The following is a 55953-nucleotide window of genomic DNA, read 5'->3' as shown; positions in this document are numbered from 1 at the left end:
AGATGATGAGTCCACGCTCGAAGGCCAGATCGATGAGCCGCAAATTGGCGTTGAGATTCTGTGGCAACGGCGTCCTGGCCAAGGGATCGGCGTAGAGCTCCGCACCCATGAACAGGCCCTTGCCCCGCACGTCGGCGACGAAAGGAAAGCGACCCGACAGCGCTTCGAGTTCGCCCCTCAGCACTTCGCCCATGACAGCCGAATTCTCGACCAGGCCAAGGCGGTCGACTTCGCCCAGAACGGCAACACCGGCCGCGCAGGCGACGGGGTTGCCGCCATAGGTATGGCCATGCAGGAAGCCGCCCGCCGCAACGACCGGTCCGACGATCCTCTCCGTCGCGGCAAGCGCCCCCAAGGGCGCGTAGCCGGAGCTCAGCCCTTTCGACAGCGCAACGATATCCGGCCGGCAGCTCCAATGGTCGCCGCCCAGGAACTTGCCTGTGCGCCCGATGCCGGTCATCACCTCGTCATGGATCAACAGGATGCCGTAGCGATCGCAGATTTCGCGGATGCGGGCAAAATAGCTGTCGGGCGGCACCAGTGCCGCGGTCGCCGCGCCGCCAATCGGCTCCATGATGAAGGCAAGCACGCTTTCGGGGCCTTGCTCCAGGATCTTTTCCTCAAGCATGTCAGCGTAGCGGACGCCGCGCTCCTCCAGCGACAGATTATCTTGGTCGCGATGGACAAATGGGGCCGGCACCAACGGCATCGGCCGTCCGACCGGGTCGAATGTCTTGGTCAGCACATCGTCGCCGGTGACGGCAAGCGTGCCGAGCGTGATGCCGTGATAGGAGGGAATGCGACCGATGATTTTCCAGCGCTTGTCCTGGCCTGTCGCGACCGCCCATTGGCGCGCCAGCTTGAGGCAGGCCTCGACCGCCTCGGAACCGCCGGAAACGAGATAAATGCGGTCGAGCCCGTTCGGTAGCCGCTCGGCCAAATCCCGCGCCAGCGCGACGGCCTGTTCGTTCTCGAATTGAAAGATGTAGGCGAAGCTGACGCGGTCAAGCTGCCGCTTCATCGCATCGATGACGTTGCGATTGCCGTGACCGACATTGACGTTGACCGCGCCGCTCGACCCATCGATGTAGCGGCGGCCGCTCTTGTCCCACAGATAGATTCCATCGGCGCGATCCACCATCGGCTGGGGCCGGCGTGTGAAGTGGAAAAGGTTCGGCCGGCTGGCGGTTTCGATCGAGTGCGCAGTGTTCATTTGCCCCTCTCGTCGCGGCCAAGATAGCGGTCGAGAACATTCTTGGTCACGCGTTCGACCATCGCGTCCTGCCTTAGCAGGCCGGCGACCCATTCGCAGCTTCCGGCATGAAACACCTCGCCCTTGCCGCGCGGGAAATTGACGATCATGCCGTTGCCGCGCTTGACCTTGTCGAGATTGGCGTCGCTCGCCTCGCCGAACAAGGTCTCGGCGGTGAAGCGGCCATCCTCGTCGGTGAGGAACTGATCCTCGATCGGGATATCGGCGCTTTCCTCGACCTGGCTCGCCATGCCGACGGCCAGCACCTGCAAGCCGTCCGGCGCGCCACTGGTGTCAGTCGGGTAGGGCAGGCCGCCGCGGATCTCGAAGTCCAAGCCGTCGACCTCATAGCCATAGACATGGCTGTCGGCGCCGAGCAGGTCGCCGTAATAGATGCCGGTGCCGGCGAAAGCCCAGTGCTCGGGACGGTAGACCGGAAAGCCACGCACGCCGCGCGGCGCGCAGCCGCCCCAGCCGGCATAGACGCCCCGCGTCGCGTTGAGACCGAAGGTGGCACTCCCCGGACGTCCGATCTCGGGCGCTTCCCAGGAATTGGTGGCGCGGGTGACGTCACCGCCGCGATAGGCCGGGTCTTCCGCGCGCGCCTTGTATTTGTAGCAGACCTGGCGGCGGCCTTGGTCTTCCAGCCTCGTCTGCCACATGAAATTGCCGGCGAAGCGCGCCGCATGCCCGCCGCGCTCGACATAGTTGTCGACCGCATCGCGCATTTCCCAGGTCCAGTACTCATCGTGCCCGACGAAGACGACGCAGTCGTAACCGTCGAGGATTTCGGGCGAGAAATGCAATTCGTGCTGGCTGGCGAGATCGACCTTGTAGCCGGCGCGTTCGGCGAAGCGGAAGAAATGGCTGTCATAGCTTGCCCAGCCGGAGGAGGCGTATTTCTTCGAATGCCCGGTGGCAAAAGCCCACTCCATGTGTGGATAGCGCGGCACGGTCTTCGGCGGTACGGCGACTTCGAGCGGCACGCGCGGCGCGTCCTTGGGCAGCACGACGAAGCCGCGGCACCAGGGGCGCTCAATCGACACCGTCGTCGCGTACTGGTCGCGGTTCCGGCCGGTGATGCCCTGATAGTGGTTCGAGCCGCCCCAGGTGTTGTAGGCGGTCCATGTGCCGGTCGCGGCGACCTGCAGCAGGCGGCCCGGCTTGCGGCCGGGCCGGGGCGCGACAATGAAGAGATGGTGGCTGTGGATTGGATTGCCGTCGCGGCCTTCGGCAAGAAGCGTGACGCGATAGGCGCCCGACGGCCAGTCGTCGCCGACGCGGAATTCGAACGACGCCTCCCAGCCGCAACCTTCGACCGAGCATTGGTCGGGCGTATCTTGCCAGCGCGCCGACAGGCCTGCTCCCTCGAAGACCTTGGTCTCGGCGGCGCCGTCGCGGATGACGGCGATGCTGAAGTGCGGCGCCGTCGAGCTGACATAGAGCGCCACCCTCTCGCCGGGGCAGTAGGAAAACCGGTCGCTGTAGCACCAGATCTCGCCGCGCTCACCGTCCATCCCCGGCCATTCGTAATAATGGCCGCGCACCGCCTCGCGGCGCTGCTCAGGCGTCAGCCCGAAATCGGGAAATTCGGTGGGCAATTGCATCAAGCTGGACCTGAGATCACGAAGCCGTCATTGAGACCATCGGCCGGCCAAGCGTCAAATGGAAAGCATCGGGCCAGCGCCCCTTGCGGTTGGCGATATCCGACAAAACGGACTATTTCAGCTTCAGGCGACGATTCAGTGCCAGGGAGCCGACATGCTGCGCGTGCAAAAGGTCAAGGTCGACGACATCTACGTGCCGACGGCGCGGCGCAAGACGCTGCATCCCGAGACCGTGCGCCATCTCGCCGAGGATATTCTCGAGAACGGCATGAAAACGCCGATCCAGGTGCGGCACGACGGCAAGCGCCACATCCTGGTCGAGGGACTGCACAGGCTCGAAGCCGCGAAATGGCTGGGCGAAACCATCATCGACGCCTATCTCGTCCAGGCCAAGCGGCACTGATTCCTCTGATTCAAGAAGCTTTGGCCCGCCGCGGCTGGCGCAGATGCCTGACTCCGCTCATTTCGACGAATTTCGTCGCCGTGTCCCAGAGATAGTCGCCATAGGGGAACGGCTCGAAGGGCTCGGCGCCCTCGAGCGGCAGCGGCGCGATCTCGGCGTCGACCCGTGGCTCATAGAAGAACGGAATCGAGAAGCGCGCCTGTTTGGGCGCGATCACTCGATGCCGGGTCGCCCGCACCCGGCCGGCGGTCCAGCGCTCCAGCAGCTGTCCGAAATTGACGGCGAGCGTGTTGTCGGCGGGCGGCACGTCGATCCATTCGTCGGCAAGGTTTTTTGCCTGCAGGCCTTTGACGCCGTCCTGCGCCAGCAAGGTGACGAAACCGGAATCGGCGTGCTCGCGGCCGATGATGGTGCGCGTCTCGCCTTTGTGCAGCACGGAGAAGTCGGGCCCGCTGAGGTCGACGCCGCTGTTCGGGTCACGCAGCGGGTAGCGGATCAGGCGCAATGTGGAGATGCCGCCCTCGAAATCCTTATCGAAAATTGTCTCGGTCAGCCCAAGGCCGCGCGCGACCGAGCGCAGCAGCGCGTTGCCGACCATCTCCATTGTCTTGTAGTAGCTGGCGGCAGCCTCGCGCCAACCGGGCAGGGCGCTCTCGGGTGGGAGCGGCGTGGCCTCGCAGAGCGGATCGCCGGTATCGAGGCCGGAGGGTTCGGTCCGCGCGTCGGCGATGTCCGGTCCCATATCGATGCCTTCCTTATAGGAGACGGCGCCCGGCTGCAGCGGAAACCAGCCGCGATAGACATTTTCCTTCGTGCGGTCGAAATTCCAGCGCAGCAGCTTCTGTTTTTCAGCCTCGGGCAGCGAAAAGATCGCCAGCAGCCGCGCCCGGTTCGGCGGCGTCAGCCAGTCGTCGCCGGGAAAGTCGCGGATTGCCATGAAGCCGATGCCCGATGCCGCGGCCATGATCCTCGCGTCGGTCTGGTCGCGGGCGGGCGAGGGCGGACCGAACAAGGGTGCGATCGCTATGGTGTCGATGTCGGCCATCAATCTCCCTCCCGTCGGACGCCATAAGCAGGGCGCGGCGGCCGGCGATTGTCAATCGCAGGCGACGGCGCGTCATTGGGCCACCCGCATCAGCGCAACCGATCGCATCTCATCAACGCTTTTTGATTGACCCTCTCATGCCGGCCACTACCTTGCCGGCATTTCCTCGAAAACGGGTGTCAGCGATGGCGAAATATGAGGGCGGGTGCCTGTGCGGCGCGGTGCGGTATCGGGCCGAGGCGGAGCCGATCAATGAGCGTGTCTGCCATTGCCGGATCTGCCAGAAAGCGATCGGCGCGGCCTTCAATGCGCGACTCCTGTTTCGCATCGACGACGTGACCATCGAAGGGCCGGTGGCAACCATCAACTCCACGCCGGACCTCAAGCGCGGCTTCTGCCCGGCTTGCGGCACAACCCTGTTCTCGCGCCGCGATTCCAGAAACATTCTCGGCGTCACCTCCGGCTCGCTCGACGACCCGTCGCTGTTCAAGCCGGACATGCATTTCTGGACTGCCTCGAAGCAGCCCTGGCTGATGCTCGACGATGGCCTGCCGCAATATGAAGGCGCGCCGCCGGCCTGAGTCATTGCGACGCATCTCTGCACAAAAATTTCATCTCCGCTGCACGACATAGCCGGCAAAGCGTCATTGGCGGGCCATCTTTGGCTGCCTATCTAAGCGCCATGCGGGCAGGCATCGAGGAGGCGACGGATGAGCGAGAGCATCAACACCCTGGACGAGCTTTTGAATGACCCGATGATCCAGCTCGTGATGGCGCGCGACCGCGTGCGGCCGGCCGAGCTTCGCCTGCTCCTGGAAAGGGCGCGCGACAAGGCTGGCGATGATTCCCGTATCGACCAGGCTTCAGTACCACCGGCTCATGTGGTGGCAAGAAGCTGCCTGAAGCAGTGGCTGCACCGCTGAGGCAGCTTCAGGAAAATGGTCAGCTCGAATACGCCGGCAGGTAAGCGTAGTGATTGCGTAAATAGGCGAGCTTGAAGCCGAGCCGGTCATAGTTGCGATAGGCCGGCCCGTCGCGGTCGGGGAGCGGCGCCTCGATATCGGCGACAAACAGCTTCGCGCCGGCCGCAATGCCGTCGCGAACCAGCCTTTCCCCAAGCATGGCATCCAGATCGAAGCTCGGCGCCATGATGCCCGGCACCGGCGCGTCGATGCCGCTCCAGGCAGCGCCGTCAGGGCCGATGAAAAGCGAACGCACCGCGGCGACCGCGCCGCCGCGTTTCAGCATGTAATGACGCCAACCCTTGCGGCCGACAAGCGCGGTGAGCCACGGCGAGGTGGGGAGCCTGTATTTGGCATCGATGAAGGAAGCCCATTCCGAAGCCGTGCTGGAGGTCACCTCCTCGATAGCGGGATCATCTACCGGGATCAGCGGGTCGCCCGGGAAGAGCGGTTCGGCTGGCAGTGGCGTCGCGTCGCGATAGATGCGCTCCCAGCCGCCCTGGTGCTGCAGGCCACGCGCTTCCAGCCAGCATCTCAGCCGCGCCGGCTCGGTGTGCGGACTGGTGTAGAACCACGGCCGCATGATGCCGGCATTGCGATAATGCGCGAGCAGCGCGTCGAGCTGTTCCTCGGTCGCCGGAGCATCGACGCCGATATTCTTCACGCAGTTGAAATGGATGAACGGGATCGTCGTGCAGGTGGTCCAGACCAGATCGCCGTCAAGCGCAATCGACAGCCCTTGCCGCGCCGCGAAATCGGCGGGCGCCGCGTCGTAAAGGTCGCGCCATGCCGCGACTTCGGCGCGCTCGATGGTGCGGCTGAAGTCACGCGATACCTCCTCGATCGCGATTTCCGGGGCGTGCGTCTCCGGCGGTACGACGGGCTCGAGTTCCGAGAGGGCGGCGGTCGACATGGCAGGCTCCTCCGATATGCCTTACAGTGTAAGATTAGCGGATGATAATATGGCGCCGGCTGTTGTCAAGCAGGATTAGCGGCACCTTACAAATCCGTGAGTTGGAATCACGCTATCGTGAGGCTAAGCCTCTCCAGAGGGGCTTTTCGAAGACGATTCACTTTTGCCTCGGCAAGGATCGAGGCGCAGGGAAAAGGGTTGAGATGACCGACGTCTGCACTCAAGGACTGGATACCGGCTTTGTCGGCCTGGGTTATGCCAAGGTGGCATTTCTGGGCATCGTGCAGGGCATCACCGAATTGCTGCCGATCTCGTCCACGGCGCATATGCGCATCGTGCCGGCGGTGCTTGGCTGGCAGGATCCCGGATCGGCGTTCTCGGCTGCCATGCAGCTGGCGGCGCTCGCGGCGGTGATCAGCTATTTCTGGAGCGATGTCCGGGACGTGCTCTTCGGATCGATCGCGGCAATCTCGCGCCGCGATTTCGGCGACCGCTATTTCCGCCTGGCGATCAGCATCATCCTTGCCACCATCCCGATCATCATTGCCGGCCTTGCTCTTTCCGGTGTGCTCAACGCCTGCAATTCGCCGCTGCGCGGGCTCGCTGTCATCGGCTGGGCCTGCATCGCCATGGCGATCCTTCTGGCGCTCGCCGAGATGTTCGCCAGCCACAAGCTGATGCTGCGCCAGGCGTCGATCCTCGATGCACTCTTGGTGGGCATCGCTCAGGTCGGCGCACTCATTCCGGGCGTCTCGCGCTCGGGCTCGACGTTGACGGCGGCGATGGGGCTGGGCTTTGCAAGGCCGGAAGCGGCGCGCCTCTCCTTCCTGCTCGGCCTGCCGGCCATTGCGCTCGCCGGCCTCAAGGAGCTTTATGAACTGCACAAGGTGCATCTCGACGCGCATGGCTGGTCGATCCTGGCGGTCGGCCTCGTCGTCGCCTCGATCTCGGCCTTTTTCGCCATATGGGGGCTGATGCGGGTGCTCGAACGCTTCTCCGCCTGGCCGTTCGTCATCTATCGCGGCCTGCTTGGCGTCGTGCTGCTGGTCAGCGTCGCTGCCGGATGGCTCACCTAGGGTGTGTCGATATTCAGGTGAGGCCCGGCCTGCAAATGGCGGCTTCCTGCGCTTCCGGTGCTCACGTACTTAAGTACGCTCCGCTCCGGTTCTCGGAACCCACCCAGTTTGGTCGCTTCGCGCCCGTCTTCGACTCCGGCTCGGCCTGACCTGAATCTCGACATACCCTGGCCTGGCCTAGAGGCCGCCACGCAATCCACTATGTCCTCGGGGGCGCTGATGGATCTTGGGACGCTGCTGCAATCCGTGCCGTTGCTGGCCACGCTGTTGAAATCGGGGGTGCCTGCCGCCGTAGGTGCCGGCCTGGGGCTTGGCCAATGGCTGGCGGCGCTGCCGCCCTGCCGCAACCAGACTTTCGAGAACGTGTCCTACCTCGTCTGCGAGACCGATCCGAAGCGTTTTGCCATCGAGCTGTTCTGGAAGAACGAGGATGGCGAGTTTTACCGGTCGCTGCACAATCTGCGCAACGCGCAGCAAGCGGCGGGGCGGAGCATGCTCTTCGGCATCAATGCCGGCATGTATCACCCGAACCTTGCGCCGGTCGGGCTCTATGTCGAACGCGGCGAGCAGGTCACGCCGGCGAAGACCGGATCGGGAACCGGCAATTTCTCCATGCAGCCCAACGGCATCTTCTATCTCAGCGCCGGCAAGGCAGGGGTTCGCGCGACCAAGGACTACCTGAAGCATCCGCCGCGTGTGGATTACGCCACGCAGTCCGGGCCAATGCTGGTCATCGACGGCAAGCTGCATCCGAAATTCCATGCGGACGGCACCTCGCGAAAAATCCGCGATGGCGTCGGCGTGCGCGCGGACGGCGTCGCGGTCTTCGCGATCTCGGACGATGTCGTGACCTTCCACGAATTCGCGCGCCTGTTCCGCGACCAGCTCGGCTGCCCGAACGCGCTCTTTCTCGACGGCTCGATCTCGAGCCTCTACGCGCCCGGCATCGGCCGGAACGACGATTTCTGGAATCTCGGGCCGATGATCGGCGTGTTCAGGAAGTAGTCAGAGCGCTTGCTGCGTCGCGCTTTAAGCTTTGTATTGATGCATGTCGTTGCCCCAGAACCGCGTACACTTCTGGGCGACATGCATTAACCGGCCGCGTCCTGGATCGCGGACAGCAGCCATGGTCCTCCGGCCTGGCGGGTGAAGGTCCACAGCTCGGTGGCTTCGACAGGATTGTTGGGATCGCCCCTCTCGACGGCGCCGGTCTGGCGGTCGCGCATGATATCGATCGCCGACCAGCGCATCGCCACGGTGGCGTAGTCGCGCGAGCCTTCCCGCCACGCCTCCGCCACTTCGCCCTTCAGCAGCTTAAGGTTTGTCACCTCGTTCTTGAGGCCGTGGGTCGCGTTGTCGGCCAGTTCCTCGGAAAGGTAGGAAACCATTTCGGGGGTCGTCAGCCGGCGCAATCCCTGGTGATCCTCACGGGTGAAGGCAGCCTGCACTTCGCCAAGGATTCGTTCGAACGCGTTGCGATCAGCGTCGGTGATGCCGATTTCATCGGCTCCTGATGCGTCAGCGGAGCCGAAGCTTGCGGCGTTGGACGAATAGCTGGGCGGCCCGCCGCCCCAGCCTTGCCGTCCGAACGGAACGCCGGCGTTTCGCATATTGGCCGGCGCGGCATTGTCCCGATTGAAGAAGCGCATCGCCAGCATCACGAGGCCGCCGATCAAGAGCAGCTGGAAGATGACGCTCAGCCCGCCGCCAATGCCGCCGAAACCATGGCCCAGCATCATGCCGAAGAGGCCCTGGAAGAACAGTCCTCCCACAAGGCCGCCGACAAAACCGCCGCCGAAACCACGCCAGAAGCCGGGACGCGCGGAGCCGGGAAACGACTGCGATGATGGGATGGACTGGGTGGTTTGCGGCGTCATCGAGCGCGTGACAGGCGCCGTGTAAGGGGCCGTCCTGGTCGGCGCGGGCGCCTGGTAGGTGCGGCTGCCACGGCTGCCGAAGCTGCCGCCCATGCGCGCCTCGGCGGTGCCGATGGAGACGGTCCCGAGCGCCATCAGCAGGATCATGAGGATCGACGCGACTTTGATCGTTCGTGACTTCGACATTAAGCACAGTCCTTGGGTACATGAGCGTTTCGCTTGCGCGAGCCCCTTATATGGGATGCCAGGCGAGCCAGGTTTAGCCCCTGCTTCAATGCGCCCGCCGATCTGGCGACGATCGTCCTGATTCTAGCTCGCTCGGCGGCTGCGGCTTCGCGCAAGGCGAGGTGACGGGGGACACACCCCGAATCGGCGACGAGCGTCGCCAAAGGTAAATTTTGATTCAAACTTTGTTGGTAATTTCTCATTAGGAATGGGGCTTCCGGCGGCGCTGTTCCTGCCTTCGGTCTGTTTTGTCTCGCGTACAGGTCAAAGATGCGGATTTCTGGCGTCGTCAGTTTCGTGCTCGCAGCGCTCTGCCTTGCCGGCTGCTCGTCCACGTCGGGCGTCGATGCCTTGCAGATGCCGTCCAACGAGACGACGAGCTCGGTCGTGCGGCCGAGCGCGCCGGTTTCGAAGGGCATGAGGACGGTCCAGCGGGAGAAAACCGTAGAGACCGCATCGATGTCGGGCATGGCGCGCGTCACGCCGCCGGCGCCGCTGCTCGACGAGGGCAACGCGAGTCCCGGCGACGAGAACTCGCGCCTTGATGATGAGAACTCGCGCCCCTTCGGCCTTGCCGAGGAGGAGACGGTGAACTTCCCGGCGACCGACCTGCCGGACAACGTCGAGCCGCCGGTGCAGGAGGCCGCGCTCGTCTCGCCGCCGAAGCGGCTGTCACGCGCCGCGCCGGCCATGCTTGCCGGCCCGGTCACGCGCTATGCCTTCCGCGACGCGAAGCCGATCAATTTCGGCCGCTCCTCGCCGCGCCATCTGGCCGTGCATGGGGTCGACGTCTCGCGCTGGCAGGGCAACATCAATTGGAGCAAGCTGCGCGCCCAGGGCGCCAACTTCGCCTATATCAAGGCGACCGACGGCGGCGACCATCTCGACCCGATGTTCATGAAGAACTGGCGCAACGCCGATGCCGCCGGGTTGAAGCGCGGCGCCTACCATTTCTTCTATTGGTGCCGCACGGCGGGTGAGCAGGCCGACTGGTTCATCCGCAACGTGCCGAAGATGGACGGCGCGCTGCCACCGGTCATCGACGTCGAGTGGAACGGCGAATCCTCCTGCAGGCGCAAGCCTTCGCGCGAAAAGGTGCTGGAGAAGATGCAGGTGTTCATGGACAGACTGGAGCGCCATTACGGCCAGCGCCCGATCATCTACACCAGCCCCGATTTCTATCGCGACAATCTGCGCGGCGCCTTCCTGGATTACCCGTTCTGGCTGCGCGCGGTGGCGGCGCATCCGTCAAAAGTCTATCCGGGCCGCAAGTGGGTGTTCTGGCAGTATTCGGGCTCCGGCCTGTCGCATGGCGTGACAGGCCGCATCGACCTCAACGTCTTCCACGGCGATGAGCGGCAATGGCGCGCCTGGCTGGGCGGCGGCGGGCAGATGCTGGCCGACGCGGACTGAGGCGCATCCGATCGCCTCGGCTACCTCCGTGGCAGATGTCGCGACTCCGCCATCGTCACATAGCCGAGCACGACCATGAAGGTCGCGAAATAGGCCACGATGGCGGTGACGACGATTAGGCTCTCTGTGGGCATTTCCATCTCCTCGGAAAGAACAGCCGAGGAAACACCGGGAACGATGGGCTTTGCCTTGATCTGGATCATGCGATCGATCAATTGGATCGCCTGGCGCCATGCCGCGCTCAACAGGTGACCAGATCCGTGTGGCCAAAACCCTTCGAGTAGTCGAGCACGGAGATCACTGTCGGCATCACGCGGAAGATGCGGACCTGGTCCGGCGTCGGCATCGGACCGGGCATCGAGGTTTGCGGCGGATATTTCATCGGCAACATACGCAGGACCTTCTCGGCCTCAGCGCGGTCTTCCACCGGCTGCGCCCGTGCCGCCATGGAAAGCCCGGTGATCTCCATCACCTGCGGCGCGTCGTGGTCGATGGTCAGCGACAGACGATTGTCCCGCGCGATATTCGCCGCCTTCTGGCTGTCCAGGCCGCAGAGGAAGTAGAGGGTGAGGCCGTCATTGACATAGCCGACGGTCGTCGCCTGCGGCCAGCCGTCTGGCCTGAGCGTAGCAACCGTCATGATCCGGTGCTGATCCAGCAGCGTCTGGATCTTGTTTTTGATCTCCTTGTCCATCTTCGCCTCCGAAGCATTGCTGACGGCGATGATGGTAGAGATCGGGGAAGGGCGAGCATTGACGCACGTCAACCCGGTGGTGTGCAGATGCGCCTTTGACGTGATGCCGGCCAGACAATGCGGGATCACGCTCAAGGATTGAGCGCGGCGTTCCCCTTCTCCCCTTGTGGGAGAAGGGGGTCGCGAAGCGGCCGGATGAGGGGTGCTCCAGGGAACGCCGACCTTCGTCGGCGTTGGACACCACGACTGGATCCCGGACGTCTCACTCCGCTGGAACACCCCTCATCCGTCTCGGCGCTAACGCGCCGATCCACCTTCTCCCACAAGGGGAGAAGGCGAGGGCGCTTCACTCGTCCCCCTCTATATATTTCGCCACGGCAACGGGCTCGGGTACCTCTAACCCGTCGGCTTGCAAGCCTTCGATGTGGAAGCGTATTGCTTCACGGATTGCGATCGTCACATCGGCCGTCGTGCCGCCGGTTGCAATGCAGCCCGGCAGGTCCGGCACATAGGCAGAAAAGTTGTCTCCGGCTTTTTCGATGATCACAGCATAAAGCATTGCGCCATATCCTTGCCCGATCCAGTCGAGGCTCAGGCCTTCACCCCTCGTTGATCATAGCCTCGATATTGTAGCCGTCGGGATCGAGCACGAAGCAGGCGTAGTAATCTTCCGCATAATTCGGGCGCGGCTCGGGCGCGCCATTGTCCGCCGCGCCCGCCTCGAGCGCCGCGCGATGGAACGCATCGACCTCGGCCTTGCTCTTCGCCCGGCACGCGACATGCAGATGGGTGAGCGGCGGCTTCTCTCTTGTGCTCTGGATCTCGAATAGGCAGCCATTGCCAACATCGAACGCCCAGAAGATGCCTTCCTTGCCGAAGGAGAGGCGGTAGCCCAAAGGAGCGAAGGCTATTTCGTAGAAGAGCTTGCTCTTATTGAGGTTGCTGACTTCGATGGTGATGTGGTCGAGCATAGAGACTTTCGCTGAGCATCAGCTACCGAGCAGCCCGGATTCTGGTTACCAGTTCCGTCACCATCTTCTTCAAATCCAACGGCCATTCGTCCGATTCTATTGACACGGCTCTCCGCGCAAAATCTGCCTTATTCACCTTTTCGGGGTTTAGAATTTGCTCCCGCTTGTCTTCTTGAACGGTCACTCCCGGAACGTCTACGGCAACTGATGCAATTACCTGACGCGGAAGGTAGTTCTCGATTTCTCTACCTTCGGTGACCCAACACAACCCGCCTTCCCGCTCCACCTCAAGTTTCACGCGGGACTTCGTGGCATTCAAGTTAGGACGGTCTGGCTTCCGATCGCTGTCGATGAGCACCGCAAAAGAACGCGAAACGGTAACCGCCTTAACGAGGTCGGACTCGATGTCTTCGAAAGAGTGATGGCTTAATATTTTCCCACCGTAGAACAGTATTGTGTAATCAATCCCCTCGTTAAGGCTACTGTCGATCTTTTTTATCCAGCTATTTAAGTATATCCTATCGGATGGACCTTCAACCCAAATGGCAAATTTTGTCTGTAAAAGCTCACTTGGGGAATGCCCCAAATCGCGAACAGCGCGGAATTTTTGCGCGTTTGTCTGTATGGTGCGACCTCCAGTTTTTCCATTATCTTGGGAGAGCTGTATGATGTCGGCATCAACAGAGTCAAGGACCGCAGCGGAATGAGTAGCTATTACGAACTGAGCGTCTACGCTTTCATTTAGGTACTTCATAATTCTTTTCTGAGCCAATGGATGTAGGTGCAGTTCTGGCTCGTCGATCAGAACAATCTTGTTCGGAAAGCCAATTGACACAAGGCCGATCATCAGAAGCTGTTCAATACCAGTGCCGAGACTTTCAAGAGGCCTTGTCTCGCCGTTTATTCTGACCAACAAGGTGCTGTTATCTCTGGGAACGCTCACCTCTACCGAAGGCTTGTCGACTACAAATGAAATAAAGTCGCATATATGCTTCAGCTGACCGCTGTATGTCTCCAAATTCTCATAAGCAGGGCGATCAAGCTCCGCAAATCTCTTTATGACTGTGCCGAACGCTACCGTTTCACCAGGAAATGGAGATTTGACGAACTGCGGCGGTTCTTGACCGGCTTGGGTTATGAACCGCAGGTTCGGCAGGTAAGTTGTTCCTGAGAGTTTATCATATACGGACAGTTTATTCAGAAAGGTTGATTTGTTTGATTCGATGGATGAGGCTGACCCAAAGTCGTGCAAGAAATATCCAGAGAAGTACTCATCAGTAAATGTCTTAAATAATTCATTATTGCTATCAACTTCAGCAGAGAATCTTCCTTTTGATATCTTGTATTTTAAGTTGATATTTTTAATGTCTTCAAACGACATATATCGGCTTGCATTCACTAATCCGGATAGTTTTTCCCGGATGTATTTTTCGTCCGCAGTGACGGATAATGAGATAGCTTTATCGGTGCCTGGGAAGTCATATGTGTCGTTTAGGGATGCTTCGGCGCGATTAAATAGTACCGCGAGGAAACGAAGTGCGTTCGATTTTCCAACGTTGTTCGGGCCTACTACGAACGTAATTTTCTTAGAAAACGGAATCTGAATCGCAGTAGCAATCGATCTGAAGTTCGAAAATGTTATCGGGTACGGAAATATCATGTGTACAAATGAATAGGGCATCGAAGATGCCCTATTCCCCTATCTATCTGGTGGTTGATTACCTCAACTGCACCCGCTCGTCGATCCACACGTGTCGCACTTCTCGCAGGTGCCGTTTCGCACCATGGTGAAGTTGTGGCACTCGGAGCATTCGTTGCCGGTGTAGCCTTGCAGCAGCGATTGCTGGCGCCTTGTCGCGGCGAGCTTCTTCGCTTCGGCCGCTTCATTCGCTGCGGCGTCGGTGAAGAGCGCCTCGGCGCCACCGGCGGCTTCGGCTTCCTCTTCCACCATGTCCTCGGCCAGTTCCCTGGCGCGCTCCTCATAGTCGCGCTTGTAGGCAAGGGCCTCGTCGCTGGCCGGCTTCAGCGCCAGCACGTTGGAGCCGGCGAAGGCGGTCGGCGCGGCGCGGGCAGGGGCGATGGTCGGGGCTGTGCCGCCAAAACCCTTGGGCTCGCTGCCGATGCCGCTCACCAGCTTCACCGGCGAGGCGCCGCGATAGAGGCCCTTGGAGAAGGGCGTCGCCTTGCCTTCGGTGATGCCGCGGCCGAGCGCCGTCTTGTCGAAATCCGACTGGTCGACATGGGCGAGGTCGTGGCGGCCGAGATAGGAGACGGCAAGCTCGCGGAACACGTAGTCGAGGATCGACGTCGCGTTCTTGATCGCGTCGTTGCCCTGCACCATGCCGGCCGGCTCGAACTTGGTGAAGGTGAAGGCCTCGACATATTCGTCGAGCGGCACGCCATATTGCAGGCCGAGCGAGATGGCGATGGCGAAGTTGTTCATCATCGCGCGGAAGGCAGCGCCCTCCTTGTGCATGTCGATGAAGATCTCGCCCAGGCGGCCGTCGTCGAACTCGCCGGTGCGCAGATACACCTTGTGGCCGCCGACGACGGCCTTCTGCGTATAGCCCTTGCGGCGGTTCGGCAGCTTCTCGCGGTCGCGATAGAGGCGCTCGATGACGCGCTCGACGATCTTTTCGGTCACCTGCACGGCGCGCTGCGCGGCGGGCGCCGCGATCAGCTGCTCGACCGCCTCATCCTCATCCTCCTCGCCATCGGCGAGCAGCGAGGCATTGAGCGGCTGCGACAGCTTCGAGCCGTCGCGATAGAGCGCGTTGGCCTTCAGCGCCAGCTTCCAGGACAGCATGTAGGCGTTCTTGGCATCCTCGACCGTCGCCTCGTTCGGCATGTTGATGGTCTTGGAGATGGCGCCCGAGATGAAGGGCTGGGCCGCCGCCATCATCAGGATGTGGCTCTGGATGGAGAGCGAGCGCTTGCCGATCTTGCCGCAGGGGCTGGCGCAGTCGAACACCGGCAGGTGCTCGGCCTTGAGGAAAGGCGCGCCTTCCAGCGTCATCGCACCGCAGACATGGATGTTGGCGGCGTCGATGTCCTTCTTGGAGAAGCCCAGCGCCGGCAGCATCTCGAAGGAGAAGTCGCCGAGCTGCTCGTCGGTGAAGCCGAGCGTCTCCTTCACCCAGTCGGCGCCGAGCGTCCACTGGTTGAACACGAACTTGATGTCGAAGGCCGACTTCAGCGCCGCGTTCAGCGCGGCGATCTTCTCATCGGTGAAGCCCTTGGCCTTCAGTGTCGACGGGTTGATGCCGGGCGCCTGGTTGAGGTTGCCGTGGCCGACGGCATAGGCCTCGATCTCGGCGATCTGGCTTTCGGAATAACCCAGCGTGCGCAGCGCTTCCGGCACGGCGCGGTTGATGATCTTGAAATAGCCGCCGCCGGCGAGCTTCTTGAACTTCACCAAGGCGAAGTCGGGCTCGATGCCGGTGGTGTCGCAGTCCATGACGAGGCCGATCGTGCCGGTCGGCGCGATCACGGTCGCCTGCGCGTTGCGGTAGCCGTGCTCCTCGCCGAGCTCGATGGCGCGGTCCCAGGCGGCGCGGGCATGCTCGGCCAAAGCCGGCTGCTTCAGGTCGGAGGCCACGAGAGGCACCGGGTTGACGGCGAGCTTCTCGTAGCCGTCCTTGTCGCCATAGGCGGCGCGGCGATGGTTGCGCATGACGCGCAGCATGTTCTGGGCGTTGCGATCATAGTCCGGGAAGGCGCCGAGCTCGGAAGCCATTTCGGCCGAGGTCGAGTAGGCGACGCCGGTCATGATGGCGGTGAGCGCGGCGCAGATCGCGCGGCCCTCGTCGGAGTCGTAAGGGATGCCCGAGGTCATCAGCAGGCCGCCGATATTGGCGTAGCCGAGGCCGAGCGTGCGGTAGTCGTAGGAGAGCTTGGCGATCTCCTTGGACGGGAACTGCGCCATCATCACCGAGATTTCAAGCACGACGGTCCACAGCCGAACGGTGTGCTCGTAAGCGGCGATGTCGATCGTGCCGTCTTCCCTCCGGTAGGGCAGGAGGTTGATCGAAGCGAGATTGCAGGCCGTGTCATCGAGGAACATGTATTCCGAGCACGGGTTGGAGGCCCTGATCGCACCGGCGGAGGCGCAAGTGTGCCAGTCGTTCATCGTCGTGTTGAAGTGCAGGCCGGGATCAGCCGACGCCCAGGCGGCGTAGCCGATCTTTTCCCACAGATCGCGCGCCTTCAGCGTCTTCAGCACCTTGCCGTCCTTGCGGGCGGTGAGCTGCCAGTCGCCATCGGCCTCGACAGCGCGCAGGAAATTGTCCTTCAGCGACACCGAGTTGTTGGAGTTCTGGCCGGAGACGGTGAGATAGGCGTCGGAATCCCAGTCGGTGTCGTAGGTGTTGAACGACATCGAGGTGTAGCCTTGCTTGGCGAACTGGATGACGCGGTAGATGTAGTTCTCCGGCACGGCGTCCTTCTTGGCCGCCTTGATCTCGCGCTTCAGCGCGGTGTTCAGCGCCGGGTCGAAGCAGTCGTCGCCATTGCCCTCGCAATTGACGCAGGCTTTCATGATGGCTTCGAGGTGCTTCTTGACGATCTTGGAGCCGGTCACCAGCGAGGCGACCTTCTGCTCTTCATTGACCTTCCAGTCGATGAACTGCTCGATGTCGGGATGGTCGGCGTCGACGATGACCATCTTGGCGGCGCGGCGCGTCGTGCCGCCCGACTTGATGGCGCCCGCGGCGCGGTCGCCGATCTTGAGGAAGCTCATCAGGCCGGAGGAGCGGCCGCCGCCGGAAAGCTTCTCGCCTTCGCCGCGCAGCATCGAGAAGTTCGAGCCGGTGCCGGAACCGTATTTGAACAGGCGCGCCTCGCGCACCCACAGATCCATGATGCCGCCCTCGTTGACGAGGTCGTCCTGCACGCTCTGGATGAAGCAGGCATGTGGCTGCGGATGTTCATAGGCAGACTTCGACTTGGTCAGTTTGCCGGTGAAGGGGTCGACATAGAAATGGCCCTGGCTCGGCCCGTCGATGCCATAGGCCCAGTGCAGGCCGGTGTTGAACCATTGCGGCGAGTTCGGCGCGACGCGTTGGGTGGCGAGCATATAGGCAAGCTCGTCGCGGAAAGCGCGCGCGTCCTCTTCCGACTTGAAGTAGCCGCCCTTCCAGCCCCAATAGGTCCAGGTGCCGGAGAGACGATCGAAGACCTGGCGGGCATCGGTTTCCGAACCATAGCGCTCGGCCTCGGGCAGCTTGGCGAGCTCGGCCTCGTCGGCGATCGAGCGCCACAGAAAGGAGGGAACGTCGTTCTCCTCGACCTTCTTCAGCCGCGCCGGTACGCCGGCCTTGCGGAAATATTTCTGGGCCAGGATGTCGGCCGCGACCTGGCTGAACTGCGCCGGCACATCGATGTTGTCGAGGCGGAACACCACCGAGCCGTCGGGATTCTTGATCTCCGACAGGGCCTTGCGGAATTCGATCTCCGCATAGGCTGATTGCTCTGGCTTGGTGAAGCGACGCTCGATGCGCATTGGTCCGGTCCCTTTGTGTCTATATATAGCGCCTTTCCCTGGGGATTTCTGCCCCGCATGGCGAAAAGCGCAGTCCGCCGTTTGCCGGCACTGCGAGCAGCGCCGACACTCTCCTCGTCGCAGGCGCCGGCACGCAGGCAGCAGAACGCTTTCCCAGGCTTTTGCCCGGGCTGCAGGCCGACCCTTGCGGGTCCCTAAACTGAAACTTTTGTCGATTCCCTCCGTGGAGGGAGGTTCACATTATCTAGCGTCGAGCCTGCCTGCAAACACTAAATATAGTGTTAACAGATCATTTTTTCCAGGCCGACAATTCTCCCTTTCGCCCACCCAAACCCCAAAGATCCCAACGCTTCCGCCGGCCTCGTGAACAGGCGGAAATCCGGGCAAAACGCACAAAATCCGGGAAAAAAGACCGGCCTCGAAACTCTCCGGTCACGCCCGCAACAGGAGCGCATGGCCTATAAAAAGCGACTCGTTCCGACCCGTCAAGGATTCGTTTTTGTAGCTTTTGTGACCCCAACATCTTGTGTGTCACATATGTGGATAACGGGGACATGCGAAGCCCGGGTCCCCGGGCACTTGACGCGGTTTATCAGGCTGCCGCGAAGCGTGTCGGGCCTCGGCTTTTCATTTTAGCTGGCTTGCACTATCTGTTGCGTTCGCGCGGGGAGGCGCGCCTTGTCAACGCCAAAAGCATCCGCTACGCCCCGCTCATGACAGTCACCGTCCGTTTCGCCCCATCGCCGACCGGCCGCATCCATATCGGCAATGCGCGCACCGCGCTGTTCAACTGGCTTTTCGCCATGAACAACAAGGGCCGTTTCATCCAGCGCTTCGACGACACCGACATTGCCCGCTCGAAGCAGGAATATGCCGATTCCATCCTTTACGACCTGCACTGGCTGGGCATCTTCCCGGATGTCACCGAGTACCAGTCGCGCCGCTTCGAGATCTACGACGCTGCGGTCGAGCGGCTGAAGGCGGCGCGCGTGCTCTATGCCTGCTACGAAACGCCGGAAGAGCTCGACCTGCGCCGCAAGGTGCGTCGCACACGGGGCCTGCCGCCGGTCTATGGCCGCGAGGCGCTGACGCTGACGCCGGAGCAGGTGGCCGAATACCAGTCGGACGGGCGCAAGCCGCACTGGCGCTTCCTTTTGCCCAATTTCACCAGCGATCCGCTGCAGCCGGAGCGCACGGACGTGAATTGGAACGACTTGGTGCGCGGCGAGGAGACCGTCGATCTCGCATCGCTGTCGGACCCTGTCCTGGTGCGCGAGGACGGCACCTATCTCTACACGCTGCCTTCGGTGGTCGACGATATCGAGATGGGCGTCAGCCATGTCATCCGCGGCGACGACCATGTCACCAACACCGGCGTGCAGATCGCCATCTTCAAGGCGCTCGGCGCCGAGCCGCCGGTCTTCGGCCACCACAACCTGCTCACCACGACCACGGGCGAGGGGCTGTCGAAGCGGACCGGCGCGCTGTCGATCGAGAGCCTGCGCCAAGACGGGATCGAGCCGATGGCGGTCGCGTCGCTGGCCGTGCTCGTCGGCACGTCGGAGAATGTCACCGCCGCGCACGACCTCAACGAGCTTGCCAGCCATTTCGACCCGGCGGCGACATCCAAGTCCGCCTCCAAGTTCGATCCGGACGAGCTCCTCGTGCTCAACCGCGCGCTGATGCATCATATGTCGTTTGAGGAAGCGCGCGACCGGCTGATGGTGCTGGGCATTTCCGGCGACAAGGCAGAGCCGTTCTGGCTGGCGGTGCGCGGCAATCTCGACCGCCTGTCGGATGCGGTCGCCTGGTGGCGCATCCTGAGCGAAGGCCCGCAGGAGCCGGCCGAGTTTTCCGGCGAGGACCGCGACTTCCTCAATCAGGCGTTTGACGTGTTGCCCGAGGAGCCGTGGAACGGCACGGTCTGGAAGGACTGGACCGGCAAGATCAGGGAAGCAACCGGGCGCAAGGGCAAGCCGCTGTTCATGCCGCTGCGGCTGGCGCTCACGGGGCGGACTTCGGGGCCGGAGCTTTCAGATCTATTGCCGCTGATGGGTCGGGAAGGAACGCTGGCCCGACGACCCTGACCTTGCGCTGATCCGGCGGCAGCATCGAGACCGGCGATACCGGCACCTTTGTGGTCAGCCGCTTGATCGCGTCCTGGTCGAGCCCGCCTTCGGCATTGGCGAGTGTTTCGGGATCGGCGCCCGGATCGGGCTTTACCGCTGGCACGGGGATGAAGGGCGCTATCCCGCTCTCCGGCTGCGACTGTTCGGGATTGGGCGGATTGCCGCCAATGATCGTGAAATTGTCGGCCTGCGCGTTGCATCCGCAGGTGGGCGGCCGCGAATAGTTGGCCTGCTTGTAGAGATAGGCGGTCGACAGCTCGCTGTAGGGCTGACCGGTGACCGAGGAGGTCATCGAGCCCGAATCGTCGTCCATCCCACGCGAATAGAAGACCTGCATCTCGGTGCCCGGGCAGCTCGATTCGCAATTCTTCTGGTCGCGCTCGAAATCGCCGACGGAGACGGCGTTGGACATCGGGTAGAAATAGCCGTCGCAGGTGCGTACGCACATGGTGCGGAACTCGCCGCCCAGCCTTGGCAGGTCCATGCCGTCCGGCTGATTGACGCGGCGGATGTTGCGCACGCTCGGATCATCGAGCGGCACGTCCGACGCGTCCGGCATATCGGGGGCATCGGGCGTTTCGAGCTGCTCGTCCTGGCGGCCGAAAAGCTGCTCGAACAGATTGCCGCCGCCATTGTCGCGCGAAGCCTCCTGAAGCGGCGCGCGTCGCGGCGCGATCTCGTCGTCGCGGCAGTTGTTGGCATCGAGCGCCGCCAGGATACGACTGCGGTCGCGCCGCGTGCCACCGGCGGCAAGCCGCTCGCGCTTTGCCTGCAACGTGTCGAGATTGGCGTTCATGCGCTCTATCGAGGCGTTGATCGCGGCGCACTGGCTGACATTGCGCGAAAACAGCGTGAAGCCGCAGCCGGCATCGCTTGCCCGGCCGCGGGCCTTGGCAAGCTGCTCGCGCTGGCGCGTGATGGCGTCATCATATTTGCGGACGAGGCCGGGGCCTCCGCCACCGCCGCGCGCGGCCGCGAGTTCGGCTTCGAGCTGCCTGCATGTGCGCGAGGCCGCCTGGGATTGAGTGACGGCGACAGCCGAGCCTGCAAGCGCTACAAGCAGCGGCACTAGGAGGGCCAGCTTCAACCTCGCGCCTTTCATCTGAACCCCAAATCGCTCGACCGCCCCGAAGCTACGCCGCGGTGGTTAACCGACTATGCCAGAGTCGGCGCGACCGCGCCTAAGGGCAATTCGGCGAGAAGCCGCTATGTCCTTCAATCCACATCAATCAGCGCCTGCGCCTTGTGCGCCGCCTCGACAACGGCCAGCGCGGTCATGTTGACGACGCCGCGCGAGGTCACTGACGGCGTCAATATATGGGCGGGCTTGTCGGTGCCGAGCAGGATCGGCCCGACATGCAGCGCATCCATCATCGCGCCCAGCGCCGTCAGCGTGATGTTGGCCGAATCGAGATTCGGGAAGACCAGCAGATTGGCCTCGCCCGTCAGCCTGGAATGCGGATAGACGCGCTGGCGCAGATGTTCCGAAAGCGCCGTATCGGCATGCATCTCGCCGTCGCATTCAAGGTCGGGCGCGATACGCGCCAGGATCGCCGCGGCTTGCCGCATCTTGAATGCGCTCGGCGCGTCGCGCGAACCGAAATCCGAGAAGGAGAGCAGGGCGGCCTTGGGTTCCATGCCGAAACGCCTGATTTCCTCGGCCGCCAGCACGGTCATCTCGGCGATCTCCTCGGCCGTCGGATCGATGGAGACATAGGTGTCGGTGAGAAAGACGATGCCCCGCTGCGAAATCAGCATGGAGAGCGCCGACAGATCGCGGTCCTTGACGCCGGTGCGCGGCCCGATGATCAGCGAGACATTGCGCAGATGCCGCTCGAAGCGACCTTCGAGGCCGCAGATCATGGCATCCGCATCGCCACGCTTCAGCGCGAGCGCCGCGATAACCGTATTGTTGGTGCGCACCATGGTGCGGGCGGCTTCCGTCGTCACGCCGCGCCGGCCGGCGAGCTCGATCAAAAGGTCGACATAATGGCGGTAGCGCGGATCGTCTTCCGGATTGATCAATGCGAAATCGACGCCGGGACGAATGCGCAGGCCGTAACGCTTCAGGCGGACCTCCACCACATGCGGGCGGCCGATCAAAGTCGGTTCGGCGATGCCTTCCTCCAGCACCACCTGGGCGGCGCGCAGAACGCGCTCGTCCTCGCCATCGGCATAGATAACGCGCTTGGCGCTTGAAGCCTTGGCGGAGGAAAACACCGGCTTCATCACCAGGCCGGAGCGGAAGACGAAGCGGTTGAGCTTGTCGATATAGGCGGCGAAGTCGCTGATCGGCCGCGTCGCGACGCCGGTGTCGCAGGCGGCCTTCGCCACCGCCGGCGCGATGCGCAGGATAAGGCGCGGATCGAAGGGCGAGGGGATCAGGAAATCGGGGCCGAACATCGGCGTCTCGCCGGAATAGGCGCGGGCGGCGACGTCCGAAGGCTCCTCGCGGGCAAGGGCGGCGATCGCCCGCACCGCCGCCATTTTCATCTCCTCATTGATGGCGCTGGCGCCGCAATCGAGCGCGCCGCGGAAGATGTAAGGAAAGCACAACACGTTGTTGACTTGATTGGGGAAATCCGAGCGCCCGGTGCAGATCATGGCGTCCGGCCGGGCGGCCCGCGCCGCTTCCGGCATGATCTCGGGATTGGGATTGGCCAAAGCCAGGATCAGCGGCTTCGGCGCCATGTGCTGCAAGAGCTCGGGCTTCAGCACGCCGGCGGCGGAGAGGCCGAGAAAGACGTCGGCGCCGGAAATCACATCGGCCAGCGTGCGCGCCTCGGTGTCCTTCACATAGGGGTCTTTCCAGCGGTCCATCTCCTCGACGCGGCCCCTGTAGGCGACGCCGAAACGGTCGGTGACCCAGATGTTTTCCACCTTGGCGCCAAGCGAGACCAGAAGGTTGAGGCAGGCAAGTGCTGCGGCGCCCGCGCCGGAAGTGACGATCTTGATGTCGGAAATCGCCTTGCCGGCCAGTTCCAGCCCGTTGAGCACCGCGGCGGCGACGATGATCGCCGTGCCGTGCTGGTCGTCGTGGAAAACCGGAATGCCCATGCGGGCCTTCAGCCGCTCCTCGACCTCGAAGCATTCCGGCGCCTTGATGTCTTCGAGGTTGATGCCGCCGAAGGTCGGCTCGAGCGCCGCCACGGTCTCGACCATGCGGTCGATCTCGGGCGCGTCGATCTCGATGTCGAAGACGTCGATGCCGGCGAATTTCTTGAACAGCACCGCCTTGCCTTCCATCACCGGCTTGGAGGCGAGCGGGCCGATATTGCCGAGCCCGAGCACGGCGGAGCCGTTGGAAACGACGCCGACGAGATTAGCGCGCGCGGTGTAGTCGGCGGCGGTGGCGGGATCGTCGCGGATCTCGAGGCAGGGCGCGGCCACGCCCGGCGAATAGGCAAGCGCCAGGTCGCGCTGGTTGCCGAGCGGCTTGGTCGCCTGGATCTCGAGCTTTCCCGGCTTCGGGTGCTTGTGGAAGAAGAGGGCGGCCTCGTCGAGGTCCGACCGGGCCGTTTTCTTGTTCTCGCCGTCCATTGCGGCCCCTCCCTGCGATACTGGTTTGGAGCCTTTTAGCATGCGCCCGCGATTTTTCGCGACCGCAAATCGCAGGCTCCGGCTTCACAATGCCGGAGCGGAAATAGTCTACCGATTCCAGCTGGTTGGCTGGAGAGCTTCAGGCGATGCTCAGAACGCGCTGACGTAGAGGCCGCCATCGACCGGGATGTTCTGGCCGGTAAGGTAGCCGGCATGGACCGAACAGAGAAAGGCGCAGATCTGGCCGAATTCCTCGGGCGTGCCGAGACGTTTCGCCGGCACGTCGGCGCTGATGCGGGCCTTGCGCGCGGCTGCCGCGGCCGGGTCTTCCTGCGTGCCTGCCTCATGCGGGCCGCGCAACCGGTCGGTGTCCAGCTTGCCGGGCAGCAGGCTGTTGATGGTGACGTTGCGGTCGATCACCGTGCGCGCCACGCCGGCCAGGAACGAGGTCAGGCCGGCGCGGGCGCCGGAAGACAGGTCGAGCCCGGGGATCGGCACATAGACCGACAGCGAGGTGATGTTGACGATGCGGCCGAAGCCGCGCTTGGCCATGCCGTCGATCACCGCCTGGATGAGCTCGATGGGTGTGACCATGTTCTGCGTAACGCCCTCGAGGATCTTGGCGCGGTCGAGCTCGCGGAAATCGCGCAGCGGCGGGCCGCCATTGTTGTTGACCAGGATGTCCGGGTCGGGACAGGCGGCAAGGATCGCCTTCTGCACCTCGGGTTTCGACACGTCGCCGGCAACTTCGATCACCTTGACGCCGAATTTGTCGCGGATCTCTTGCGCGGTCCTGGCCAGAAGCTCGGCGTTGCGGCCGTTGACGACGAGGTCGACGCCGGCCTCGGCCAGCGCCATGGCGCAACCTTTTCCAAGCCCCTTGCTCGAGGCGCAGACGATGGCCTTCTTGCCGCGAATGCCGAGATCCATGGTGATTTTCTCCTGATGCTTTGGCGGCGCCAAGCTAGCGCCTGGGCTGGACCAACCGCAACCGTCATACGGTTGTTGCATGAATCGGGGCATAGGCACGTGAAAGCAAAGGGTAAAATCGCGATGTCAGCCCCAGAGCCCCGCACTTTCCGCGCCCTGTTCATTTCTGACGTGCATCTCGGCTCGAAAGCGGCCAAGGCCGATTTCCTGATCGACTTCCTGCGCCATCACGACGCCGAGATCATCTATCTGGTCGGCGATATCGTCGACGGCTGGCGGCTGCGCCGCAGCTGGCACTGGCCGCAGAGCCACAATGACGTCGTGCAGAAGCTGCTGCGCAAGGCACGCAAGGGCGCCTCGATCACCTATATCGCCGGCAATCACGACGAATTCGCCCGCCAGTTCCAGGGCGTGCATTTCGGCGGCATCGTCGTCGCCGACCGCGCCATCCACGAAACCGCCGACGGCCGGCGCCTGCTGATCATCCATGGCGACCAGTTCGACACGGTGGTGCATAACCAGCGCTGGCTCGCTTATCTCGGCGACTATGCCTATGACACGGCGATGCTGATCAACCGCGTGGTGACGAAGCTGCGCCATCTGCTCGGCCTGCCTTACTGGTCGTTCTCGTCCTGGGCCAAGGTCAAGGTGAAAAAGGCGGTGAACTTCATCGGCTCGTTCCAGACCGTGCTTTCCGAGGAAGCGCGGCGCTCGCATGTCGACGGCGTGATCTGCGGCCACATCCACCATGCCGCCATCGAAAGCTACGGTGACGTGCAGTACATCAATACCGGCGACTGGGTGGAAAGCTGCACGGCGGTGGTCGAGCACTTCGACGGCCGCATGGAAATCCTGACCTGGGCGCATGTGCTGCCCGAATCCTCAGCCGGCAAGGACGTGCTGGTTCCGGTCGACATCATCGACCTCAAGGGCAGGGCGGCGCGAGCAGCGTGAACGCGCCTGCCAGTCAGGGATTGGCGCGGTTCGAGCCCCTTTGCGCGCGTTGTTCATTGAAGCCGAAGCGCGGCATATTTCATGCCGGACGCGGTCTTCAACAGCTTTGCCCTTGATCGATTGGTCCAGGCAGTTCCGCCCTGCCTTGCCGCATGTTAGGGATCGAAACGCGTTGCAGTCCGTCGATTGCAGCGTAATTGGATCGATTCATGTCGCTGCCGCCGCTCTCGCCCGAACAACGCATCAAGCCCAGCCATTTCGAACTGCGCATCAGCCTGATCTTCGCCACCTTGTTCGTGTCGCAGGGCACGCATCTGCCTTACTTTCCGCTCTGGCTGCAGGCGAAGGGGTTTCATGCCGAGCAGATCGCCGTCATCCTGGCGGCGCCGATGTTCCTGCGGGTGGTGACGACACCAATGCTGACAGCGCTTGCCGACCGGGCGAAGGACCGCGCCAATGTCTATATCGCGCTGGTCGCGGCCTCGATGGCCGTCTCGGCGGGCTATTTCCTGCCGGCCACCTACGCGATCGTTCTTGCCGTGTCGCTGCTGCTCACCATCGTCTGGACGCCGCATTCGCCGATGGCCGATTCGCTGGCGCTGTCGGGTGTGCGGCGCTTCGGCTCGAATTACACGGCGATGCGCAAATGGGGTTCGATCTCTTATCTCTGCGCCAATGTCGCGGGCGGATTCATCCTGGCGGCCACCGGCCCGCAGGCGGTTCCGGTGATCATCTTCGTGGCGCTCGGCGCGGCCCTGGTGGCGGCGTTGGCGGCACCGCGCATGGGGCGGCCGCGCAAGGCCTCGCCGCTGTCGGCCACCGAGATCCAGCATAAGGCGCCCAGCCTGTTCAACGCCTATTTCCTCTATTTCACGCTCGGTGTCGGCGTCATCACCGCCAGCCACGCCTTTCTCTACGGCTTCGTGTCGATCTACTGGAAGTCGATCGGCATCGGCGATTCCGTCGTCGGCCTGCTATGGGCCTGGGGCGTGGTTTCCGAGGTCGGCATGTTCCTGTTTTTCAACCGCATTTTTTCGTCGGTCTCGGTGGTCAAGGTGATGGTGATCGCCGGCATCGGCTCGATCGTGCGCTGGATCGCCTTTCCGCTCGTCTGGCCGCTCGGGCTTGGCGTCGGCGGCTTCTTCCTGGTCCAGTCGCTGCATTCGGTCTCGGTCGCCATGGTGTTGATCGGCCTGCAGAAGATGATCGGCGAGACGGTTTCCGAGGAGCGCACGGGCGCGGCGCAAGGCATCGCCTATTTCTTCAACGGCTTCTTCATGGCGGCGGTGACGCTCGCTTCCGGCCCGCTTTACGACCGCTTGGGCGTTGACGGTTTCTGGGCGATGATCCCGATCGCGATCGTCGGCATGGCGCTGATCGGTCTTGCCGCGCGCTCAGCCCCAAAGCTCGCTGTCGGGGGGTGAAACCAGCGATCCCTGGTAGACGAGGCCGGGCTCGCGATCGCGTGCGAGAAGCAGCGGGCCATCGAGGTCGACGAAGTCGGCATCCTGCGCCAGCAAGACCGCCGGCGCCATGGCGAGCGAGGTGCCAACCATGCAGCCCACCATGATGCCGAAGCCGAGATCGCGGGCACGGTCGCGCAATCTCAACGCCTCGGTCAGGCCGCCGGATTTGTCGAGCTTGATGTTGACGGCGTCGTAGAGACCGACCAGCGCGTCGAGGTCCTTTGCCGCATGCACGCTTTCGTCGGCGCAGATCGGCACCGGATGCGCGATCCGGCGCAGGATGTCATCCTTGCCCGCCGGCAGCGGCTGTTCGACGAGCGCGACACCGTGCTGAGCGGAGAAGGCCAGGTTCGCCTCGACATTTTGGTCCGTCCAGCCCTCATTGGCATCGAGGATGATGCGGCTTTCGGGGGCGGCCTCCGTCACCGCGCGAATCCGCGCCATGTCGTTGTCGCCGCCGATCTTGACCTTGAGCAAGGGCCGCGCGGCATTGGCGCGCGCCTGCGCGGCCATGGCTTCCGGTTCGGCAAGCGACAGCGTGTAGGCGGTTTGCAGCGGCTTGGGCGGAAGGACGCCGATCGCTGCCGCCACGGGTGTGCCGGTCAGCTTGGCTTCCAGATCCCACAGCGCGCAATCTATGGCGTTTCGCGCGGCGCCCGCGGCCATGGCAGCGAGCAGAGCGGTCCGGTCGATGCCGCCAGCGATCTGGTCGCGCATCGTCTTGATTGCGGCATATACACCGTCCATGGTCTCGCCGTAGCGCTTGTAGGGCACGCATTCGCCGCGCCCGGAACGTCCCCCGTCAGCGATCGTTACGGTGATGACTTCGGCCTCGGTTTTGGATCCGCGCGAAATGGTGAAGGTGCCGGCGATCGGAAATCGCTCCATTTCGACCGAAATGACACGCGCCATAATTTTCTTCTCCGGCTGTGCGACACCAGTCTGCCGGCAAATCGACACGCCAGTCCCGTCACGCTAAACAGGACGCCATGTTGACCATCCGCAAACGCGACGCAAGCGGCGAGGCCGCCGAGAACGGCGAGCATCGACCGCGCGTGGCCGTGGGCGAGGAAGACGGGGTGCTGGGCTGCGCGTTTTCCGGCGTGTGGACGACGCGCACCGTGGCGGCGGTCGATGCGGACATGCGCAAGATCGAGCGGAGAAGCGGCACGAAACAGCTGACGCTCGACCTTTCCCACATCGAAAAGATGGACACGGCCGGCGCCTGGCTGATCGACCGGCTGGCCAGCGCCTTCGAGAAGAAAGGCGTCGAGGTCCATTTTCAGGGGCAAAGCGAGGTCGCCTCGATCCTGCTCGGCGCAGTCGGCGACGCGGTCCGCCGCGAGCCCGAATCGGGCCCGTCCGGGCCGCCCAATATCATCCTGCGCGCGCTGGAGCTGGTTGGCCGGCGGGTCTACGAGATGCGCGACGATTTCTTCGCCTCGATGAACATCCTCGGCGCCACGATCCGCGGCGCGCAGATGAAGCTCGGGCGCGGCCATGCGGTCAATCCCGCCGCAATCTTCAACCAGATCGATCGCATGGGTGTCGGCGCGATCCCGGTGGTGGTGCTGATGTCAGCCATCGTCGGCGCGATCGTCGCCCAGCAGGGCGCCTATCAGCTCAGCTATTTCGGCGCCAATATCTTCGTCGTCGATCTCGTCGGCGTGCTGATCCTGCGCGAGCTCGGCGTGCTGATGACGGCGATCATGCTCGCGGGACGTTCGGGCAGCGCCATCACCGCCGAGATCGGCTCGATGAAAATGCGCGAGGAGGTCGATGCGCTCAAGGTGATCGGCCTCAATCCGATCGGCGTGCTTGTCTTTCCGCGGCTCGTCGCGCTGGTGATCGGGCTGCCCTGCCTCACCATCATCGCCAATTTCGCGGCACTTGCCGGCGGCATCGTCGCCGCCTGGCTCTATTCAGACATCCCGCCGGCTGCGTTCATCGACAGGCTGCGCGTCGCCATCGACCTCAGCACCATCTTCGCCGGCCTGATCAAGGCGCCGTTCATGGCCCTGATCATCGGGATCATTGCGTCTGTCGAAGGCATGAAAGTCGGCGGCAGCGCCGAATCGCTCGGCCTGCACGTGACCGCGTCTGTGGTGAAGTCGATCTTCATCGTCATCATCCTCGACGGGCTTTTCGCCATGTTCTACGCAGCGATCGGCTTCTGAGATGGCGAACGGCAACGGCGCCACGTCAGCGGAGCACACGAACGATGGCGAGATCGTGCTTTCGGTTCGCGACGTCACCGTCGCCATCGGCGACAAGCTGATCCTCGACAAGCTTTCGCTCGACATCAAGCGCGGGGAAATCCTCGGCTTTGTAGGCGCCTCCGGCGCCGGCAAATCGGTGCTATTGCGCACCATACTGGGACTGATGCCGAAGCAGTCGGGGACGATCAGCCTGTTCGGCGTCGATGTCGACAAGGCAAGCGACGCCGATCGCCTGCGCATCGACATGCGGCTCGGCGTCCTCTTCCAGCATGGGGCGCTGTTTTCGGCGCTGACGGTGCTGGAGAACGTGCAGGTGCCGATGCGCGAATATCTCGACCTGCCCAAGGCGCTGATGGATGAGCTCGCCATGCTCAAGATCGAACTGGTCGGGCTGCCGACCGACGCCGCGCAGAAATTCCCGTCCGAACTTTCCGGCGGCATGATCAAGCGCGCGGCGCTGGCGCGGGCGCTGGCGCTCGATCCCGACATCGTCTTTCTGGACGAACCGACCTCCGGGCTCGATCCGATCAGCGCGGCCGAATTCGACGAACTGGTCGTCAAGCTGCGCGACACGATGGATCTCACCGTCTACATGGTCACGCACGACCTCGACACGCTGTTCACCGCTTGCGACCACGTCGCGGTGCTCGGCAAGAAGAAGGTGCTGGTGGAAGGCACGATCGACGACATGCTGAAGAGCGATGAGCCGTGGGTGAAATCCTATTTCCGCGGAAAACGCGCCCGGCAACTTGATCTTGCGGCGCGCGCATAGCGATAAGTGGGGCGATGGAAACAAGAGCCAACTACGTCATCGTCGGCATCTTCACGCTGGGCGCGATCCTGGCGGCCTTCGCGTTCGTCTATTGGACGGCCGCCATCGGCGACAGGGGCGAAACGGCGATGCTGCGCGTGCGCATCCCAGGCTCGGCCTCCGGCCTCAGCCGCGGCAGCCTGGTGCTGTTCAACGGCGTCAGGGTGGGCGATGTGAAAAACGTCTATATCGATGGCGACGATCCGACCGTTGCCATTGCCGACACCGAAATCGCCCGCTGGACGCCGATCACCAAGTCGACGCAGGCCGACATCGGACTGACCGGCCTCAGCGGCCAGGCCAATATCGAGCTGAAGGGTGCCGACCCCAAGGAAGCCAGGCTGCTCGACGAGGCGGAGAAGGAAGGCAGGGTCGCCGAGATCGTCGCCAACCCGTCTGCGGTCACCAACCTTTTGCAGACGGCGCAGAACATCTTTACCCGCGCCGACAAGGTGCTTAGTGAGCTCGAAGGTTTTACCAAGGACGTTCGTGAGCCGCTGACGCAGACGATCAAGAACGTCCAGACCTTCTCGGACGCGCTGGCCAAGAATTCCGACGGCATCGACAAGTTCCTGTCGGCGGTGAGCTCGCTTTCGGATCAGCTGAAGAATGTCTCCGGACGGCTCGACAGCACGCTGAAGGCCGCCGAAGGCCTGCTCAATTCCGTCGACAAGGACCAGATCAAGAGCATCGTGGCCAATGTCGATACGGTGACGGCAAATCTGAAGGAGACCTCGAAGCAGTTCGACACCGTCATCGGCAACGTCAACACGGCGGTCGGCTCGATCAACGATTTCGCCAAGCAGACGCAAGGGACATTGGCCAAGGTGAACGGCGTGCTCGACGGCATCGATCCGGCCGACGTCAAGGAGGCCTTGGCCAACATCCAGAAAGCCAGCGCCAGCGCCGACAAGGCGGCCTCGGACATTGCCAAGGTCACCGACAAGATCGCCAACCGTTCCGACGACATCAATGACACGATCAAGAATGCCCGCCAGCTTGCGCAGCGCCTCAACGACGCCTCGGTGCGCGTCGACGGCATCCTGGCCAAGGTGGACAAGCTCCTTGGCTCCGGCGAGGCCGACGGCGTGATGGCCGATGCGAGGGCGACGCTCAAATCCTTCAAGCAGGTGGCCGACACGCTGAACTCACGCCTCGGCACCATCGTTGACAACCTGTCACGTTTCTCCGGCCAGGGGCTGCAGAACGTCGAGGCGCTGGTGCAGGACAGCCGCCGCTCGATCAATCGCATCGAGGAAGCGGTGACCGATCTCAGCCGCAACCCGCAGCGCATCCTGTCCGGCGGCGAGGGCGAGGTCCGGCAGTTCGACGGAAGGGCACGGCGTTGACTTCGGCCGCCGCGACCGCCAAGAAAATGAACCGCGAATGCGGGTTGATCGGGGACAACGGGGATCGCGCGTGAAGTCGGTCAGGGTAGTAGCGGGTAGTTTGAGATCGTCCGCGGCGGCATTGCTGGTGCTTACGCTTGCCGGCTGTGCGGTCCTGGGCGGCAAGCCGGCGCCGCTCGACACGTTCGAACTGTCCGCGCCTTCGGTCGATGTGCATGCGCACAGCCGCCGCCAGATCCTGATCGCCCAGCCCTCGGCGCTCAAGGCGCTGGACAGCCAGAACATCGTCATCAGGCCTTCCGACCGCTCGATCCAGTTCCTGAAAGGCGCGCAATGGGCGGACCGGCTGCCGCTGATCGTGCAGGCGAGGCTGGCAGAGACGTTCCAGCGCTCCGGCAGCTTTGCCGGCGTCGGCAAGCCGGGCGAGGGGCTGGCCATCGACTACCAGATCATCGTCGAGGTGCGCTCCTTCGAGGTGCGCGTCAATGGCGGCGAGCATGCCGACGTCGACCTGTTCGTGCGCATCCTGAACGACCGCGACGGCGAGGTGCGCGCGTCGAAGGACTTCACCGCGAGCGCGCCGGTTTCCGGCGGCGGCAACGCGGCTTACGTCCGGGCACTGGACAGTGCCTTCGGCCAGGCGGCGACCGACATCGTCCGCTGGACGGACCAGATGATCTAGACAATGATGAGCGAATCCCAAGTCATTCTCCGCAAATGGAGCGGCCGCATCAGGACGGCCGATGAGGAGGCGTATGTCGCCTACATCGTGAAGACAGGGTTGAAGGACTACTCAGAGACGCCCGGCAACCTCGGCTGCCAGATGCTGATGCGCACGCTGGGCGACGGCGTCAGCGAAGTCACCACGCTGAGCTGGTGGCGCGACATGGATGCCATTCGCGCCTTCGCCGGGCCGCAGCCGGAGCGTGCGGTCTACTACCCGGAAGACGACCGCTTCCTGCTCGACCGTCTGGAATTTGTCGAGCACCACCGGGTGGTCGCGAGCGACTTCCGCCTCGGCGAGGCATAGAGCATGATCCCGTAAAGAAGGTCAGCGACGGCAAAGAGTTGCAGACCTTTCGCATTAAGATCATGCGACAGAACAAAGAGTCGGAGCGGGATGAATGACTCCACTCCAATTCATCCTGCTATAAGCGCCGGCTGAGCCGACAATCGACATCGTGGACATGAAAAAGGCGGGTCGAGACCCGCCTTTTTGGTTTCCGATTCTGCCTGCCGGCGTTCAGTGCAGCCGGCCGCTGGCGTGGGCCAGCATGGTGTAGACCTTGCCGGTGTCGGAGGTCAGGTAGGTTTGCGCCATGATGTTGTCGCGATCGTTGCGCGAGACATCCTTGAGCAGCTTCTCGAAATCCTCGCAGTAGCGGTCGACCGCTGCGCGGAATTCCGCCTCGGCCTGGTACTTGCGGCGGATCTCGTCGAAGGTCTGCTGGCCCTTCAGCGTGTAGAGGCGACGGGTAAAGACGTCGCGTTCGCCGCGGCGGTAGCGGTTCCAGAGCTCGATCGAGGCGTCGTGGTCGATGGCCCGCGCGATGTCGACCGACAGCGAGTTGAGAGACTCCATGACATGCAGCGGCGAGCGCTGGGCAGGCGTCGCGCGCGGCGCTTCCGCCGGCGCTGCCGGACGCAGCTCTTCTTCGCGCGAGGCGTTGGTCAGCAGGTCGCGCACCCAGCCGCCCTGCTGCGTCTTGCCGTTCTCACGGCGAGGCGCCTCGGCAGGGCGTTCCAGGTCGAGCGTGCCGCGCAGCGTGGTCTCGGCGAGCGGCGCCTGAGGGGCGCGCGCCGCCGGTTGCGGCTGTGGTTGCGGGGCCGGCGGGCGGCGCAGCGGCGGCTCGGCGGCGCGGGCCGGCGCCTGCGGAGCAGGGCGCAGACCGCGCGGTTCGCCCTGCTCGCTTGAGCCGCTGCGGCCGGATTTCGCAACGATATCCGACAGTTCCTTGAGCGCATTGATCTGCTCGGCGACGGCGCGACGAATGGCCGAGGTCGATTCCTTGGCCTCTTCCGGCATCTCGATGACGCCCTTTTTCAGCTCGGCGCGGGTCAGGTCCAGCTCGCTCTTGATCGAGCCCGCGGTGCGCCGCATCTCCTCGGTCGCGTCGGCAAAGCGACGGGTCGCCGAATCGACGACCTCGGCGATGGCGGTGCGGATCTTCTCCGCCGACTCCATCGTGCGGCCCTCGGCGGTCTGCATCGTCTGGCCGACGAGGCTCTCGAAGGAACGCATCACCTTCTCGAGGTCTTCCGACTTCTTGACCAGGCCGACGGCGAGGTCCTCCAGCGAGGACTGGCGCTCCAGCGTGTGCTCGAGATTGCTCTGCGCGGAGCTGAGCAGGTTCGAGGCGCTGGAGAGCAGCCGGCTGTGCTCGTCAAACTTGGTCGCGATCGCGGCCACCTCGCGCAGCGTCGCCGATGACAGGTCGGTGAGCCGCGTCGTGTTGGAATCGACCAGACGCGCCGAGCTGGCGAAGGTCTGGGCGGCCTTCTCGGTGGTCGTGGCGAAGCTCTGCGTGCTGCCGGAGAGCCGCTCCTCGACCTGGCCGAGATTGACGGCGGCCTGTTCGATGAGCTGGCCGAGCTGGGCGCTCGAGGTCGTCATGCGGCCGATGAGGTCGGCCACGCTATCGGCAAGCGAGGAGCGCGCGCCTTCGACGGCCGACAGCGTCTCGGCCGTGCGGCTGGCGAGAGCATTGACGAGGTTCGTGTTCTCGCTGCGCAACTTCTCGGCCGCGCGTTCGGTGACCTCTTCCATGCTGCGCTGCAGTTCGGAGCCGCCCTGGGCGAAGCGCTCGACCAGCGGCTTGGCCGTCTCGTCGAGGATCTTCGCCATCTCGGCCGAACGCGCCGCGAGCATGGTGTTGAGCTCGCGGGTGTTGGCGCCGATCGTGCGCGCGGCCTCGTTGGTGCTCTGGCCGATATGCTGGCCGACCGCCGTGAAGGTCTCGGCGATGACGTTGGCGCGCGAGATCAGCTGGGCCTCGGCGCTGGAGACCCGCTCGCTGAGCTTCTGGCCCATCGTCTCGGCGGTATAGGCGAGGCGGTTTTCCACGCTCGCGACCTGGTCCTCGACGCGCGCGGCGGCAGCCGCGGCGCTTGCCGCAAGCCGCTCGTCGGCGCCGGCCAGCGCCTGCTCGATCTCACGGGCATGCACGGCGAGCTCCTGGCCGGTCTGGCGGGCGCGGTCGGCGACACGCTGCTCGGTGGCGGCGAAGGCGCCGACGATCGTGTCGGCGTGTTCGCCAATCGTCGAGCTGGTCGAAGCGATGCGCGACACCAGGCGGTTGTCGGCGTCGTCGAAGATGCGGCCGATTTCGCCGGCGCGGGCGGAAAGCGCTTCCGAACCCTCGGCAATGCGTGCCATGAGCTGCTGGTCGGCGCTGTCGAAGATGCGGCCGAGATCGGAGGCGCGGGCGGCCAATGCCTCGGCCGATTCCGTGATGCGCATCGAGAGCCGCTCGTCGGCGCCCTCGAAGTTGCGCAGGATGTCGCCGGCGCGGGCGGCAAGCGACTGCGCCGTCTCCACGGCGCGGGCAACCAGCTTCTGGTCGGCCGCGTCGAAGGTGCTGGCGATCTCACCGGCGCGCGTGGCCAGCTTGTCGGCGGTTTCCTCGGCACGAGCCATGAGCGAGTTCGACGCGTCGTCGGCGCGCATCATCAGCATGTTGGACGTGTCCTGGGCACGTTCGTGCAGGCGCCGGTCCGCCGCCTCGAAGGCCTGGGCAATGTCCTCGGCCCTGGCAAGCAGCGCGGCGGAGGTCTGCTCGGCGCGCTCGGCGATCTTGCGATCGGCATCGCTGAAGGCCGCACCGGCCTGCTCATGCAGGGTGCTGGTGACTTCCATGACCTTGTCGCGCAACGCGCTCGCCACGAACACCGCGGTCTTCTCCAGCACGCCGCGCACATTGTCGACACCGGTCGACAGCGCGCGCTCCATGGTGCTGGCGCGTTCTTCGATGACACTGGTCTGGCGGCTGAAGGCCTGCTCGATCTTCTCGACATCGGCGGCGATCGCCGCCGAGATGTCGCCGCTCCTCGCGGCGATCTGGTCGATATGGCCGGAGACCGAACGGTCGACGTCCTTGCGCGCATCTGCGAGCTTGGCGAGATCGTCCTCCAAGGCGCGGGCCAGCATGTCGCGGCCTTCGGACAGCTTGCCGACATGGCCGGCGATGACGTCGTCGATCTCGGATCGGCTTTCCGTCAGCTTCTGAAGGTCGGCTTCGAGGGCGCGCTTGAGGATGTCGCGGCCCTCCGCCAGCTTCTCGACCTGGCCGGCGACCAGGCCGTCGATGCTGGTGCGGCTTTCGGCCAGCTTGGCGAGATCGGCTTCAAGGGCGCGTGTGAGCACGTCGCGGCCTTCGGCGAGCTTCTCGACCTGGCCGGCGACGAGGCCATCAATGCCGGCGCGGCTTTCGGCCAGCTTGGCAAGGTCGGCTTCAAGGGCGCGCGTGAGGATATCGCGGCCTTCGGCGAGCTTTTCGACCTGGCCGGCGACAAGGCTGTCGATCGAGGCGCGGCTCTCGGCGAGCTTGGCAAGGTCGGCTTCCAGCGCCCGCTTGAGGATGTCGCGGCCTTCCGCCAGCTTCTCGACCTGGCCGGCGACCAGACCGTCGATGCTGGAACGGCTTTCAGCCAGCTTGGCGAGGTCGTCCTCCAGCGCCTTGGACAGCGTCGCGCGGCTCTGCGACAACTGGTCGGCATGCGTCTGCATGAGACCGCTGGCATTGGCCATATCGGCATCGAGCGCGCGCGAGAGTTCGGCGCGATGACCGGTGATCTTCTGCGAATGATCGACGATTGCGCCCTGGATCGTGTTGAGATCGGCTTCCAGCGCGCGCTTGAGGATATCGCGGCCTTCGGCCAGCTTCTCGACCTGGCCGGCGACCAGCCCGTCGATGCTGGAGCGGCTCTCCGCCAGCTTGGCGAGATCGTCTTCGAGCGACTTGGACAGCACCGAACGGTCCTGAACGAGGCGGTTCTGATGCTCGGCAACGGCGCCGCTGACATTCTGAAGGTCATCCTCCAGGGCTCTCGATAGGGCCGAGCGGTCTTGCGCCAGCTTGTTCTGATGATCGGCAATGGCGCCGCTGACGGCCTGCAGATCGGCTTCGAGGGCCTTCGACAGCTGCGAGCGATCCTCCAGGACCTTGTCGGAGTGTCCCGCAATGGCACCCTTGATGGTGTTGAGGTCGGCCTCCAGGGCGCGCTTGAGGATATCGCGGCCTTCGGCGAGCTTTTCGACCTGGCCGGCGACGAGGCCGTCGATCGAGGCACGGCTTTCGGCCAGCTTGGCGAGGTCGGCCTCCAGCGTCTGCGACAGCAGGCTGCGGTCTTCGGCAAGCTTGCCGGCGTGGCTGTCGATCAGGCCGCGGATGCCGCTCAGATCGCTTTCAAGGGCGCGGCTGAGCTCGCCGCGGTCCTCGGCGAGCCTGGTCGAATGGGTCTCGACCAGGTTCCTGATGCCGATGATGTCGGTTTCGAGCGCCTTGGCCAGCACGGCGCGGCCCTCGGCGATCTTCTCGACCTGGCTGGCGACGAGGCCGTCGATCGAGGCGCGGCTGTCCTGCAGCTTGCCGAGATCGGCTTCCAGGGCGCGCGCCAGGATGTTGCGGCCCTCGGCCAGCTTCCCGACATGGCCGGCGACCATTTCGTCAATCATCGTGCGGGCTTGGACGAGTCTGCCGGAGTCTTCGTTCAAAGCCTGGGACAGGCGATTGCGACCCTCTTCGAGCTGCTCCAGATGGCTGCCAAGCGATGCATCGATGGCGGCGCGCGACTCGTTCACCTTGCGCAGATCTTCTTCCAGCGCGCGCGAGATCAAGCCGCGGCCTTCGGCCAGCTTCTGCACCTGGTTGGTGACGGCGGCATCGATTGCCGCACGGCCTTCGGCGAACTTGGCCAGGTCCTCCTGCATGGCAGCGGCCATGCGTTCGCGGCTCTCGGAAAGTGAGCGGCTGTGATTCTCGACGGCTTCCTCGATGCCGACACGGGCATCGGCAAGCCGCTGGATATCGGAATCGAAGGAGCGCGACACCACATGCCGGGCCGCTTCCATGCGGCCGGCGAAGTCGGTGGCGCGGGCTTCGAGCATGGAGGAGGTGGACGAGATGATGTCGGCCATATCGGCGCCGATCTGGGTCTTGCCCTGATCGATCATCGCCGACAGCGTGTCCTTGCTCTCGGCGAAGGCATGGGCGATTTCCTTCGCGCGTTCCACCATCGTCTCGTTGATCTGGCGGGCGCGGGCTTCGAGGGCGGCGTTGAGCTTCTGCGTGCCGGTGTCGAGCGCTTCGGCGCGGGTCTGGAATTCGCTGATCAGCGCCTGGCCGCGTTCGGCCAGCGTACGTTCGATGCCGCTGAGGCTCGCCTCGAATTCGGAGTTCAGCGTGCGTGCCGCGCCGCCGAGCAGCGAGACCATGCCGTTCGTGCGGTCGTCGAGCAGGTCGGTCAGCGACCGGGTGAGGCCGTCCGTGGTGTCGGTCAGCTTGGCGATACGCGTGTCGAGCAGGCTGGCGAAGGCTTCGCCGGAGGTTGAAAGCCGGTCGGTGATGTTATCCAGGCGCGATTCGACGGAATCGAAGATCGATGTCGAGCTTTCGTTGATGCGATCGATCAGCGTGTCGCCGGAATTGTTGATCGTCATCGACAGCTTGGTCGACGCGTTGAGGATCGAGTCGCGGATGATGTCGCTGGCCGCGCCGATCTCGTCGCGCAGCGTCTCGTGGGCGCTGGCAATCGAGGCGCGCACACGCTCGGCATGGGTGACGACCGCCTCGCGCTCGCTGCCCAGACCGTCGACGAGAGACCGGATGCGGGCCTCGTTTTCGGAATAGGAGCGTTCGATCTGGGTGACTTCGCCATGGACGAGCGTCTCGAGCTCGACGGCGCGGGCGAGCGTCCGTTCGATGCCTTCGCCCATTGCCGCCACCTCGCGGCGAACGGCCTGGCCGATCATCATGACGCGATCCTGGGCGAGGTTTTCCGGCTCCGCCAGGCGGAAGGCGACCTCGGTCATGGACTGCGCGGCGATGCGCATTTCCTGCGCGCGCCGAATCATGGCGGCAAACGCCCAGAACAGGATGACCGGAACGATCGCGGCTACCGCCAGGCCGATCAGCTCGGGACGGGCGAAGAACTGGTCGAAGGTACGGATCTTCCAGATGCCAGGACCGAACAGGAGGTTGGCCAAGCCACCGGCGCCGGCGATCCAGGCCAGCGAGATAAAGGCGATCACCCAGTAGACGGTGCTCGATGCACGCCGGTTGAGGCTGTGCAGCAGCGTCTTGTAGTCCTTCTGGCGGTCGTCATTGGCTGGCGTGAAGCCGGGCGGAGGCGCGAAGCCGGACGGCTGTCCGTTGCGCGGCTCGACAGGGCGCAGCTCGGCCGGCTTGGCCGCGGGCGCCCTTGGAGGCTGAGGGGCGGCGGGCTGAGGGTTGTTCGCCGGCTCTGTCCGCTGGCTGCGGCCTTCGCGCGCCAGCTCGTCGGCCGCCGCCGATATCTGCGCTTCGAGATCCTCCATCGACGCCGCCATGTCGAGCCCGCCTTCGTCGCCGGCAAGGTCAAGGTCGAGCGCCTTTTCCAGTTCCGCGGCTACGTCATTCTCGAGAGACTTGGTCGTCGTTGGTTTCTTAGCCATGCCTTCGCTACCCTGTACTAGCTGCCGCGGGACTTATAATTTTGGCCGGATTCTGGCCCGATTCTAGCTTGTCTATCCCGAGCAGGAGGCTGAAAAATGGACCTTCGTATCGTAATGACACACAGGGGTAAAGAAAACATGCATTCCGGGCGATACGTAAAACTTTAAATATAAGGTTAACGCAAGCGTGATCCGGCACGCCTCCGTGACAACATCTTTCCCCTCCAATCGTTAACCCGTTGGCGACCGGAATCGCCTATTTTCTTGGGCTCGTCTGCCCGCTCTATGGAGTTGCAGTGCGTATGCGTGGCGAAAGTGGTATTGCGTTTTCCATGCCGGGGGGAGATGCCTCCGGAACGGCTGGAGCCCGACCTGTGGATCTCGGCCATCTGGCGCGCCAGACAATGGGCGACCGCGATCTCGAACGGGAGGTGCTGGCGCTGTTCGTGCAGCAGTCGCTCAACGTTCGTGACCAGATCGCGGACGCCGACACCAGGCAGAGGATACTTCTGGCGCACGGCTTGAAGGGCTCGGCGCGCGGCATCGGCGCGTTCGCGGTCGCCGAATGCGCGGCGATCATCGAGAAGCAGCCGGAAGACGTCCGGGCGCTCAAGCGGCTCGGCATGCTGATCGAGGAAGTGCGCGACTTCATCGCGGGCATCAGCCGCTAGCACTATCTTTTTGAAAAACGTCATTTCGTGGCGCTTTCGCGCCGCAGTTGACTTGTCCGGTGGAGTGATTATCTCCGTCGCGACTCCTCAGGTGACTTAATGACCAAGCTGACCTACATCGCCCATGACGGGACCCGATTTGACGTGGAGGCCGAAAACGGCTCGACCGTCATGGAAAACGCCATCCGCAACGCGGTGCCCGGCATCGAGGCCGAATGCGGCGGCGCCTGCGCCTGCGCGACCTGCCATGTCTATGTCGACGAGGCATGGACGGCTGAGGTCGGCGAGCCGGAGGCGATGGAAGAGGACATGCTGGACTTCGCCTACGACGTCCGGCCAAATTCGCGCCTCTCCTGCCAGATCAAGGTGCGGGACGCGCTGGATGGCCTGGTCGTGCGCGTTCCCGAGCGCCAGGGCTAAAGCCAGCTTCCAGTTTTCTTCGCGCTGGCTGCTTGGCAGCAGGCAATAGCTCATGCAGTCTCGCTCCATTCCCAGAAGGGGCACAGCGCATGAGCAATACCATCAAGACGGACGTTCTCATTGTCGGCGCGGGGCCGGTCGGCCTTTTCGCCGTGTTCGAGCTCGGCCTGCTCGACATGAAATGCCATCTCATCGACATTCTCGACCGTCCCGGCGGCCAGTGTGCCGAGCTCTATCCGGAAAAACCGATCTACGACATTCCGGGCTGGCCAACGATCTCCGCGCAAGGCCTGGTCGACAAGTTGATGGAGCAGATCCATCCGTTCAAGCCGGACTTCACTTTCAACCGCATGGTCTCCAGCCTGGAAAAGCTCGACGACGGCAGCTTCCGCATCGCCACCGACGAGGGCGAGCTGTTCGAGGCCAAGGTGGTGGTGATCGCCGCCGGCGGTGGCTCGTTCCAGCCCAAGCGCCCGCCCATTCCGGGCATCGAGGCCTATGAAGGCAAGAGCGTGTTTTATTCGGTCCGGCGCATGGAGGAATTCCGCGGCCACGATCTCGTCATCGTCGGCGGCGGCGATTCGGCGCTCGACTGGACGCTCAACCTGCAACCCATCGCCAAGAGCGTGACGCTGGTGCATCGCCGCCCGGAATTCCGGGCGGCACCCGACAGCGTCAACAAGATGTATGCCTTGCAGGAGATGAAGCAGCTCAAATTCCTGGTGGGTCAGGTCAGCGGGCTTGCCGGGACCGACGGCCAGTTGTCATCGGCGACCATCAAGGGCGGTCCGGACGGCGACGTCGAGGTGCCGTGCACCCGCATGCTGCCCTTCTTCGGCCTCACCATGAAGCTCGGACCGATCGCCGAATGGGGCCTCAACCTCAATGAGAACCTGATCCCGGTGGACACCGAAAAGTTCCAGACATCGATCCCCGGCATCTTTGCCGTCGGCGACATCAACTGGTATCCGGGCAAGCTCAAGCTGATCCTGTCGGGCTTCCACGAGGTGGCGCTGATGGCGCAGGCCGCCAAGCGCATCATCAGCCCGGGCGAGCGCGTCGTCTTCCAATATACGACCTCATCGACCAGCCTGCAGAAGAAGCTCGGCGTCCACGAGTAGGTATGTCGATATTCAGGTGATGCCGGCCTGCGAACGGCAGCTCCCTGCGCTTCCGGTGCTCACGTACTTTAAGTACGCTCCGCCCCGGTTCTCGGGAGCCGCCATTCTCGACTCGGCCTGACCTGAATTTCAACACACCTGGAGAGATTATTCCGCAAGCATGGTTGCCGCTTGCTCATCATGGCCGCGCAGTTCCTTTTCCGGCATGAGCGCCAGCACGATCAGCGCAAGGACAAGCGTGATCCCGGTGGTCAGGAAAATCATCACGAAGGGCAGCGCCGATGACAGTTCGATATGCGTTGCGGAGCCCTCGGACGACAGCGGCAAGCCGTAGCCAAGCGCCACGGCGCCAAGGATCGCCACGCCGAGCGCGCCGCCCAGCGTGCGCAGGAAGGTCAGCACGCCGGTCGCCACCCCCAGGTGAGCGCGGTCGACGGCGTTCTGGACCGACACCGTGGCCACCGGGAAGGTCGTTCCGCTGCCCAGGCCAGTCAGCGTAGTCAGGATCAGGACCTCGAGCAGCGAGGCGTGTTCCGCAATGGCACTGAGCACGCCAATGCAGACGATGGCCAGGCTAACGCCGATCATGGCAATGCGCTTATAATGGACGAAACGCGGGATCATGCGGCCGCTGAAGGTGGCGCCGGCGACCGTGCCGAGCAGCAGGCCCAGCATGGCCATGCCGGATTCGCTGACCGAAAGCCCGACGATCGACTGCAGATAGACCGGCAGGTAAACCGACGCGCCGATGTTCGCGGCCTGCAGCAGGAACATCGACAGCGTGCCGGCGAGCACGATCGGGTTGCCCAACACGTCGAGCGAGATCAATGGCTCGGCCGCCCTGAGCAGCCTCAGCGCGAAGAAGGCCCAGAACACCGCCGAGCAGGCCACCAGCCCAAGGATTTCGCCGGAGAACCAGGGATAGGCGCTGCCGCCCCAGTTGAGCGCCAGGAGCAGCAGCGACGTGGCGACAACCAGCAGCACGGCGCCCAGCCCGTCGATGCGATGGTTCTTGGCCGCGATCGGCAGCTTCCTCAGCGGGTTGTTGATGATGGCCATGGCCAGGAAACCGATCGGCAGGTTGATCCAGAAGATCAGCGACCAGTGCAGGTGTTCGGCGAAGACGCCGCCGAGCAGCGGGCCGGCAACGCTGGCGACCGCCCATGTCCCGGAAATCCAGGCGGCGTAGCGGGCGCGCTCGCGCGGCGGCACGAGATCGCCGATGACCGTCTGGGCCAGCGCGAAGAGACCGCCGCCGCCGGCGCCCTGGATGGCGCGGCCGATGACCAGCACCAGCATGTTGGGCGCGAGCGCGCTGACCAGCGATCCGAACAGGAAGATCAGGATCGCGGCGTAGATGACCGGACGGCGTCCGTAGACATCGGAAATCTTGCCATAGAGCGGCGCCATCGCTGTCGCGGTCAGAAGATAGCCGGTGACGATCCACGGCAGATATTCGGCATGGCCGAGGGCGCGCGCGATCGTCGGCAGGGCCGGCGCGACGATGGTCTGGTCAAGGGCCGCCAGCAGCATCGACAACAGCACGCCGCCGATGATGGCGTTCTTCTCGCTCTCGCTCATCGGCGCGGCTTTCGGCGCCATCGTCTCGACGGTCTGGTCCATGCTTCATTCTTTCAAAGGCTGGTGCTCGGCGCGCCAAGAGGGCTTTGGCCGGTTGCGCCTGTCATTTCCCATCGCGGATAGGGTTCCGGGCGTTTCGAACCGCCATATGTCGTTCGATATAGGCCGATTTCGACCGCCGCTCGAACGTTTTTGCCATCTGGCATCACGTTTGGGCGAAATTGGCCCCGGGCCCTGAGGTCAAGGCGGCGGCAGCTGACCGGCCTGGACGCGCTCCATCCGATAGCGCATCAGCCGAAGGATGCGGCTTTCGAAATTGGCGCCCTCGACCCGGTCGAAGCGGACCTGGTCCTGATCGTGCCTGGCGAGTTCGGCTGCCTGGATCGATGCGGCCTGCGCCTTTGCCTGTTCGCACGTCCTTTGCGCAGGGCTGGCCTTCAGCGCATCCTCCAGCAAGCGCGCATGGTTCTTGGCGATCTCGACATGGCGTTCCTCATGCCGTTTGATGTCGGCCGAGAGCGTGTCCCAGAACAGCCTGACGTCGGGATCGGCTTTGCGCGGGCGCCGCCACTCAGGAAGGATCACCTTGACCTTCACGGTGACGGCCGCGTCGGCGATGCGGCAGGACTGCGCGCTCTGGGCGTAGCTTATACGGGTCGTAAAGGCCATCTGCGTGGCGCCTGGATGTCGCGATCCGGTGCTTTTCACTTCGGGGCCGTTTCTCGACAGCTGGTTCTGGATATCGTCGAGCGTGCGGCCGCCGACGCTGAAATAGCTGTAGGTCTTCACCAGATTCGCAGCGACCGCCGGCGTGGCGGCGAGCGCGAGCATCAGGGCGCAGAGCAGGGGACGCTTCATCATATTGCCTCTTCACGCACCTTGCTTTAGGGCCGTCGCCAGCGCAACGGAATTGATTTCCGGCGGATCACGCATGGTTGATGGACAATGACGACAAGGCGATGGCAGCTGGCGCATGGGCGCTATCTCGACCTCGGTCCGAAGGCGGTCGTCGTCGGCATCCTTAACGTGACGCCTGACAGTTTTTCGGACGGCGGTTTGTTCATCGCGCCGGGAAAGGCGCTGGAGCAGGCGCGCCGGATGGTGGAAGAGGGCGCCGCCGTGATCGATGTCGGCGGGGAATCGACGCGGCCGGGTTTCGCTCCGATCACGGCCGAGGAAGAGCAGGCGCGCGTGCTGCCGGTCATCGCGGCGCTCGCCGCTTCCGGCGCGGCGCTGATCTCGGTCGACACCTATCGCGAGGATACCGCGCGCCGCGCAGTCGCCGCCGGCGCTCATATCGTCAACGACGTCTGGGGGCTGCAGCGCGAGCCCGGCATCGCGCGCGTCGCCGCCGAAACCGGCGCCGGGCTCATCATCATGCACACCGGGCGCGAGCGGCAGAAATTGCCTGATGTGATCGAGGACCAGTTCCTGTTCCTGCGCAAATCGCTCGAGATCGCGCGTGCGGCCAACGTCGCCGACAGTCAGATCGTGCTCGATGCAGGCTTCGGCTTCGCCAAGGAAACGGCGGCGGAAAACCTCGACCTGATGGCGCGGTTTTCCGAGCTTCAGGCGCTTGGCTATCCGCTGATGGCGGGAACCTCGCGCAAGCGCTTCGTCGGCACCGCGACCGGGCGCGAGCCTGGCGATCGGGCTGCCGGAACGGCGGCGACGAGCGTCATCCTGCGCTTGAAGGGAGCCGACCTGTTTCGCGTCCACGATGTCGCAATCAACGTGGACGCGCTGGCGCTGACCGATGCTATGCTTGCCCGCGAAACCGAGCCTCCCCCCGGACCCTGATCATGTACGTAATCCGTATGAAGAATTGCGCCTTCTTCGCCCGCCATGGCGTGCTGGACGAGGAGGAGACGCTTGGCCAGCGTTTCTATGTCGATGCCGAGCTGACCGTCGAGCCCAGCCGTCCGCTGACGGAGGATTCCATCGAGGATACCGTCAATTACGGCGTCGCCTTCGCGGTCATCGAGAAGATCGTGACCGGACATCGCCGCTTCCTGATCGAGGCGCTGGCGCTGGAGGTCGCGAAGGCGCTGACGGCGCGGTTTTCGCAGATCAGGAAGGCAGCGATCACGGTGCGCAAGCCGAACGCGCCGGTGCCCGGCGTGCTCGATTATGTCGAGGTGACCGTTGTCTGGCCAGAATAGCATCGTCTACCTCAGCCTCGGCGGCAATCTCGGCGACCCGGCGAAGTCCATGGGAGCGGCATTGCGCATGCTGGACGGCGACGACGCGACGCGCGTCATCGCGGTCTCATCGCTCTACCGCACACCGCCCTGGGGCAAGCTCGACCAACCCGATTTCCTCAACGCCGCCGCCGCGATCGAGACGGCGCTTTCGCCGCGCGCGCTGCTCGACCTTTGCCTCGACGTCGAGAGGCGATTGAAGCGCGTGCGCGAGGAGCGCTGGGGGCCGCGCCTGATCGATATCGACATCCTGGTGTTCGGCGACCGGGTGATCCATGAGACCGGGCTAGAAGTGCCGCATCCGCGCATGCTGGAGCGCGCCTTCGTGCTGGCGCCGCTGGCCGAGATCGCGCCGGGGCTTTCGATCGGCGGCAGGAGCGTCTCGGAACGACTCGGCGCCGTCGACACATCGGGGATCGAGCGGCTGCCGTCCGGCCGGGAGTGGTGGCTCGGCTGAAGCAATTCCAGAAAAGTGCTCGCGGTTTTCTGTCCTGAATTGCGTAAAGACAAAAAGATAGGACTCAGCCTGCGAAGCCGCCGCCGTCGAGAAATGCTTGTTCCTCGGGCGTCGTCTCTCGACCGAGCATCCTGTTTCGATGCGGAAAGCGGCCGAAGCGCTCGATGATCTCCAGATGCTCCTCGGCATATTTAAGATCGTTCGGTGCTCGCGCCGCCGTGAGTTCCACCGAACGCTTCTGATCGCCAAGCGATTCCGAATGCTCGAAAGGAAGGTAGAGGAAGACGCGCACAATTTCGTCGAGCATCAGATCATGGCCGGCGGCGATCGCCCGGTCGGCAAAATGCCTTGCCAGCGGGTCGGTCGCGTACATGTGGCCGGTGCCGCGGAAGCAATTGCGCGGGAACTGATCGAGCAGGATCATCAGCGCCAGCGAGCCTTCGGCATGGGCGTTCCAGTCGTCGCATTCGCGCCGCGCGGCTGCGTAGTGCAGCTCCAGGAAGCGGCTGCGGAAATCGGTGTCGAAGGCGTCGTCCTTCTCGAACCAGGCGTCCTCGCCGGCGTCGCGCCAGAATTTGGTGACCGAAAGCGCCCGCGCGTCGAGCTCTGCCATGGCTTGCCCCTCAGTTGTTGGTCTCTGCTTCGTTCAGCACAACGGCTGTTTCCTGGTTCAGCGCGCGGCCGGCCCGGCGCGGTTGCGTGAGCGGCGTCGGGATCGGCGTGCCGATATTGCCCTTGAGGAAACGCTGGCCGGCGCGGATGCCCTCGGCAAGCTGCGTTTCGAAGCGAGCGGTGTCGCGACGGCGCACGTCCTCGATGACCTCGGCAACCTCCTCCGGATCGACGCCCAATGCCTCCAGCGCCGAGCCGCCGAAGACGAGCGCCGATTCGAAGGTTTCGCGCAATTGGTAGTCGACGCCGGCTCGAATGAGCTGCAGCGCCGTGCCGCGGTCGTAGGCGCGCGCCAGGATGGTGACCAGCGGGAATTCGGCCTTGATCAGCTGCGCGATGCGCACGGCGGCGTCCGGCTTATCGACGCAGATCAGCACCGCGCGGGCCCGCCCGGCGCCGGCCGCATGCAGGATATCGAGCCTCGTGCCGTCGCCATAATAGACCTTGAAGCCGAAATTGGCCGCCGCCTGGATCATCTCCACCTCGTTGTCGATGATCGAGACGTCCAGCCCCCGCAATAGCAGTGGCTGGCTTGCGATCTGGCCGAAGCGGCCGAAACCGATGATCAGCGCGCTGCCGGTGAGGCCCTCGGCGATGTCCACGCCGTCGAGCGACTGCTCGTCGCGCGGGGTGAGGTAGCGCAGCGCCAGGATCGCGAGCGGCGTCAGCACCATCGAGATGATGATGATGGCGGTGAGCGTTGCGTTGGCCTGGCCGTCGATGAGGCCGACCGCGGTAGCGGACGAATAAAGCACGAAGGCGAACTCGCCGCCCTGCGCCATGAAGACGGCGCGTTCGAGCGCCTCGCGGTGGCCGCTCTTCAGGATGCGCGCGACGATGTAGATGCCGAGCGCCTTCATGACCATGTAGGCGACGACATAGATGGCGACGAGCCGCCAGTTCTGGGCGACGACGCCAAGGTCGAGCGACATGCCGACGGCGAGGAAGAAGAGGCCGAGCAGGATGCCGCGGAACGGCTCGATATCGGCTTCGAGCTGGTGTCGAAAGGTCGATTCCGACAGGAGCACGCCGGCGAGGAAGGCGCCCATCGCCATCGACAGGCCGGAGAGCTGCATGGCGAGAGCCGATCCCAGCACCACCAGGAGGGCCGCGGCGGTCATGACTTCGCGGGCACGGGCGTCCGCCAGGACGCGGAAGAGCGGATTGAGCAGGTAACGGCCCGCCACGACCAGTCCGACGATCGCGGCGATGCCGATGCCGACTTCGGTCAGTCGCTCCGAAAAACTGGTCTCGGCGCCGCCGGGCGCGAGGAACGCCACCAGCGCCAGCAGCGGCACGATCATCAAGTCTTCGAGCAGCAGGATAGAGACGATGCGCTGGCCTTTCGACGTGGCGATCTCGCCGCGCTCTTCCAGCAGTTGCATGACGATCGCCGTCGAGGTCAGCACGAAGCCGGCGCCGGCAACGAAGGACTGCGCGATGGGAAAGCCTCCGGCCAGTCCGACGAGGGTGAGCAGGACCGCGCAGACGCCGACCTGGAGGGCGCCCAGTCCAAAGATCTCGCGGCGCAGGCCCCAGAGCCTCGACGGCTGCATTTCCAGCCCGATGATGAACAGGAACATGACGACGCCGAGCTCGGCGACGTGGAGGATCGATCCCGATTCGGAAAAGACGCGCAGGCCGAACGGGCCGATGACCACGCCGGCGGCAAGGTAGCCGAGGATCGAGCCCAGCCCCATGCGCTTGAAGATCGGCACGGCGATGACGCCGGCCGCGAGCAACGCCACCACCTGCACCAGATCGCTGCTCGACGCTTCAGCTGCCATGGCTGTCATCCTGTTGCTGAAAAGCGCGTTCGCCTGGAAAAGATTCAGGTGGACGCGCTTCAGGTGTTTGCTTGATGCATGTCGTTGTCCCAGAACCGCTGCGCACTCCTGGGCGACATGCATTAGAAGCACTCCTTGCATGCACCGGGAGGGAGAGGCAAGGGCGGGAGGCCTGCCACGAAGGGTAGGGCGCCGTCGGAGAGACCTTCGCTTGCCTGTCGGACGTTCGGCATCTATAATGGCGAAATGTCTGACTATTCGTCCCGTCCGCTTCCGCATATCCCGATGGATGCGCTCAGCGAAGTGCTGCAGGACTTTCGCTTGAGCGGCGTCAACTATGGCCGCTGCGAGCTGCGACATCCATGGAGCATCGCCTTTCCACAACAGAGGCTGCTTCGCTTTCACTTTGTCGGCCAGGGTCCGTGCTGGATCTATACCGAAGCGGAAGGCTGGCAGGAGTTGCGCGATGGCGATCTGGTACTGCTGCCGCAAGGCATAGCCCATCGGCTGGCCAGCGCGCCGGACGTTGTCGGCGACTCACTCGAGAGCTGCCAGGTGACCAAGTTGGGCAGCAATGTCTGCGAGGTGGTGCGGGAGGGGACGGGCGCGACAAGCACCCTTTTCTGCGGCTCCATGGCCTTGGGCGTCTGTGCGCTCGATCCATTGATCACGTTGATGCCGCCTATCATCAAAGGCTGCGACGTGGCCGGCAATGACCCGGTCATGCGTCCTTTGCTGGCGGCCATGACGGCCGAGGCCGCGCAACCGCAGATGGGCAGCGCCACGATTCTGTCGCGCATGGCGGACTTGCTGACCGCCCGGCTCATCCGCTGCTGGGTCAATTGCACGGGAGCCGCGACCACCGGTTGGCTTGCCGCTATCCGAGACCCCCATATCGGCCGCGCTCTCGCAGCCATGCACCGAGATCCCGGCCATAACTGGACGCTGGAAAGCCTAGCCGCCCTGGCAGGCCAATCGCGCTCGATTTTCGCCGAGCGCTTCAGCGCCGTACTAGGGGAGGGCGCTGCCCACTATCTCGCCCGTCTGCGTATGCAGCTTGCCCGCGAGTTGCTGGGGCAGAACGGCTTGTCGGTTGCCGAGGTCGCTACCCGTTTGGGCTATGACAGCGAAGCATCCTTCGCGCGCGCGTTCAAACGCGTCACCAATGTCTCGCCAGGCGTTGTGCGTCGCACAATTTCCGGACGAACGGATATGAATTTCGGATTTTAGGATACATATCATCCGAAAGGACTCGTCTATTGAAGACCTCCATTCCTTGGAGATCCTTTCGGTGACAGACACAACATTACAACTTGAAGACGAGGCGTTAGATCTCGATACCGCCGCGCCAACCACGTGGAACGCAGCCACCTGGTTCTCGGTCATTTCATTGGCGGCCACCAGCTTTGCCTTGGTGTCAGCCGAATTCCTGCCGGCAGGTCTGCTGACGCCAATGGCGCGCGATCTCGGCATCAGCGAAGGAACGGCCGGACAGGTGGTTACCGCCACCGCTTCGGTCGGCGCCGTGACGGCCATGTTAAGCAATGTTCTCATCGGCCGATTGAACCGCAAGACGGTGCTGGTCGGCCTTAGCGCCTTGGCGGTCGGTTCCAACCTGCTTGCGGCGCTGGCGCCCAATTTCTGGTTTCTGCTGTTGGGCCGGGCAGGGCTCGGAATTGCTCTCAGCGCCTTTTGGGCACTCTCGGTTGCCGTCGTGGCCCGGCTGGTTGGCGCCAATGCCACAGGTCGGGGCATGGGCATCGTCACCCTCGGCGTCTCGCTTGCCACCATTGCCGCACCATCGGCGGGTGCGTTGATCAGCGACTGGCTGGGATGGCGCAGCGCCATGGCCTTGACGGCGGGGCTGGCCGTGATTGCCATGCTGCTGCAGTTGCTTAGCCTGCCGACCCTGCCTGCCACAGCCAGCAACAGTCTTGCGGATGTATTTCGGCTGACACGGCGGCGTGGCATTCAGCTCGGCATGCTGGCCATCCTTTTGCTGATGACAGGGCATTTTGCCGGCTCGGTCTATGTGCGCCCCTTCCTCGAACATGTGACGCTTCTGGCAACCGGGCCAATTGCCATGGCCTTGCTCGGATTTGGCATCGCCGCTGTCATCGGCAATGTCGCTGGCGGCCGCATGGCCGACGCCAATATCCACATGGCTCTCGTGGGCACTGCGGCGCTGATGGGGTTTGCGGCTCTGGCATTGGTGCTTTGGGGCGTAAACGTCGCCGTCGCCTTCGGATTCGTCACGCTTTGGGGCCTGGCATTCGGCATGGCGCCGGTGGTGCTGCCGACCAACCTGTCCCGCGCGGCGCCTGATGCGCTGGAAGCAGCGGGCAGCCTGATGGTCGCCTCTTTCCAGGTTGCCATCACCATCGGCGCGGTTGTCGGCGGCTATGTCGTGGACACCTATGGCGCCTCGGGACCTTTGACCCTTACCGTCGTCCTTGCCGCATCGACAGTCGTGCTGGCGCTGCTGCAGCCTCGCGGGTGAACTTGTTCCAGTTGAGCATCTCACCGTTTCATGAAAACGGTGAGATGCTCAACCTCTTTGTTTTCCGCAATTCCGGACGAAAAACTGCTTCACGCCTTTCCTGGAATTGCACTGAAGCGCGTCGCGCCTGAACGGCCTGGTGCGGCATGCCTTAGATTGGTGTTTTACATGTATTGGGCGGCCTGAACCTGGAACGCCGCGATATTGCAGCCTGGTTACACAAGTTTATGCGGCCAGGTTGTTGCGTGCCGCCACAATCAGCGGTTATGGCACGTTCGGCTTCGGCCATGAGAGGCGGCTGCGATGGGCGGCCGCCTTTTTTGAGGAGATAATTGACATGAAGAAGTTTTTGCTCGTCGCCGTAGGTGTTGCGGCGTTGGCTGCCTCGGCTTGTTCCAAGGGGCCGGAATGCACCCAGGAAATCGCCGCCAAGAAGGCGCAGGACATGGCTGCCGCACTGCAGGAGGCCATCACCAAGGACCCGAGCAAGGCAGCCGATCTGACCGCCAAGGTGCAGGCCGTGACGACCAAGTATCAGGGCGCGACGACGCTTGACGAAGCCTGCAAGGCCTATGACGAGCTGACGGCCACCATCAAGGGTTGAGCGCAGCCGTGGAGTAATGCGAAGGCGGTGGCCAGGCGGCCGCCGCCTTTTTTGCGGAGGTCGGCGCGTCGGGTCAGTTCTTGGCGATGGCGCCGACTTCGACCGAGTCGACCCGCTTCAGGCTCATGCCGATCACTGGCACCAGCTGTTTGTCGACACGCACGGCCACCGTCACGGTCATCGAATTATCGTCGGGCACGCGGGCCTGCATGACGCCGTTCAACTGGTTGCGGTTGATAGTGAAGACGACCTTCTGGGCGTCGACGACGTTGCCGCCGACAATATCCATGCCGTTGCCGGTCGAGCCGCCCATGAAGGCGCCCCTGTAGCCGTCGCGACCCTTGCGCTCAACGGTCGCGGACATCTTCTGCGTGAAGACGCCGACCCGGCAGTTGCCGTCCAGCGTCATGCCGACCTTGCCGTCAGGCGTCGAGCCGTTGAAATCGCAGGTGAATTTGGTGCCCTTGTACTTGCCGGCGATGATCTCGCCAGGGCCTACCCATCGGCCCTCGACGGAACGGAAGAACTGCTTGTCCGGCTCGGCGCCAAAGGCTTTTTCGACCAATCCGAGCGGCGCGGCAATAGCAACGGTCGCAGGCAGCACGCAGGACAGGATTACGCTTCTCATGGACGACACCCGGCACGACAGAGTCTATTCTTGGGACCTGATCGACCATGGCGAAGATTGGTTAATGCTTCGTCACTGGAGGTGGCTTTCGCGTTTACCCTGTTACTCCGCCTGACCGTCTTTTTTGGCAGCGAACGAGGTCAGCGCCGAGAGGAAATCGCCGAGGCCCGGTCGCTTCACGGCGATGAACGGCAAGGGGCGGGCGGTTTCCATCGCCGCGATACCGATGCGCGCCGTCATCATGCCGTTGACGACCCCTTCGCCGAGCTTTGCCGAGAGTTTCGCGGCAAGCCCATGGCCGACGATCTGCTGCACGAAACTGTCGCCGACCGCGATCGAGCCGGTTACCGCCAGATGGGCGAGCACGCCGCGCGCCAGCCGGAAGAAGCCGAGCGTGCCTGGACGGCCGCCATATAGCTCGGACAGCCGCCGGATCAGGCGGCCCGCCTCGAACACGACATAGGCGATGTCGACCAGCGCGCGAGGGCTGACCGCCGTGATCAGGGAGACGCGCTTGGCGGCTTCAAGGATCATGATTTTGGCGCGGGCATCGAGCGGGGAGAGGATCTCGGTCTCGGCAAGCCGCACCAGATTGGCGCCGTCGATGATCTCGCCGCGCAATTCGGCAAGCGAACGCCGCCCGGCGGCGGTCTCGGGTTTTGCGGCGACGAAGGCCGAGAGCTCATCAACGAGAGCGCGCGCAGCCTTGGGATCGTCGCGCGCCACGGCATCCAGAGCCCGCTTCTGCATCTTCTCGACTTCGGCAAGGCGAGCAATGGCAAGGAATTCGCGGATAAGGATGACGAGCAGCGAGAGCAGCGCGATCGCTGCCATGCCGGCCGCCAGCCAGCCCAGCCATTCGGCGCGCGCAAACAGATCGCGGATCAGCTGGTCCGCCCACAGGCCGACCGCCAGCGAGACGAGCACGCCGAGGGCGCCAAAGAACAGCCGTGTTAGCAGCGAACGCTTTCGCGGCGCTGTCGCCGGTGGCGGGGCCGCCGCCTCGATGTCCGGCTCGTCGAAAACGTCGACCTCCGAGGGGAGCACGACCACCACGTCGGCCCGCGGGGCGCGCGGCCTGCGCGCCGGCTGCTCCGCGGCGACGCGGCTCTGGGTGACTTGCGACTTCGGCTCGGTCTGGGGCTCGATGCGAAAGGCCGCCGGTTTGCGGGGCGCGGTCATGCCAGATGATCTCCGATCAGGAACTGCAGCGCGCGGTCGAGCCGGATATGCGGCAAGGACAGCGTGACGCCTTCGGCGGTACGCTCGAGCTTCGGCGGGCGGAACCGCACGAAGCGGATCGCCGGCTCGGCGTTGTCGGGCGATGATCCGGAAACGTCGAACACCGCATTCACCTTTTCCGGCAAATCGCCCGGGAATATGGCGGTTTCGGTCTTTCCGTCGAACGTCTCGCCGTTGATCGTCTCGCCCTTCAGCGGCGTGCCGATGATGACCGGCAGCGTCTCGCGTCCCTGTTTCACCGTCCCCTCACGGGTCGAGCGGACCGCGGCCATGGCGAGGACATCGACGGCGGCGCCGCTGAAATTCGCCCGCGCCACGGCCCGGTCGGTCAGCCGGCGCACGATCGCCTGCAGCCGGTCGTGGCTTTCGTGGTGCAGATGGTCCGCCTTGGTCGCGGCGACCAGGATGCGATCGATGCGACGCGCGAAGAAATCGGTGAGGAAGTTGCCGCGTCCGGGCCGGAAGCAGGACAGGATCTCGGTGACGGCGCGTTCCAGATCGGCCATGGCGGCCTGGCCGGCGTTGAGCGCCTGCATGGCGTCGATCAGCACGATCTGCCGATCCAGCCGGGTGATGTGCTCGCGAAAGAACGGTTTGACGACATGCGTCTTGTAGGCCTCGTAGCGGCGCTCCATCATCGCCTGCAGCGATCCGGAGCGCGGCCGGCCCTGGGACAGCGTCATCAACGGCGCGAAGGTGAGCGCTGGCGAGCCTTCGAGGTCACCCGGCATCAGGAAGCGGCCGGGCGGCAGCGTCGACAGGGCGCGTTCGTCGAGCTTGCAGGCCTTGAGATAGGCGGCAAAGCTCTCGGCCAGGCGCCGCGCCGTCATCTCGTCGGCGTCGGCATCGGGGCTGACGGTGGAAGCCAGCTCGCGCCAGGCCTGAGACAGGTCGGAACGGACAGGCAGGGCGGCCAGCTCGACCGCCTCGCGCGAAAAATCGCCGAAGGATTTGCCGAGCAGCGGCAGGTCGAGCAGCCATTCGCCGGGATAGTCGACGATGTCGATCGATAGTTTTCCGGCTGAGAACAACCGGTTCCAGCCGGAAGCCGACTCATATTCGATGGTGAGCCGCAGCTCGGAGATGGCGCGCGTGGAGTCCGGCCAGACGCGGTCGTTCACCAAAGCGGCGACGTGATCCTCGTACTGGAAACGCGGAACGGCATCGTCCGGCTGCTCCTCGAGGAAAGCGCGGGCGATGCGGCCGGATTTCTGCGCTTCAAAGAGCGGCAGGCGGCCGCCATGGATGAGGTTGTGGACGAGGGCCGAGATGAACACCGTCTTGCCGGCGCGGGAAAGGCCGGTGACGCCAAGACGCAATGAGGGGGAGAAGAGCCCGGCGGCCCGGCCCGACAGCGTGTCGAGCGCAATCCTCGCCTCGTCGGTGAAAGTGGTCAGCGATGATGCCAAATCAGCCTCTGGTTGCGCGTCCGCGCCCGATATAAGCGCTGGGCCGGGCGTTTGAAATGGCCTCAGAGGTCGGCCGGCGTGAGAAAGGCTTCGAGGTAGCCGCTGCCCTGCGCCGCCTCGGCAAGATTGCCGGGAAAGCGCACCACGGCGAGGCCGGAGGTCGGAAAACCGTGCTTCATCATGCCGCGCGCCGCCTCGTCGCCGTCGCCCGACACCGCCATGGCCAGATCCTCGGTCATGGGATTGTGGCCGATCACCAGAAGCTGGTCGGCGCCGGCAGTCTTGCGGATGATGTCGAGATAGCCGGCCGCATCCTCGCTGTAGAGCGTGTCGAAGAACAGCACGCGGCCGGTGTCGGTGCGCCCCGCCAAGCCTTCCAGCGTCTGCCTTGCCCGTTTGGCATTGGAGCAAAGCGTGACATCCGGCACGTAGTTGCGGGCCCGCATGGCCTCTCCCATCGCTTCGGCGTCAGCCTTGCCCGATTCGTCGAGCGGGCGGTCGAAATCGCGCACGCCGGGCAGCGCCCAGCCGGCTTTGGCGTGCCGCAACAGATAAAGTCTGCTCAACCGTTCCCCCATGGCTCCGCCTGACAGGCAAAGCGCGATTAGTCACCAGAACCACGTCCTGCACAATGGCCGGCGCGAGCACCTGCAACGAATCATATGCGAATTCGTTTTATGCCGTTGAAACAACGTCGTTGCCGGAGCTGCCGATGCGAGACTAACAATTGCGTGAAACTGTCGTCGATACCGCTTGTGCAGGCTCTTGTCCCCGAATATATAGGCGCCAAATTTGGGGTTGTTGGGTGAGTCGAATGAACGACATCGTTACCGCCGATTACGTACCCTCCGAAGACGAGCCGTTCATGAACGAACGGCAAAAATCGTACTTCCGCCAAAAGCTTATCACCTGGAAGAACGACATTCTGCGCGAAGCGCGCGAAACCCTAGAAATCCTGCAGCAGGAAAACGCCAACCACCCGGATCTTGCCGATCGCGCCTCCTCCGAAACCGACCGCGCCATCGAATTGCGCGCCCGCGACCGCCAACGCAAGCTCATCTCGAAGATCGACTCCGCGCTCCAGCGCATCGACGAAGGCACCTACGGCTATTGCGAGGAAACCGGGGAGCCGATCGCGCTGAAGCGGCTCGACGCGCGTCCGATCGCGACGCTATCGATCGAAGCGCAGGAACGCCACGAGCGCCGCGAAAAGGTGTATCGCGACGACTGACGCGGGCTGAAAGCAAAAACGTCAAAAATGGCCGGTTTTCCGGCCATTTTTGTTTTCAGCTCCTGAGCTGCGGAGAGTTCGCGCGTTCCGGCAAGCTGCCGCTAAAGCGCGTCGCGATCTTTCAGGTTCGCTCCATGCGCTTTAGGTTTTTGACTTTACGCATGTCTTTATCCCGAAACCCACTTTCGGGAAAACATGCTTTAGGTCAGCGCTTGTGATTGCCGAGTTCGCCAAGCAGCTTGGCCATCTCATCATCGAGCGAGGGCTTGGGTGCGGGTTTGCTTGGCGCTGCCGGCTGGGAGTGCGTCTCGTCGAGAGAGGTCTCGAGCTCGTGCATCAACGTGTCGTCGATGGAATCGTTTGAGGGCGGCGGCGTGTATCTGGCGCTGCCGTTGGTCGTTCCGTAGTTCGGCAGGGGCGTGACCTTGGCGGTCGGCTGGCT

48 protein-coding genes and 1 pseudogene (1 of these 49 only partly in view) are annotated in these 55953 nt (G+C 63.8%); 24 read left to right on the top strand and 25 right to left on the bottom strand.

Translation table 11 applies throughout. From position 1 onward, the window contains the following. Positions 1–1213: the 5' portion of an aspartate aminotransferase family protein gene (locus E5X34_RS12600; protein WP_292564797.1), read on the bottom strand. 155 nt of this gene lie to the left of the window's left edge; 1213 of the gene's 1368 nt are visible here — the first part of the coding sequence; it begins with the start codon at positions 1211–1213; the stop codon falls past the left edge of the window. Continuing rightward, positions 1210–2859 carry a N,N-dimethylformamidase beta subunit family domain-containing protein gene (locus E5X34_RS12595; protein ID WP_292564795.1) on the bottom strand — a complete coding sequence of 550 codons (1650 nt, stop codon included), beginning with the start codon at positions 2857–2859 and terminating at the stop codon, positions 1210–1212. The genes E5X34_RS12600 and E5X34_RS12595 overlap by 4 nt, the downstream gene beginning before the upstream one ends. Positions 2860–3013: 154 nt before the next feature. Between E5X34_RS12595 and E5X34_RS12590 the strand changes: the two genes are divergently transcribed. Next, a complete protein-coding gene (locus E5X34_RS12590; protein WP_292564792.1) occupies positions 3014–3262 on the top strand; it encodes a ParB N-terminal domain-containing protein in 249 nt (82 codons plus the stop codon). A 10-nt stretch (positions 3263–3272) separates the two neighbouring features. Here E5X34_RS12590 and E5X34_RS12585 read toward each other — a convergent pair whose 3' ends face one another. Then, positions 3273–4307, bottom strand: coding sequence for a 2OG-Fe(II) oxygenase family protein (locus E5X34_RS12585; protein WP_292564789.1), 1035 nt, complete (start codon positions 4305–4307; stop codon positions 3273–3275). Positions 4308–4492: 185 nt separating this feature from the next. On the opposite strand from E5X34_RS12585, the gene E5X34_RS12580 reads away from it, so the two are divergent. Beyond that, a complete protein-coding gene (locus E5X34_RS12580; protein WP_042644587.1) occupies positions 4493–4888 on the top strand; it encodes a GFA family protein in 396 nt (131 codons plus the stop codon). A gap of 129 nt (positions 4889–5017) precedes the next feature. After that, the gene (locus tag E5X34_RS12575; protein ID WP_292564786.1) at positions 5018–5230 is read left to right on the top strand and encodes a hypothetical protein; all 213 of its coding nucleotides are present in this window, start codon (positions 5018–5020) and stop codon (positions 5228–5230) included. A 19-nt stretch (positions 5231–5249) separates the two neighbouring features. On the opposite strand, the gene E5X34_RS12570 is transcribed toward E5X34_RS12575, so the two are convergent. Then, complete coding sequence (locus tag E5X34_RS12570) at positions 5250–6182, bottom strand: hypothetical protein (protein WP_292564783.1); 933 nt, start codon at positions 6180–6182, stop codon at positions 5250–5252. A 203-nt stretch (positions 6183–6385) separates the two neighbouring features. On the opposite strand from E5X34_RS12570, the gene E5X34_RS12565 reads away from it, so the two are divergent. Then, on the top strand, positions 6386–7258 hold the full coding sequence (locus E5X34_RS12565; protein ID WP_292564780.1) for an undecaprenyl-diphosphate phosphatase: 873 nt from the start codon (positions 6386–6388) through the stop codon (positions 7256–7258). 219 nt (positions 7259–7477) lie between these two features. Beyond that, positions 7478–8263: a phosphodiester glycosidase family protein gene (locus E5X34_RS12560; RefSeq protein WP_292564777.1), complete on the top strand. Its 786-nt coding sequence runs from the start codon at positions 7478–7480 to the stop codon at positions 8261–8263. An 86-nt stretch (positions 8264–8349) separates the two neighbouring features. Here the strand turns inward: E5X34_RS12560 and E5X34_RS12555 are convergent, their stop codons facing one another. Then, positions 8350–9321 (bottom strand): Tim44 domain-containing protein, encoded by a 972-nt coding sequence (locus tag E5X34_RS12555; RefSeq protein ID WP_292564773.1) that lies wholly within the window; start codon positions 9319–9321, stop codon positions 8350–8352. A 309-nt stretch (positions 9322–9630) separates the two neighbouring features. Here E5X34_RS12555 and E5X34_RS12550 point away from each other — a divergent pair, with 309 nt between their 5' ends. Continuing rightward, entirely contained in the window at positions 9631–10773 is a 1143-nt protein-coding gene (locus E5X34_RS12550; protein WP_292564769.1) for a GH25 family lysozyme, read from the top strand. Between the two features lie 20 nt (positions 10774–10793). Here the strand turns inward: E5X34_RS12550 and E5X34_RS12545 are convergent, their stop codons facing one another. From E5X34_RS12545 to E5X34_RS12520, 6 genes are all read right to left on the bottom strand, one after another. Further along, positions 10794–10988 (bottom strand): hypothetical protein, encoded by a 195-nt coding sequence (locus tag E5X34_RS12545; protein WP_292564766.1) that lies wholly within the window; start codon positions 10986–10988, stop codon positions 10794–10796. Positions 10989–11014: 26 nt separating this feature from the next. Further along, positions 11015–11596 (bottom strand): pyridoxamine 5'-phosphate oxidase family protein, encoded by a 582-nt coding sequence (locus E5X34_RS12540; protein WP_292565228.1) that lies wholly within the window; start codon positions 11594–11596, stop codon positions 11015–11017. Between the two features lie 217 nt (positions 11597–11813). Then, positions 11814–12026: a type II toxin-antitoxin system HicB family antitoxin gene (locus tag E5X34_RS12535; protein ID WP_292564763.1), complete on the bottom strand. Its 213-nt coding sequence runs from the start codon at positions 12024–12026 to the stop codon at positions 11814–11816. A 40-nt stretch (positions 12027–12066) separates the two neighbouring features. Continuing rightward, positions 12067–12438: a VOC family protein gene (locus E5X34_RS12530; RefSeq protein WP_292564762.1), complete on the bottom strand. Its 372-nt coding sequence runs from the start codon at positions 12436–12438 to the stop codon at positions 12067–12069. A 22-nt stretch (positions 12439–12460) separates the two neighbouring features. Then, the gene (locus E5X34_RS12525; protein ID WP_292564759.1) at positions 12461–14119 is read right to left on the bottom strand and encodes an ATP-binding protein; all 1659 of its coding nucleotides are present in this window, start codon (positions 14117–14119) and stop codon (positions 12461–12463) included. Positions 14120–14161: 42 nt separating this feature from the next. After that, positions 14162–17938, bottom strand: coding sequence for a vitamin B12-dependent ribonucleotide reductase (locus tag E5X34_RS12520; RefSeq protein ID WP_292564756.1), 3777 nt, complete (start codon positions 17936–17938; stop codon positions 14162–14164). Positions 17939–18651: 713 nt separating this feature from the next. Between E5X34_RS12520 and gltX the strand changes: the two genes are divergently transcribed. Then, positions 18652–20025 carry a glutamate--tRNA ligase gene (gene gltX / locus E5X34_RS12515; RefSeq protein WP_292564754.1) on the top strand — a complete coding sequence of 458 codons (1374 nt, stop codon included), beginning with the start codon at positions 18652–18654 and terminating at the stop codon, positions 20023–20025. Here the strand turns inward: gltX and E5X34_RS12510 are convergent. The 3 genes from E5X34_RS12510 to E5X34_RS12500 all read right to left on the bottom strand — a co-directional run bounded on the left by E5X34_RS12510 (position 19943) and on the right by E5X34_RS12500 (position 24537). Beyond that, positions 19943–21169, bottom strand: a complete 1227-nt coding sequence (locus E5X34_RS12510; RefSeq protein ID WP_292564751.1) for a DUF2865 domain-containing protein — start codon at positions 21167–21169, stop codon at positions 19943–19945. The two genes, gltX and E5X34_RS12510, sit on opposite strands and share 83 nt — an antisense overlap. Positions 21170–21282: 113 nt before the next feature. Further along, entirely contained in the window at positions 21283–23607 is a 2325-nt protein-coding gene (locus tag E5X34_RS12505; protein WP_292564748.1) for an NADP-dependent malic enzyme, read from the bottom strand. 150 nt (positions 23608–23757) lie between these two features. Further along, entirely contained in the window at positions 23758–24537 is a 780-nt protein-coding gene (locus E5X34_RS12500; RefSeq protein ID WP_292564745.1) for an SDR family oxidoreductase, read from the bottom strand. Between the two features lie 123 nt (positions 24538–24660). On the opposite strand from E5X34_RS12500, the gene E5X34_RS12495 reads away from it, so the two are divergent. Together E5X34_RS12495 and E5X34_RS12490 are read left to right on the top strand one after the other, a co-directional pair. After that, positions 24661–25491: a UDP-2,3-diacylglucosamine diphosphatase gene (locus E5X34_RS12495; RefSeq protein WP_292564742.1), complete on the top strand. Its 831-nt coding sequence runs from the start codon at positions 24661–24663 to the stop codon at positions 25489–25491. A 209-nt stretch (positions 25492–25700) separates the two neighbouring features. After that, entirely contained in the window at positions 25701–26915 is a 1215-nt protein-coding gene (locus E5X34_RS12490; RefSeq protein ID WP_292564739.1) for an MFS transporter, read from the top strand. On the opposite strand, the gene dgcA is transcribed toward E5X34_RS12490, so the two are convergent. After that, complete coding sequence (dgcA, locus tag E5X34_RS12485; RefSeq protein WP_292564736.1) at positions 26886–27869, bottom strand: N-acetyl-D-Glu racemase DgcA; 984 nt, start codon at positions 27867–27869, stop codon at positions 26886–26888. The genes E5X34_RS12490 and dgcA overlap by 30 nt on opposite strands. 77 nt (positions 27870–27946) lie before the next feature. Here dgcA and E5X34_RS12480 point away from each other — a divergent pair, with 77 nt between their 5' ends. The 5 genes from E5X34_RS12480 to E5X34_RS12460 are packed head-to-tail and all read left to right on the top strand — an operon-like array spanning position 27947 to position 32366. Next, the gene (locus tag E5X34_RS12480) at positions 27947–29134 is read left to right on the top strand and encodes an ABC transporter permease (protein ID WP_292564733.1); all 1188 of its coding nucleotides are present in this window, start codon (positions 27947–27949) and stop codon (positions 29132–29134) included. A gap of 1 nt (position 29135) precedes the next feature. After that, positions 29136–29948, top strand: a complete 813-nt coding sequence (locus tag E5X34_RS12475) for an ABC transporter ATP-binding protein (RefSeq protein WP_292564730.1) — start codon at positions 29136–29138, stop codon at positions 29946–29948. 14 nt (positions 29949–29962) lie between these two features. Further along, on the top strand, positions 29963–31336 hold the full coding sequence (locus tag E5X34_RS12470; RefSeq protein ID WP_292564727.1) for an MlaD family protein: 1374 nt from the start codon (positions 29963–29965) through the stop codon (positions 31334–31336). Between the two features lie 37 nt (positions 31337–31373). Further along, positions 31374–32018, top strand: a complete 645-nt coding sequence (locus tag E5X34_RS12465) for an ABC-type transport auxiliary lipoprotein family protein (RefSeq protein WP_292564724.1) — start codon at positions 31374–31376, stop codon at positions 32016–32018. 6 nt (positions 32019–32024) lie between these two features. After that, positions 32025–32366 (top strand): hypothetical protein, encoded by a 342-nt coding sequence (locus E5X34_RS12460; RefSeq protein ID WP_292564721.1) that lies wholly within the window; start codon positions 32025–32027, stop codon positions 32364–32366. A 213-nt stretch (positions 32367–32579) separates the two neighbouring features. Here E5X34_RS12460 and E5X34_RS12455 read toward each other — a convergent pair whose 3' ends face one another. Next, on the bottom strand, positions 32580–38987 hold the full coding sequence (locus E5X34_RS12455; protein WP_292564717.1) for a kinesin: 6408 nt from the start codon (positions 38985–38987) through the stop codon (positions 32580–32582). 302 nt (positions 38988–39289) lie between these two features. Here E5X34_RS12455 and E5X34_RS12450 point away from each other — a divergent pair, with 302 nt between their 5' ends. The 3 genes from E5X34_RS12450 (at position 39290) to E5X34_RS12440 (ending at position 41199) form a co-directional block, all read left to right on the top strand. After that, positions 39290–39658, top strand: coding sequence for an Hpt domain-containing protein (locus tag E5X34_RS12450; RefSeq protein ID WP_292564714.1), 369 nt, complete (start codon positions 39290–39292; stop codon positions 39656–39658). A gap of 99 nt (positions 39659–39757) precedes the next feature. Beyond that, on the top strand, positions 39758–40078 hold the full coding sequence (locus tag E5X34_RS12445; RefSeq protein ID WP_112129386.1) for a 2Fe-2S iron-sulfur cluster-binding protein: 321 nt from the start codon (positions 39758–39760) through the stop codon (positions 40076–40078). Positions 40079–40167: 89 nt separating this feature from the next. After that, complete coding sequence (locus E5X34_RS12440) at positions 40168–41199, top strand: NAD(P)/FAD-dependent oxidoreductase (protein WP_292564712.1); 1032 nt, start codon at positions 40168–40170, stop codon at positions 41197–41199. 147 nt (positions 41200–41346) lie between these two features. Here the strand turns inward: E5X34_RS12440 and E5X34_RS12435 are convergent, their stop codons facing one another. Both E5X34_RS12435 and E5X34_RS12430 read right to left on the bottom strand, forming a co-directional pair. Further along, positions 41347–42822: an MDR family MFS transporter gene (locus E5X34_RS12435; RefSeq protein WP_292564709.1), complete on the bottom strand. Its 1476-nt coding sequence runs from the start codon at positions 42820–42822 to the stop codon at positions 41347–41349. Between the two features lie 198 nt (positions 42823–43020). After that, the gene (locus E5X34_RS12430; protein ID WP_292564706.1) at positions 43021–43641 is read right to left on the bottom strand and encodes a DUF922 domain-containing protein; all 621 of its coding nucleotides are present in this window, start codon (positions 43639–43641) and stop codon (positions 43021–43023) included. An 84-nt stretch (positions 43642–43725) separates the two neighbouring features. Here E5X34_RS12430 and folP point away from each other — a divergent pair, with 84 nt between their 5' ends. The 3 genes from folP to folK are packed head-to-tail and all read left to right on the top strand — an operon-like array spanning position 43726 to position 45438. Beyond that, on the top strand, positions 43726–44580 hold the full coding sequence (folP, locus tag E5X34_RS12425; protein WP_292564703.1) for a dihydropteroate synthase: 855 nt from the start codon (positions 43726–43728) through the stop codon (positions 44578–44580). Positions 44581–44582: 2 nt separating this feature from the next. Continuing rightward, positions 44583–44942, top strand: coding sequence for a dihydroneopterin aldolase (gene folB / locus E5X34_RS12420; RefSeq protein ID WP_042647736.1), 360 nt, complete (start codon positions 44583–44585; stop codon positions 44940–44942). Then, a complete protein-coding gene (gene folK, locus E5X34_RS12415; RefSeq protein WP_292564701.1) occupies positions 44926–45438 on the top strand; it encodes a 2-amino-4-hydroxy-6-hydroxymethyldihydropteridine diphosphokinase in 513 nt (170 codons plus the stop codon). The genes folB and folK overlap by 17 nt, the downstream gene beginning before the upstream one ends. 64 nt (positions 45439–45502) lie before the next feature. Here the strand turns inward: folK and E5X34_RS12410 are convergent, their stop codons facing one another. Then, the gene (locus tag E5X34_RS12410) at positions 45503–46051 is read right to left on the bottom strand and encodes a DUF924 family protein (protein ID WP_292564699.1); all 549 of its coding nucleotides are present in this window, start codon (positions 46049–46051) and stop codon (positions 45503–45505) included. A 10-nt stretch (positions 46052–46061) separates the two neighbouring features. Continuing rightward, positions 46062–47897 (bottom strand): monovalent cation:proton antiporter-2 (CPA2) family protein, encoded by a 1836-nt coding sequence (locus E5X34_RS12405; RefSeq protein ID WP_292564697.1) that lies wholly within the window; start codon positions 47895–47897, stop codon positions 46062–46064. A gap of 246 nt (positions 47898–48143) precedes the next feature. On the opposite strand from E5X34_RS12405, the gene E5X34_RS12400 reads away from it, so the two are divergent. The 3 genes from E5X34_RS12400 to E5X34_RS12390 all read left to right on the top strand — a co-directional run bounded on the left by E5X34_RS12400 (position 48144) and on the right by E5X34_RS12390 (position 51001). Continuing rightward, positions 48144–49127, top strand: coding sequence for an AraC family transcriptional regulator (locus tag E5X34_RS12400; RefSeq protein ID WP_292564695.1), 984 nt, complete (start codon positions 48144–48146; stop codon positions 49125–49127). Between the two features lie 61 nt (positions 49128–49188). Continuing rightward, positions 49189–50397 (top strand): MFS transporter, encoded by a 1209-nt coding sequence (locus E5X34_RS12395; protein ID WP_292565225.1) that lies wholly within the window; start codon positions 49189–49191, stop codon positions 50395–50397. Between the two features lie 337 nt (positions 50398–50734). Continuing rightward, positions 50735–51001, top strand: a complete 267-nt coding sequence (locus E5X34_RS12390) for a hypothetical protein (protein WP_292079122.1) — start codon at positions 50735–50737, stop codon at positions 50999–51001. Between the two features lie 73 nt (positions 51002–51074). Here the strand turns inward: E5X34_RS12390 and E5X34_RS12385 are convergent, their stop codons facing one another. From E5X34_RS12385 to E5X34_RS12370, 4 genes are all read right to left on the bottom strand, one after another. Next, entirely contained in the window at positions 51075–51629 is a 555-nt protein-coding gene (locus E5X34_RS12385) for a hypothetical protein (protein ID WP_095818606.1), read from the bottom strand. A gap of 102 nt (positions 51630–51731) precedes the next feature. Next, on the bottom strand, positions 51732–52811 hold the full coding sequence (locus E5X34_RS12380; protein WP_292564690.1) for a YcjF family protein: 1080 nt from the start codon (positions 52809–52811) through the stop codon (positions 51732–51734). Next, on the bottom strand, positions 52808–54280 hold the full coding sequence (locus E5X34_RS12375; RefSeq protein ID WP_292564688.1) for a YcjX family protein: 1473 nt from the start codon (positions 54278–54280) through the stop codon (positions 52808–52810). The genes E5X34_RS12380 and E5X34_RS12375 overlap by 4 nt, the downstream gene beginning before the upstream one ends. Before the next feature lie 62 nt (positions 54281–54342). Next, positions 54343–54846, bottom strand: a complete 504-nt coding sequence (locus E5X34_RS12370) for a histidine phosphatase family protein (protein ID WP_292564685.1) — start codon at positions 54844–54846, stop codon at positions 54343–54345. A gap of 248 nt (positions 54847–55094) precedes the next feature. Between E5X34_RS12370 and dksA the strand changes: the two genes are divergently transcribed. Next, on the top strand, positions 55095–55511 hold the full coding sequence (gene dksA, locus E5X34_RS12365) for an RNA polymerase-binding protein DksA (protein ID WP_040972254.1): 417 nt from the start codon (positions 55095–55097) through the stop codon (positions 55509–55511). A gap of 205 nt (positions 55512–55716) precedes the next feature. Here dksA and E5X34_RS12360 read toward each other — a convergent pair. Further along, positions 55717–55953 (bottom strand): annotated as a pseudogene (locus E5X34_RS12360) (hypothetical protein); the annotation flags it as partial.

Source organism: Mesorhizobium sp. (assembly GCF_004963255.1).
GTDB lineage: Bacteria > Pseudomonadota > Alphaproteobacteria > Rhizobiales > Rhizobiaceae > Mesorhizobium.
The sequence above is the reverse complement of the archived record's forward strand: the minus strand, read 5'-3'. Positions and strand labels throughout refer to the sequence as shown.

What these genes read in the sequence shown, in the direction of transcription:
- E5X34_RS12595 (WP_292564795.1), bottom strand. Translation starts at nt 2,859, where the DNA reads ATGCAATTGCCCACCGAATTTCCCGATTTCGGGCTGACGCCTGAGCAG.
- E5X34_RS12590 (WP_292564792.1), top strand. Translation starts at nt 3,014, where the DNA reads ATGCTGCGCGTGCAAAAGGTCAAGGTCGACGACATCTACGTGCCGACG.
- E5X34_RS12585 (WP_292564789.1), bottom strand. Translation starts at nt 4,307, where the DNA reads ATGGCCGACATCGACACCATAGCGATCGCACCCTTGTTCGGTCCGCCC.
- E5X34_RS12580 (WP_042644587.1), top strand. Translation starts at nt 4,493, where the DNA reads ATGGCGAAATATGAGGGCGGGTGCCTGTGCGGCGCGGTGCGGTATCGG.
- E5X34_RS12575 (WP_292564786.1), top strand. Translation starts at nt 5,018, where the DNA reads ATGAGCGAGAGCATCAACACCCTGGACGAGCTTTTGAATGACCCGATG.
- E5X34_RS12570 (WP_292564783.1), bottom strand. Translation starts at nt 6,182, where the DNA reads ATGTCGACCGCCGCCCTCTCGGAACTCGAGCCCGTCGTACCGCCGGAG.
- E5X34_RS12565 (WP_292564780.1), top strand. Translation starts at nt 6,386, where the DNA reads ATGACCGACGTCTGCACTCAAGGACTGGATACCGGCTTTGTCGGCCTG.
- E5X34_RS12560 (WP_292564777.1), top strand. Translation starts at nt 7,478, where the DNA reads ATGGATCTTGGGACGCTGCTGCAATCCGTGCCGTTGCTGGCCACGCTG.
- E5X34_RS12555 (WP_292564773.1), bottom strand. Translation starts at nt 9,321, where the DNA reads ATGTCGAAGTCACGAACGATCAAAGTCGCGTCGATCCTCATGATCCTG.
- E5X34_RS12550 (WP_292564769.1), top strand. Translation starts at nt 9,631, where the DNA reads ATGCGGATTTCTGGCGTCGTCAGTTTCGTGCTCGCAGCGCTCTGCCTT.
- E5X34_RS12535 (WP_292564763.1), bottom strand. Translation starts at nt 12,026, where the DNA reads ATGCTTTATGCTGTGATCATCGAAAAAGCCGGAGACAACTTTTCTGCC.
- E5X34_RS12530 (WP_292564762.1), bottom strand. Translation starts at nt 12,438, where the DNA reads ATGCTCGACCACATCACCATCGAAGTCAGCAACCTCAATAAGAGCAAG.
- E5X34_RS12525 (WP_292564759.1), bottom strand. Translation starts at nt 14,119, where the DNA reads ATGCCCTATTCATTTGTACACATGATATTTCCGTACCCGATAACATTT.
- E5X34_RS12520 (WP_292564756.1), bottom strand. Translation starts at nt 17,938, where the DNA reads ATGCGCATCGAGCGTCGCTTCACCAAGCCAGAGCAATCAGCCTATGCG.
- gltX (WP_292564754.1), top strand. Translation starts at nt 18,652, where the DNA reads ATGACAGTCACCGTCCGTTTCGCCCCATCGCCGACCGGCCGCATCCAT.
- E5X34_RS12510 (WP_292564751.1), bottom strand. Translation starts at nt 21,169, where the DNA reads ATGAAAGGCGCGAGGTTGAAGCTGGCCCTCCTAGTGCCGCTGCTTGTA.
- E5X34_RS12505 (WP_292564748.1), bottom strand. Translation starts at nt 23,607, where the DNA reads ATGGACGGCGAGAACAAGAAAACGGCCCGGTCGGACCTCGACGAGGCC.
- E5X34_RS12500 (WP_292564745.1), bottom strand. Translation starts at nt 24,537, where the DNA reads ATGGATCTCGGCATTCGCGGCAAGAAGGCCATCGTCTGCGCCTCGAGC.
- E5X34_RS12495 (WP_292564742.1), top strand. Translation starts at nt 24,661, where the DNA reads ATGTCAGCCCCAGAGCCCCGCACTTTCCGCGCCCTGTTCATTTCTGAC.
- E5X34_RS12490 (WP_292564739.1), top strand. Translation starts at nt 25,701, where the DNA reads ATGTCGCTGCCGCCGCTCTCGCCCGAACAACGCATCAAGCCCAGCCAT.
- dgcA (WP_292564736.1), bottom strand. Translation starts at nt 27,869, where the DNA reads ATGGCGCGTGTCATTTCGGTCGAAATGGAGCGATTTCCGATCGCCGGC.
- E5X34_RS12480 (WP_292564733.1), top strand. Translation starts at nt 27,947, where the DNA reads ATGTTGACCATCCGCAAACGCGACGCAAGCGGCGAGGCCGCCGAGAAC.
- E5X34_RS12475 (WP_292564730.1), top strand. Translation starts at nt 29,136, where the DNA reads ATGGCGAACGGCAACGGCGCCACGTCAGCGGAGCACACGAACGATGGC.
- E5X34_RS12470 (WP_292564727.1), top strand. Translation starts at nt 29,963, where the DNA reads ATGGAAACAAGAGCCAACTACGTCATCGTCGGCATCTTCACGCTGGGC.
- E5X34_RS12465 (WP_292564724.1), top strand. Translation starts at nt 31,374, where the DNA reads ATGCGGGTTGATCGGGGACAACGGGGATCGCGCGTGAAGTCGGTCAGG.
- E5X34_RS12460 (WP_292564721.1), top strand. Translation starts at nt 32,025, where the DNA reads ATGAGCGAATCCCAAGTCATTCTCCGCAAATGGAGCGGCCGCATCAGG.
- E5X34_RS12455 (WP_292564717.1), bottom strand. Translation starts at nt 38,987, where the DNA reads ATGGCTAAGAAACCAACGACGACCAAGTCTCTCGAGAATGACGTAGCC.
- E5X34_RS12450 (WP_292564714.1), top strand. Translation starts at nt 39,290, where the DNA reads ATGCGTGGCGAAAGTGGTATTGCGTTTTCCATGCCGGGGGGAGATGCC.
- E5X34_RS12445 (WP_112129386.1), top strand. Translation starts at nt 39,758, where the DNA reads ATGACCAAGCTGACCTACATCGCCCATGACGGGACCCGATTTGACGTG.
- E5X34_RS12440 (WP_292564712.1), top strand. Translation starts at nt 40,168, where the DNA reads ATGAGCAATACCATCAAGACGGACGTTCTCATTGTCGGCGCGGGGCCG.
- E5X34_RS12435 (WP_292564709.1), bottom strand. Translation starts at nt 42,822, where the DNA reads ATGGACCAGACCGTCGAGACGATGGCGCCGAAAGCCGCGCCGATGAGC.
- E5X34_RS12430 (WP_292564706.1), bottom strand. Translation starts at nt 43,641, where the DNA reads ATGATGAAGCGTCCCCTGCTCTGCGCCCTGATGCTCGCGCTCGCCGCC.
- folP (WP_292564703.1), top strand. Translation starts at nt 43,726, where the DNA reads ATGACGACAAGGCGATGGCAGCTGGCGCATGGGCGCTATCTCGACCTC.
- folB (WP_042647736.1), top strand. Translation starts at nt 44,583, where the DNA reads ATGTACGTAATCCGTATGAAGAATTGCGCCTTCTTCGCCCGCCATGGC.
- E5X34_RS12410 (WP_292564699.1), bottom strand. Translation starts at nt 46,051, where the DNA reads ATGGCAGAGCTCGACGCGCGGGCGCTTTCGGTCACCAAATTCTGGCGC.
- E5X34_RS12405 (WP_292564697.1), bottom strand. Translation starts at nt 47,897, where the DNA reads ATGGCAGCTGAAGCGTCGAGCAGCGATCTGGTGCAGGTGGTGGCGTTG.
- E5X34_RS12400 (WP_292564695.1), top strand. Translation starts at nt 48,144, where the DNA reads ATGTCTGACTATTCGTCCCGTCCGCTTCCGCATATCCCGATGGATGCG.
- E5X34_RS12390 (WP_292079122.1), top strand. Translation starts at nt 50,735, where the DNA reads ATGAAGAAGTTTTTGCTCGTCGCCGTAGGTGTTGCGGCGTTGGCTGCC.
- E5X34_RS12385 (WP_095818606.1), bottom strand. Translation starts at nt 51,629, where the DNA reads ATGAGAAGCGTAATCCTGTCCTGCGTGCTGCCTGCGACCGTTGCTATT.
- E5X34_RS12380 (WP_292564690.1), bottom strand. Translation starts at nt 52,811, where the DNA reads ATGACCGCGCCCCGCAAACCGGCGGCCTTTCGCATCGAGCCCCAGACC.
- dksA (WP_040972254.1), top strand. Translation starts at nt 55,095, where the DNA reads ATGAACGACATCGTTACCGCCGATTACGTACCCTCCGAAGACGAGCCG.